Annotated in this window: 49 protein-coding genes (1 of these 49 running past the window's edge); 30 read left to right on the forward strand and 19 right to left on the reverse strand. The window is 47.4% G+C overall.

Annotation, left to right across the window (positions count from 1 at the left end; genetic code table 11):
* Positions 1-224 precede the first annotated feature (224 nt).
* The 8 genes from KV201_RS13810 (at position 225) to KV201_RS13845 (ending at position 10,632) form a co-directional block, all read left to right on the forward strand.
* On the forward strand, positions 225-587 hold the full coding sequence (locus KV201_RS13810) for a hypothetical protein (protein ID WP_226059657.1): 363 nt from the start codon (positions 225-227) through the stop codon (positions 585-587).
* Between the two features lie 100 nt (positions 588-687).
* The gene (locus KV201_RS13815) at positions 688-1,143 is read left to right on the forward strand and encodes a DUF2057 family protein (RefSeq protein WP_107402915.1); all 456 of its coding nucleotides are present in this window, start codon (positions 688-690) and stop codon (positions 1,141-1,143) included.
* A gap of 109 nt (positions 1,144-1,252) precedes the next feature.
* The gene (locus KV201_RS13820; protein WP_006084606.1) at positions 1,253-1,690 is read left to right on the forward strand and encodes a hypothetical protein; all 438 of its coding nucleotides are present in this window, start codon (positions 1,253-1,255) and stop codon (positions 1,688-1,690) included.
* Positions 1,691-1,957: 267 nt separating this feature from the next.
* Positions 1,958-2,218, forward strand: a complete 261-nt coding sequence (locus tag KV201_RS13825; RefSeq protein ID WP_226059658.1) for a heavy metal-binding domain-containing protein — start codon at positions 1,958-1,960, stop codon at positions 2,216-2,218.
* A gap of 21 nt (positions 2,219-2,239) precedes the next feature.
* The gene (locus KV201_RS13830) at positions 2,240-3,781 is read left to right on the forward strand and encodes an efflux RND transporter periplasmic adaptor subunit (RefSeq protein WP_226059659.1); all 1,542 of its coding nucleotides are present in this window, start codon (positions 2,240-2,242) and stop codon (positions 3,779-3,781) included.
* A gap of 9 nt (positions 3,782-3,790) precedes the next feature.
* Positions 3,791-6,940, forward strand: coding sequence for an efflux RND transporter permease subunit (locus KV201_RS13835; protein WP_226059660.1), 3,150 nt, complete (start codon positions 3,791-3,793; stop codon positions 6,938-6,940).
* Between the two features lie 208 nt (positions 6,941-7,148).
* Positions 7,149-8,318, forward strand: a complete 1,170-nt coding sequence (locus KV201_RS13840) for a ribonuclease T2 (RefSeq protein ID WP_226059661.1) — start codon at positions 7,149-7,151, stop codon at positions 8,316-8,318.
* A 352-nt stretch (positions 8,319-8,670) separates the two neighbouring features.
* A complete protein-coding gene (locus KV201_RS13845) occupies positions 8,671-10,632 on the forward strand; it encodes a methyl-accepting chemotaxis protein (RefSeq protein ID WP_226059662.1) in 1,962 nt (653 codons plus the stop codon).
* A gap of 205 nt (positions 10,633-10,837) precedes the next feature.
* Here KV201_RS13845 and KV201_RS13850 read toward each other — a convergent pair whose 3' ends face one another.
* From KV201_RS13850 to plsB, 3 genes are all read right to left on the reverse strand, one after another.
* On the reverse strand, positions 10,838-11,611 hold the full coding sequence (locus KV201_RS13850) for a VOC family protein (protein WP_226059723.1): 774 nt from the start codon (positions 11,609-11,611) through the stop codon (positions 10,838-10,840).
* A 149-nt stretch (positions 11,612-11,760) separates the two neighbouring features.
* A complete protein-coding gene (mtr, locus tag KV201_RS13855) occupies positions 11,761-13,017 on the reverse strand; it encodes a tryptophan permease (RefSeq protein ID WP_226059663.1) in 1,257 nt (418 codons plus the stop codon).
* Positions 13,017-15,440: a glycerol-3-phosphate 1-O-acyltransferase PlsB gene (gene plsB / locus KV201_RS13860; protein WP_006079610.1), complete on the reverse strand. Its 2,424-nt coding sequence runs from the start codon at positions 15,438-15,440 to the stop codon at positions 13,017-13,019. Before plsB ends, mtr begins: the two co-directional genes overlap by 1 nt.
* 160 nt (positions 15,441-15,600) lie before the next feature.
* On the opposite strand from plsB, the gene lexA reads away from it, so the two are divergent.
* The 6 genes from lexA (at position 15,601) to KV201_RS13890 (ending at position 21,746) form a co-directional block, all read left to right on the forward strand.
* Positions 15,601-16,221 (forward strand): transcriptional repressor LexA, encoded by a 621-nt coding sequence (gene lexA / locus KV201_RS13865; protein ID WP_071940326.1) that lies wholly within the window; start codon positions 15,601-15,603, stop codon positions 16,219-16,221.
* A complete protein-coding gene (locus KV201_RS13870) occupies positions 16,218-16,730 on the forward strand; it encodes a cell division inhibitor SulA (protein ID WP_006079607.1) in 513 nt (170 codons plus the stop codon). Before lexA ends, KV201_RS13870 begins: the two co-directional genes overlap by 4 nt.
* Positions 16,731-17,132: 402 nt before the next feature.
* Complete coding sequence (gene coxB / locus KV201_RS13875; protein WP_226059664.1) at positions 17,133-18,689, forward strand: cytochrome c oxidase subunit II; 1,557 nt, start codon at positions 17,133-17,135, stop codon at positions 18,687-18,689.
* Between the two features lie 9 nt (positions 18,690-18,698).
* Positions 18,699-20,291: a cytochrome c oxidase subunit I gene (gene ctaD, locus KV201_RS13880; RefSeq protein ID WP_006084616.1), complete on the forward strand. Its 1,593-nt coding sequence runs from the start codon at positions 18,699-18,701 to the stop codon at positions 20,289-20,291.
* Position 20,292: 1 nt separating this feature from the next.
* A complete protein-coding gene (locus tag KV201_RS13885; protein ID WP_006079604.1) occupies positions 20,293-20,874 on the forward strand; it encodes a cytochrome c oxidase assembly protein in 582 nt (193 codons plus the stop codon).
* On the forward strand, positions 20,871-21,746 hold the full coding sequence (locus tag KV201_RS13890) for a cytochrome c oxidase subunit 3 (RefSeq protein ID WP_006079601.1): 876 nt from the start codon (positions 20,871-20,873) through the stop codon (positions 21,744-21,746). Before KV201_RS13885 ends, KV201_RS13890 begins: the two co-directional genes overlap by 4 nt.
* Positions 21,747-21,750: 4 nt before the next feature.
* Here the strand turns inward: KV201_RS13890 and KV201_RS13895 are convergent, their stop codons facing one another.
* Entirely contained in the window at positions 21,751-21,969 is a 219-nt protein-coding gene (locus tag KV201_RS13895) for a DUF2909 family protein (protein ID WP_226059665.1), read from the reverse strand.
* Between KV201_RS13895 and KV201_RS13900 the strand changes: the two genes are divergently transcribed.
* From KV201_RS13900 to KV201_RS13920, 5 genes are all read left to right on the forward strand, one after another.
* A complete protein-coding gene (locus KV201_RS13900; protein WP_226059666.1) occupies positions 21,968-22,732 on the forward strand; it encodes an SURF1 family protein in 765 nt (254 codons plus the stop codon). The two genes, KV201_RS13895 and KV201_RS13900, sit on opposite strands and share 2 nt — an antisense overlap.
* Before the next feature lie 91 nt (positions 22,733-22,823).
* Positions 22,824-23,369 (forward strand): hypothetical protein, encoded by a 546-nt coding sequence (locus KV201_RS13905; RefSeq protein ID WP_226059667.1) that lies wholly within the window; start codon positions 22,824-22,826, stop codon positions 23,367-23,369.
* Entirely contained in the window at positions 23,369-24,346 is a 978-nt protein-coding gene (locus KV201_RS13910) for a heme A synthase (RefSeq protein WP_226059668.1), read from the forward strand. The genes KV201_RS13905 and KV201_RS13910 overlap by 1 nt, the downstream gene beginning before the upstream one ends.
* A 14-nt stretch (positions 24,347-24,360) precedes the next feature.
* Entirely contained in the window at positions 24,361-25,266 is a 906-nt protein-coding gene (gene cyoE, locus KV201_RS13915) for a heme o synthase (RefSeq protein WP_226059669.1), read from the forward strand.
* A 47-nt stretch (positions 25,267-25,313) separates the two neighbouring features.
* Positions 25,314-25,946 (forward strand): SCO family protein, encoded by a 633-nt coding sequence (locus KV201_RS13920; RefSeq protein WP_006084621.1) that lies wholly within the window; start codon positions 25,314-25,316, stop codon positions 25,944-25,946.
* Here KV201_RS13920 and KV201_RS13925 read toward each other — a convergent pair whose 3' ends face one another.
* Positions 25,947-26,993, reverse strand: coding sequence for a polysaccharide deacetylase family protein (locus tag KV201_RS13925; RefSeq protein ID WP_226059670.1), 1,047 nt, complete (start codon positions 26,991-26,993; stop codon positions 25,947-25,949).
* A gap of 22 nt (positions 26,994-27,015) precedes the next feature.
* Between KV201_RS13925 and KV201_RS13930 the strand changes: the two genes are divergently transcribed.
* Together KV201_RS13930 and KV201_RS13935 are read left to right on the forward strand one after the other, a co-directional pair.
* Positions 27,016-28,383 (forward strand): MATE family efflux transporter, encoded by a 1,368-nt coding sequence (locus tag KV201_RS13930; RefSeq protein WP_226059671.1) that lies wholly within the window; start codon positions 27,016-27,018, stop codon positions 28,381-28,383.
* An 80-nt stretch (positions 28,384-28,463) separates the two neighbouring features.
* On the forward strand, positions 28,464-30,401 hold the full coding sequence (locus tag KV201_RS13935; RefSeq protein WP_226059672.1) for a S9 family peptidase: 1,938 nt from the start codon (positions 28,464-28,466) through the stop codon (positions 30,399-30,401).
* 84 nt (positions 30,402-30,485) lie between these two features.
* Here KV201_RS13935 and nfuA read toward each other — a convergent pair whose 3' ends face one another.
* The 7 genes from nfuA to KV201_RS13970 form a co-directional block, all read right to left on the reverse strand.
* Positions 30,486-31,064 carry a Fe-S biogenesis protein NfuA gene (nfuA, locus tag KV201_RS13940; RefSeq protein ID WP_006079591.1) on the reverse strand — a complete coding sequence of 193 codons (579 nt, stop codon included), beginning with the start codon at positions 31,062-31,064 and terminating at the stop codon, positions 30,486-30,488.
* Positions 31,065-31,302: 238 nt separating this feature from the next.
* Positions 31,303-33,051 carry a urocanate reductase gene (urdA, locus tag KV201_RS13945; protein ID WP_226059673.1) on the reverse strand — a complete coding sequence of 583 codons (1,749 nt, stop codon included), beginning with the start codon at positions 33,049-33,051 and terminating at the stop codon, positions 31,303-31,305.
* Between the two features lie 105 nt (positions 33,052-33,156).
* Positions 33,157-33,921, reverse strand: coding sequence for an outer membrane protein OmpK (locus KV201_RS13950; RefSeq protein ID WP_226059674.1), 765 nt, complete (start codon positions 33,919-33,921; stop codon positions 33,157-33,159).
* A 194-nt stretch (positions 33,922-34,115) separates the two neighbouring features.
* Positions 34,116-35,363: a HAMP domain-containing sensor histidine kinase gene (locus KV201_RS13955; RefSeq protein WP_226059675.1), complete on the reverse strand. Its 1,248-nt coding sequence runs from the start codon at positions 35,361-35,363 to the stop codon at positions 34,116-34,118.
* Positions 35,350-36,027, reverse strand: a complete 678-nt coding sequence (locus KV201_RS13960; protein ID WP_006084628.1) for a response regulator transcription factor — start codon at positions 36,025-36,027, stop codon at positions 35,350-35,352. The genes KV201_RS13955 and KV201_RS13960 overlap by 14 nt, the downstream gene beginning before the upstream one ends.
* Before the next feature lie 2 nt (positions 36,028-36,029).
* A complete protein-coding gene (locus KV201_RS13965) occupies positions 36,030-36,776 on the reverse strand; it encodes a helix-turn-helix transcriptional regulator (RefSeq protein ID WP_226059676.1) in 747 nt (248 codons plus the stop codon).
* Between the two features lie 173 nt (positions 36,777-36,949).
* Positions 36,950-37,741, reverse strand: a complete 792-nt coding sequence (locus tag KV201_RS13970) for a ComF family protein (protein ID WP_226059677.1) — start codon at positions 37,739-37,741, stop codon at positions 36,950-36,952.
* A gap of 32 nt (positions 37,742-37,773) precedes the next feature.
* Here KV201_RS13970 and bioH point away from each other — a divergent pair, with 32 nt between their 5' ends.
* Positions 37,774-38,568: a pimeloyl-ACP methyl ester esterase BioH gene (gene bioH / locus KV201_RS13975; protein WP_226059678.1), complete on the forward strand. Its 795-nt coding sequence runs from the start codon at positions 37,774-37,776 to the stop codon at positions 38,566-38,568.
* A 61-nt stretch (positions 38,569-38,629) separates the two neighbouring features.
* Positions 38,630-39,190, forward strand: coding sequence for a hypothetical protein (locus KV201_RS13980; RefSeq protein ID WP_226059679.1), 561 nt, complete (start codon positions 38,630-38,632; stop codon positions 39,188-39,190).
* A gap of 99 nt (positions 39,191-39,289) precedes the next feature.
* Here KV201_RS13980 and KV201_RS13985 read toward each other — a convergent pair whose 3' ends face one another.
* From KV201_RS13985 to greB, 3 genes are all read right to left on the reverse strand, one after another.
* Complete coding sequence (locus KV201_RS13985) at positions 39,290-41,254, reverse strand: LTA synthase family protein (RefSeq protein WP_226059680.1); 1,965 nt, start codon at positions 41,252-41,254, stop codon at positions 39,290-39,292.
* Positions 41,255-41,471: 217 nt separating this feature from the next.
* Entirely contained in the window at positions 41,472-43,835 is a 2,364-nt protein-coding gene (locus tag KV201_RS13990) for a Tex family protein (protein WP_226059681.1), read from the reverse strand.
* 163 nt (positions 43,836-43,998) lie between these two features.
* Positions 43,999-44,502 carry a transcription elongation factor GreB gene (gene greB, locus KV201_RS13995; protein WP_006079584.1) on the reverse strand — a complete coding sequence of 168 codons (504 nt, stop codon included), beginning with the start codon at positions 44,500-44,502 and terminating at the stop codon, positions 43,999-44,001.
* 394 nt (positions 44,503-44,896) lie between these two features.
* Here greB and ompR point away from each other — a divergent pair, with 394 nt between their 5' ends.
* From ompR to KV201_RS14010, 3 genes are all read left to right on the forward strand, one after another.
* Positions 44,897-45,622 (forward strand): two-component system response regulator OmpR, encoded by a 726-nt coding sequence (gene ompR, locus KV201_RS14000; RefSeq protein ID WP_006079507.1) that lies wholly within the window; start codon positions 44,897-44,899, stop codon positions 45,620-45,622.
* 42 nt (positions 45,623-45,664) lie between these two features.
* Positions 45,665-46,981, forward strand: a complete 1,317-nt coding sequence (envZ, locus tag KV201_RS14005; protein WP_063882184.1) for a two-component system sensor histidine kinase EnvZ — start codon at positions 45,665-45,667, stop codon at positions 46,979-46,981.
* A gap of 129 nt (positions 46,982-47,110) precedes the next feature.
* Positions 47,111-49,093: a methyl-accepting chemotaxis protein gene (locus tag KV201_RS14010; RefSeq protein WP_226059682.1), complete on the forward strand. Its 1,983-nt coding sequence runs from the start codon at positions 47,111-47,113 to the stop codon at positions 49,091-49,093.
* A 77-nt stretch (positions 49,094-49,170) separates the two neighbouring features.
* On the opposite strand, the gene KV201_RS14015 is transcribed toward KV201_RS14010, so the two are convergent.
* Both KV201_RS14015 and KV201_RS14020 read right to left on the reverse strand, forming a co-directional pair.
* The gene (locus KV201_RS14015) at positions 49,171-49,644 is read right to left on the reverse strand and encodes a peroxiredoxin (RefSeq protein ID WP_226059683.1); all 474 of its coding nucleotides are present in this window, start codon (positions 49,642-49,644) and stop codon (positions 49,171-49,173) included.
* An 80-nt stretch (positions 49,645-49,724) separates the two neighbouring features.
* Positions 49,725-50,681 carry a choice-of-anchor H family protein gene (locus KV201_RS14020; RefSeq protein ID WP_126493210.1) on the reverse strand — a complete coding sequence of 319 codons (957 nt, stop codon included), beginning with the start codon at positions 50,679-50,681 and terminating at the stop codon, positions 49,725-49,727.
* A 358-nt stretch (positions 50,682-51,039) separates the two neighbouring features.
* On the opposite strand from KV201_RS14020, the gene KV201_RS14025 reads away from it, so the two are divergent.
* From KV201_RS14025 to KV201_RS14040, 4 genes are all read left to right on the forward strand, one after another.
* Positions 51,040-51,330: a PepSY domain-containing protein gene (locus KV201_RS14025; protein ID WP_006079501.1), complete on the forward strand. Its 291-nt coding sequence runs from the start codon at positions 51,040-51,042 to the stop codon at positions 51,328-51,330.
* A gap of 2 nt (positions 51,331-51,332) precedes the next feature.
* The gene (locus KV201_RS14030) at positions 51,333-52,028 is read left to right on the forward strand and encodes a response regulator transcription factor (protein ID WP_006079500.1); all 696 of its coding nucleotides are present in this window, start codon (positions 51,333-51,335) and stop codon (positions 52,026-52,028) included.
* Entirely contained in the window at positions 52,021-53,385 is a 1,365-nt protein-coding gene (locus tag KV201_RS14035) for an ATP-binding protein (RefSeq protein WP_226059684.1), read from the forward strand. Before KV201_RS14030 ends, KV201_RS14035 begins: the two co-directional genes overlap by 8 nt.
* Before the next feature lie 148 nt (positions 53,386-53,533).
* A complete protein-coding gene (locus KV201_RS14040) occupies positions 53,534-55,036 on the forward strand; it encodes a DUF3300 domain-containing protein (RefSeq protein ID WP_226059685.1) in 1,503 nt (500 codons plus the stop codon).
* Between the two features lie 91 nt (positions 55,037-55,127).
* On the opposite strand, the gene KV201_RS14045 is transcribed toward KV201_RS14040, so the two are convergent.
* A complete protein-coding gene (locus tag KV201_RS14045) occupies positions 55,128-55,604 on the reverse strand; it encodes a hypothetical protein (protein WP_012090576.1) in 477 nt (158 codons plus the stop codon).
* 97 nt (positions 55,605-55,701) lie between these two features.
* On the reverse strand, positions 55,702-57,671 hold the 3' portion of the coding sequence (locus KV201_RS14050) for an EAL domain-containing protein (RefSeq protein WP_226059724.1). Its footprint extends 1,654 nt past the window's final position; 1,970 of the gene's 3,624 nt are visible here — the last part of the coding sequence; the start codon falls outside the window, past its right edge — the gene reads right to left on this strand; its stop codon occupies positions 55,702-55,704.

Consider the following 57,671-nt stretch of genomic DNA (forward strand, 5'->3'; position numbering starts at 1 on the left):
TTAGCATAAGTCTTGGCATGGCTTGAGGTTATGGTTACTTTTGGCGAAGCAAATTATAACGTCTTGCCATGCTGTCTAAAAATCACTCTCGAAAGATCAACAGCCCCTAATTATTAGAAGTGGCCAGGAAATAAATCATTAGAAATTAAAAATTGAACGCGATATGAAACTTTATCGGGTTGACTAAGGTCTCTAAGGGTAAGCAATCAATTTTCCGAGTTATCATGGCTAAATTTTGGATCACCATAGCAGTGTTATTTTCGCTAATCGCCCAATCGGCGATGGTGAGTGCTATGCCAACTTTAGCCAACACCAATGGCCACAGCAGTCAAACCATGCTGATGATGGATGCAGAAATGAACTGCACCATGCCAGATTGTTCTGCATCCGATTGCTTGCAACACTGCCAAGATAGTATGACAAGTCATTGTCAAACCCATTGCCTATCATCACTTTACCTTGAGCCTGCAGTACTAGAACTGGCCTTCGCCAACCCAGCAAGCAAGCGTATTGCCATCCAAGGCTGGGCGATGCAAACTGCCGATCTTGGACTCACTACGCCGCCTCCCACCTCCAATTCGCTGTAACGTCTATCGTTTTTTACAACGTAAAACCGACTAAACACCTTTGATTGCGCCGCTGCATATCCGCACCGCAACGAGGTACAGAGAATTTTTGGAGTTTATTATGAAAACCACTTTATTGAACAAAAGCTTACTAGGCCTAACTTTCGTTATCGGCGCCTTATTAAGTAGCACCACAGTTACAGCCGCCAGCTTAAAAAGCACAGATGCGCTCAGTGTTATCAGTATCAATGGTGTGCCAGCGACGCCCTTTAAACCCATCCAACTCTCCGCCGGGAAAGTACTGCTCGAGCTAAAATATCAGGATATATTTGATTATCGCGCCGATGATAGTGGCAACTGGGTTAAATCAGCGCCGCTTTACTTAGTGTTGGATGTGAAGGCGAGTGATAGTTACCAAATCACCCAGCCCAAAATAATGACTGAAGCTGAAGCGCGCCAATTTATTAAATACCCAACGATTCAACTCAGTATTAATGGTGATAAAGCGGGCGAATATCCACTGCAAAGCCACAGCCAACTAATGGCGAAAATGTTAGTCAGCAATCCCGCTTTCTAATTTAGACGAGTTAAATATTTAATCTGAGGCATGTGCTGAAATGTGAGTTAAATCATTACAGCATAATGCCTCTATGCTAGACTCGAGCCGTTCATCATTTGGAATACTTATGCATCACACACTCGGTCGTTACTTTTTAGTCATGTTCACTTTACTCGCACTCGTCGGGCAAAGTGTTGTGTCTAATGGTCACGCCATGGTGCCACACACTATGGATATGAGTGCGATGAATCATGAAGCTTCCCCCCAAATGCACCATGCTGCCATGACGCAGATGAACACAGAGAACCCTTCTGACTCACATTCAATGGCCAACGCGGATTGCTGCAACGATAAAATGCTTCCCGGCGCGAAACAGCATTGCTGTGATGGCACCACATCATGTTCAAATGATTGTGGTCATTGTTTGACGATTTCAGTCGCTGGCACTCTATTCAGCCCACACCTCTGGCCCAGTGTGAGCATGAGCGATACTGCAATGGCCACTCCTATGCCTCATTTCCACTCGATCTCTTTGTCTTCGGCCTTTAAACCTCCGATAGCCTAGGCCTACTTTGCGCTTAATGGGCAAATCGCCCTCAAGAAGCCAAGCTAAAACGACAATCCAGTTAGCCCTAAGCTAACGCCAAATTTAGCCGTTTATTGTGGTGCCTTATCGTTAAATCGTGCACCCGAGTCTAGCAAAACGTTGTTAACTGAGCCGAATGCCAAGTTGTGGCATCAATCCGTCTATCGAAGCGAACCGCTTTGAACCACTGTGCTCACAGACGTTTATGCGCTCATATTCGGCCGTTAATCCGATGGAGTGAATAATATGAAAACACTAACTAATCTCGCCTTAATCGCATTCTTGCTGAGCAGCACTAGCGTGTTTGCCACGGCTGCGCCGCACGAACATCAACACGACAATGTAAATCCTCAGCAACAAGCACAAACCTATGTTTGCCCTATGCACCCCGAAGTGACTGGCAATAAAGGCGATACTTGCCCTAAATGTGGCATGGACTTAGAGCCAAAGGCGACGGAAGTAAAAACGGCTGAAGGTACGATGCACAACGCGCACGAACACCACTAAGCTAGGCTGGAGATGAGGCATATGGACCAATTTAATACAGTAAAAAAGCTGGCCCCTAAGGCCGTACTGATCTTGAGTAGCTTACTCATCAGTACGCCTTGGTTGAGCCATGCCCAACTGGCTAACACACAAGAGCCCACGGCGACCGAAGCGGCAGTAAATTCTGCAACTGCGCCTAAGAATAATCCGTTAAATCAAGTGAAAACCTACACTTGCCCTATGCATCCCGAAGTGCTCAGCCATGAGCCCGGTCGCTGCCCTAAGTGCAATATGTTTTTAGTTGAGAAACTCGATGCCGCGAATCCTGCGGCCGAGCATGCACAGCATCAAGTCGCAGATCACCAAGCCTCTGAGCATGGGCAAACCTCTGCCGCCAAAGCTTCGAGTCAGGTATTCGATACCCCAACACCTAAGGCCGACAGTTTAGTTAAAGCCCAAAATCATGTGACAACAATCAAGTACGTTTGCCCTATGCATGCCCACATTATCAGTGACGTACCCGGCACTTGCCCTATCTGCGGTATGAACTTAGAAAAGGTCGAAACGGGCGGCAATACCCAAGAAATCAACATCAATGTATCCGGCAGCATGCAGCAAGCGTTGGCGTTAAAGGTGGCCAAGGTTGAACGCGACACACTGTGGAAATTTGTCGAAACCGTCGGTCAAATCGACTATGACGAAAGCCAAATCACCCATATCCATGCCCGCGTTACTGGCTGGATTGAAAAACTGATGATCAAATCCGTGGGCGACACCGTTAAGAAAGATCAACTGATCTACGAGATCTATTCCCCCGATTTAATCAACGCCCAAGATGACTACCTGCTCGCGATGGACACCGCTAAAGCAAACGGCCAAGGCCGCTACAAAGATTTGGTGCGCAATGCGGGCTTACGCTTATCCTTCCTTGGTTTTAACGACAGGCAAATCAAGCAATTAGCCGAGTCACATCAAACCCAATATCGGGTACCTTTCTACGCCAAAGAAGACGGCATAGTGAAGGCTCTCGACATTCGCGATGGCATGTATATTCAGCCGTCGACCGAAGTCATGTCTGTGGTGGATCTCTCTAAAGTCTGGGTGATTGCCGACGTCTTTGAGAACGAGCAAAGCTGGATTGCCAAAGGTCAGAAGGCCGAAATTGCCGTTCCCGCCATGAATATCAGCGGCATCGAAGGCACGATCGATTACATCTACCCTGAGCTTGATCCTGTCACTCGCAGCCTGCGAGTACGAGTAGTGCTCAACAATACCGAGGTAGATTTAAGACCTAAAACCCTCGCCAAAGTCTCACTATTCGGTGGCCCGAATAAAGATGTGCTAGTGATCCCGCAGGAAGCTTTAATTCAAACGGGCAAAGAAAACCGCGTGATCGTCAAGCAAACCGACGACAGCTTTACCGCCAAGGCCGTAACCGTCGGCATGATGAGCCAAGGTAAGGCCGAGATTATTTCAGGCCTGAATGAAGGTGAACGTGTGGTGATTTCGGGGCAATTTTTACTCGACTCTGAAGCCAGCCTCAAGGGCAGTTTAATGCGTTTAAGCAGCGGTCATCAGCACTAGGAGCGCGTTATGTTGAAATATATTATCGAGGCGTCCATCAGGCAGCGATTTATGGTGTTGATTATCGCCATCATGATCACTGTTTGGGGCGTACAGGAGCTGCGGAAAACGCCGCTCGATGCGCTGCCGGATTTATCCGATGTGCAAGTGATCATTAAAACCCCTTATCCGGGTCAAGCGCCAAAATTGGTTGAGGAACAAGTGACTTATCCCTTGTCGACCGCCATGTTAGCCGTACCTGGTGCTAAAACCGTGCGTGGTTATTCCATGTTCGGCGACTCTTACGTGTATGTCATTTTTGAAGATGGTACCGACATTTACTGGGCTCGCTCACGGGTGCTCGAATACCTGAGTCAGATCAGCAGCCGTTTACCGCAAAATGTGCAACCTTCCCTCGGCCCAGATGCGTCTGGTGTCGGTTGGGTGTATGAATATGCGCTGGTCGATCGCTCCGGCAATTTAGATTTATCGCAACTCAAGAGTTTGCAGGATTGGTATCTCAAGCTAGAGCTGCAAAGCGTGGCGGGCGTGTCTGAAGTCGCCACCGTTGGCGGCATGGAGCAAACCTATCAGATAGTGCTTGAGCCCGATAAAATGGCGATCTATAAACTCGATATCGCCACCATTAAACAAGCGATAGACAAAGCCAACAGCGAAGCAGGCGGCTCAGTGATCGAAATGGCCGAAGCCGAATACATGGTGCGCGCCAAAGGCTATCGCCAGACGCTAGAGGATTTTCGTGAAATCCCCCTTGGCATCACCAGTCCTTCTGGCACAGGTTTAACCCTCAAAGATGTTGCCACTGTGCGTAAAGGCCCAGCTTCACGCCGCGGCATAGCAGAACTCGACGGTGAAGGTGAAGTCGTTGGCGGTATTGTGGTGATGCGTTACGGCGAAAACGCCTTAGCGACAATTGATGCAGTGAAAGCAAAACTCGAAGAACTCAAAGCTGGCCTGCCCGATGGGGTTGAGATTATCCCAACCTATGACAGATCCCACTTGATCCTTAAGTCCGTCGACAACTTGTTTAGCAAGGTCGTCGAAGAAATGTTGGTGGTCGGCTTAGTCTGCTTGCTGTTTTTACTGCATGCGCGCTCCACACTCGTGGCCGTGATCACCCTGCCGCTATCCATCCTTATCGCCTTTATCGTGATGAACAAGATGGGTGTTAACGCCAATATCATGAGCCTTGGCGGCATCGCCATTGCCATCGGCGCCGTGGTGGATGGCGCGATTGTGATGATCGAAAACTTGCACAAACATTTAGAGCATTTTAAAGCGGATCATGATCGCGAACCCGATACGAAAGAGCATTGGCGTATCGTCACCGAAGCGTCGATTGAAGTCGGCCCAGCACTATTTTTCTCATTGATTATTATCACCTTAAGCTTTGTACCTGTGTTTGCGCTCGAGGCGCAGGAAGGTCGATTATTCGCGCCACTGGCCTACACTAAAACCTTCGCCATGGCAGCGGCGGCATTTTTATCTATTACCTTAGTGCCGATTTTGATGGGTTACTTTATTCGCGGTAAAATCCCCAGCGAACGTAGCAATCCCATCAGCCGTTTCTTGATCGCGATTTATCAACCTTCACTAAAATTGGTGCTGAAATTCCCTAAAGTCACCCTGATGTTAGCGTTAATCGCGCTGGCCAGCGCTTGGTATCCTATGACCCGCATGGGCAGCGAGTTTATGCCCGCACTCGAAGAAGGCGATTTGCTCTACATGCCAACGGCGTTGCCCGGCATCAGTGCCAGCAAGGCCGCCGAAGTGTTACAGCAAACCGACCGTTTAATCAAAACCGTGCCCGAAGTGGCCCGCGTGTTTGGCAAAGTAGGCCGCGCCGAAACCGCGACCGATCCCGCGCCGCTGACCATGCTTGAAACCACTATCATGCTTAAACCCCATGACGAATGGCGTGAAGGCATGACCTTAGATGGCATTATTGCCCAGCTACAGCAAACCGTAAAAGTACCGGGACTCACCAATGCTTGGGTGCAACCCATCAAAACCCGTATCGACATGCTCTCGACGGGGATCAAAACCCCTGTCGGCATTAAGATCACCGGGGCTGATGTCAACGAACTGCAAAGCATTGGCACTAAGATTGAAGCTATCTTAAGCAAAGTGCCACACACCAAGTCGGCCTACGCCGAACGCAGTGGCGGCGGCCGTTATATCGATATAAGTCCGAAACTGGATGTGGCCGCACGTTACGGTATGACGTTGCAGGATATTCAAGATGTGGTGCGTTACGCCATTGGCGGTATGGACATTGGCGAGTCAGTACAAGGTGCCGAACGTTATCCAATCAACCTGCGTTATCCCCGTGAACTACGCGACAACATCGAGAAACTGCGCGAGCTACCCGTGATCACTAAGTCGGGGCATTATCTGCCGCTACGTAACTTGGCCGACATCGAAATTAACGATGGCGCGCCTATGTTAAAGAGTGAGAATGGCCGCTTAATCTCTTGGGTGTTTATCGATATCGAGGGCACCTCTATCGGTGAGTATATCGCCACCGCGAAAACGGCCTTAGACGCCGAACTCGTTGTCCCGCCCCGTTACAGCTATAGCTTTGCGGGCCAGTACGAATATATGCAAAGGGTCGATGCTAAGCTTAAACAAGTGATCCCTATGGCATTAGCCGTGATCTTCATCCTACTGATGATGACCTTCGGCTCCACCATTCAGGCCAGCATTATTATGCTCAGCCTCCCCTTCGCACTGGTCGGCAGCACTTGGCTGTTATATCTGCTGGATTACAACATATCAGTGGCCGTCGCTGTCGGTATGATTGCCTTAGCGGGTGTCGCCGCCGAGTTTGGAGTGGTGATGTTGGTGTATCTCAATAACGCCATCAAACACAGGCAAGAAAAAGATAATTACCACAGCGTCAATGACTTGAAAGAAGCCTTGATTGAAGGCGCCGTTATGCGGATCCGCCCCAAAGCGATGACAGTGGCAACCATCTTCTTCGGCCTACTGCCCATAATGTGGGGTGCGGGTTCGGGTAACGATGTGATGCAGAAAATCGCCGCGCCTATGGTCGGCGGCATGGTCACAGCGCCCATACTGTCGCTATTTGTCCTACCCGCACTCTATCTACTGATTTACTCGCGTAAATTAAAGAAAGATCCTGCGCACGTAAGTTAACGACAAGAGAGCACCCATAAAAATCCCCTCAAGCTATTAAGGTTTGAGGGGATTTTTCATTCAATCAGATTAAAAATCTAATTTAGCAGCAGTGCCACACAACACTCTGAGTAAAATAAGCCTCTTAGTTTATAACGCTTATGTGTACCATTAACTTAGCGCACCACAGGATTGACCCGACTTACTGCAGCAGAAAGGATTCCATCACATGACCAAGCCATTTTGTTTGACCATCCGCCGGATATGGCCGCAAGCACTTTCCCTTAAAAGCCTATCGCGTACGTTACTTGCGGCGTTCGGTTTATGCGCTGCGCTAATCATTTCAGCAGCACCTGCCTTTGCCGCGCCCGCAACCGGTGAGTTCGTTGCCGATAAACGCTGTGAGCTATTTCAATCGAAAAATAAGCAGACGAATCCAGATCAATGGCAGAGCAATATTGGTGAGCGCTATCCGGTACTCGAAATCCTCGGCAACAGCGCCAAACCTGATTGGCTGCGAGTGCGCACCAACGCAGTGAAGTCTCCCATGCGGTGGATCAGTGGCGCTTGTGGTCAGTATCTTTCCAATGTTGCAGGCAGTAATGTATCGACACCTGCAACGGCGGTAGAACCCGCGCAAACCACTACGGCATCGGATATCAAAGCCAAAAGCCGAGACGGCCTTAAAGAGCATGGCACACCAGAAAAAAGTCAAGGAGATCAATGCCGAATCGGCGGTGAATTTGACACCAACGTGCTGGCATTAAGCTGGCAAAGCACCTTTTGTGAACTCTATGGCCGCCGTAAAGCCGAATGCCGCGCCCTCAGCCAAACGCCAGAATCGAGCCAGTGGCAACACTTCAGCCTGCACGGGCTGTGGCCGAATAGACAACAATGCGGCACACGTTATGGCTATTGCAGCACAGTCAAACTGCAGCCGAATGATTTCTGTACTTATCCTGAGCTTGAACTTAACCCATCGGTGCGCAAAAATTTAGAAGAAGTCATGCCAAGCGCCCAATATGGCACCTGTTTAGAACGCCACGAATGGTGGAAACACGGCACTTGCCGTAGCCAAGACCCTAACGAGTACTTTTTATTGGCAACCCAGCTAACCCAAGCGGTCAATGCCTCGGCATGGGTACAAAAATTTATTCATGACAACATAGGTAAGAGTGTCAGTAAAAGTGAGTTAAACCAAAGTTTTGATAGCAGTTTCGGTCAAGGTGCTCACGCTAAAATGAGCCTAGAATGTGGCAAGGGATTACTGAGTGAAATCCGCATTAATTTGCCCGAGGTCATTAAAGCCTCAGACTCCTTGCCTAGCCTACTCGCCAAGGCTAACAAGGCAGGCAGAGGCTCCTGCCCTGAGACAATCATGATTGATAATGCTAATTAAATATTCTAAACCCGCAAATGCTTAAGAGTGATGACGGCCCAATTCGGCCGTCAAATTCAATCACCAACGGATAGCTCGCCGCAGCAACTCGGTTTTAGACAATGTCCATAGCCCAAAAATAAACTGATAAATTTACTTTCAATTCAATACTATAAATACAATACCAACAAGATATTTCGCTTCACCCCATTCACACCCTAAGGTTGCAACGAACTTACATTAAACAAAGTTTATGTTCGGCCGCATTAGCTTGTCATTGAAATAACTCACCTATACTCAAATAGATCTCGCGATAGAGAGGCTCTATCGTATCCACCAATGCCATGGAAGACATTTTTAGCTCGGGGCAATCATGTTCTCCATAAACCAACTCGCATTAACTAAAAAACTCGCCATAGTGCCAGTGTTACTCGTGGCAATGCTTATCACCCTTGGACTCACGAGTTATTTCGCACTAACTGATATCGATAATAGAATGCGACTAGTCACTGAAGATCTTGCTCCTGAGAGTGCGATCACCAGCAACTTATTACAGGAAATTTATCGACTTCGTTTAGCAGTAAAGACCTATGTCAAAACGGGATCAGCAGAAGCCGCCACAGATTTTAGCAATCAGAGTAGTAAAGCCCACGAGATGATTGCAAAAGCTAAAGCGCACATTTCCTTCCCTGAAAGAATCAAATTCATCAATCAAATCGGCGAGCACCAAGTCGAATATGTTGACATTTTTAATCGAAAAATAATTGTTAATCAGCAAAATAGAGAAAGATTAGTTTCAGGAACGCTTGATATTAAAGGGCCTGAGGTTGAAAAAATACTATCACAAATCATGCAATCTTCCTTTAATGACGGGGATGTCAGGGGCGCATTTTATGCCGGTAAAACCTTGAGGGAACTGCTGTTAGTAAGACTCTATGTGGTGAAGTTTTTAGTCGATAATCAACCTGAACAAGCCAAAAGATTCACAGATGAACTCAACAAAACCCACCTGGCGATAGACGAGCTTGCCGCGTCACTCGAAAATCTCGAATATCAATCCCAAGTCAAACAGGCAAATCAACTCCTTAAAGAATATGAGCAAGCGGCTCAGTCCGTTGTCGAAGCCATAAATAATCGCAATACCGCTATCGTAGAGCTTGATAAGATTGGTATTGAAATGGCTGAAATGACCTCCGACTTGCAAGATAGCACGATGAAATCACTGTCTGATGCGGGCGATAAAGCGGCTCAGGAAGTCAGTCAAAAAATCACTTTCATCAGTATCATCCTGATTATCGCCATCCTTATGGCCGCCCTGATAACCTTCATTGTGACGCAAAGTCTGCTGAGCAGCATTCGTGAAGTCGTCACACTACTCAATGAAATTGCTGATGGAGAGGCCGACTTAACTCAAAGATTACCTGAAAATGGCCATGATGAATTGACTCAATTAGCCAAAAATTTCAATCGCTTCGTGGTGCGTATCCAAGTGTTAGTCTCACAAGTAAAAAACACCACAGTGCAACTGGTTAGCGCGTCGACTCAACTCAGCAGTGTCACCCATAGCGCGACCAAAGATATGAGCTCGCAGCAAAATGAGACTCAACAGGTTGCCTCCGCGATAACCGAAATGGCAGCAAGCGCCATAGAAGTGGCCGCCAGTGCTGATACTGCCAACAAGCTGTCCGAAGAAGCGCGGGAACAATCCCTCTCCGGCCGTGAAATTGTCGCTAATGCCACCCATTCGATGAAGGAATTAGCGGAAAAAGTAGAAGCTTCAGCAAACACCATAGAACTGTTAAGGAATGACAGCGACAAGATAGGTGAAGTGCTCGATGTAATTCGTGCGATTGCCGAACAAACCAATTTACTCGCGCTCAATGCCGCCATCGAGGCTGCGCGGGCGGGCGAGCAAGGACGCGGTTTTGCCGTGGTTGCCGATGAAGTGCGTTCACTTGCCAGTCGGACACAGGAATCGACCAAGCAAATTCAGCAGATTATTCAAACGCTGCAAAACAGATCAAGCTCGGCGACCACTATGATGGGACAAAGCCGCGAAGCCACAAGTACAACCGTGATCCAAGTGACTAAGGTTGAGGCCGCGCTATCGACGATAACGGATATGGTCATGTCAATCAGCCACTCAGTCTCACAAATGGCCCACGCCGCCGAACAACAGTCGACGGTTGTCGAAGAGATCAATATTTCGATTAACAGCGTGAGTGAAAGTGCCAATCGTACCTTAGGCGGCGTGAATCAAACAGCGAGCTCGGCGAACGACTTACTCAAACTGGGTCATCAACTAGATAATTTAGTCAGTGAATTCAGAGTGTAATAGAAGTTTTATGAGGAGTTTAATGAAGGCTAGAACAGAGAACATAATAAGCTCAGCGGCAATTTAACAACTAGGTGCGCTCTGGCGTACCTAGTTGTTGTAGACCCCATATCTTTAAACCTAGCCTCTTTAAACTTAGCCTCTAAACCTATCGCTTTAGATCGTCAGCATTAAATTCACTGCTGCGGATAAAGATAGCTACGGCTTACATCTGATTAAGCTTGATCACCGCAAAGGTGGCACCTTGGGCGTCGGCTATTACAGAGAATCTGCCCACATCGGGGATATCACTGGGCGGAATGCACACTTGCGCGCCTAACGCTTGGGCTTTTTCTGCAAATGCATCGCAATCGACTACTGCAAAATAAAGCAACCAATGGGGAGAGATGTCGCCCCATTCTGGCATGATGGTCATCATGCCGCCGATGGATTGGCCGTCAACTTGCCACTCAGAGTATTCGATGTCCGGCATGTCGCTGGGCGAGTTAGTCCAAGGGAATATTTTGCAGTAAAAGGCTTCTTCAGCGCGTGGTTCTTTACATGCCAGCTCAACCCAGCAAAGGGTATTGAGTTCACCCTGACGGCGAGCACCGATATGATTCTTCGCTTGCCACAGCGCAAAACGTGCGCCTTGTGGATCGCTCACCTGCGCCATCACGCCCGCGTCAGCCACAATATGCGGCCCCATGTGCACTTGGCCGCCCGCATCTTGAATCGCTGCAATGCTGGCATCCATATCATCAACGGCAAAGTAGACACGCCAATGGCTAGGGATCTGCGACTCTGACTCGGGGATTTGGTACATGGCACCTAAATCATCCCCCGCTAAATTGAATAGCGAAAAATGACCTTCTGGGATTGGCATGTCAACTGAATCCCAACCAAATAACGCTTGGTAGAATGTCTTAGCAGCTTGCCAATCGTGGCTTGCGAGTTCAACCCAACATGCATGTCCTTGTGCGTACTGAGTAATTTTCATCATTGGCTCCTTCGTTTTTACAATCATTCGAGTTAAGTCTGAGTTCGTACTTCTGTCCAGTGTCGGGATAAAAAAGATCTGCAGAATTAAAACTCAATCGCCAAATACAAAAAAGCCCTCACGCAGAGGGCTTAAATCATCGAAAAAAATTAGGAATATTGCGGCAGTAAATTTGCCATCGCGAGCAGATGACAAGCACCCGTGACTATGCCAAATAACACCACAAGAATAATCAGCGGTGTACCGCCTATCACTCTAAAACCTGTGCTCTCGGGGAATAACTGCCGTGATTTATAGGCCATCAGCGCCGGGACGATTACCGCCCACACTGTCGCCGCTAAAGCCGCAAAGCCAATCGCCACTAAGAAACCGTCGGGGAACAGTAATCCTAAAATCGTCGGCGGCACAAAGGTCACTAACGCGGTTTTCATCCGGCCAGAGCGCGAATCGTCAAAACCAAACAAGTCGGCGAGATAATCAAACAAACCTAAGGTCACCCCTAAGAAAGATGAAGCCACGGCCAAGTTAGCAAACAGCGTTAACATACTGTTCAACCAGCTACTCGCCATCACCTCAGACAAAGCGCCCACCAAGACCCCCATATTGCCGCCTTGGGCAATAATGTCGATAAACTGGCTGCGGGGAATATTGCCCATAGTCGCCACTAACCAACAGGCATAAATCACCAGCGCGATAAAGGTGCCGACGAAAATCGCCTTGATAATGGTGGAAGAATCTTTGCCGTAATACTTCACTAAGCTGGGAACATTACCATGGTAACCAAAGCTGGCAAGACCAAAGGGCAACGCCGCCCACAAATAAGGTGAAAAGCTGCTATTACCATCGGGTTCGAGCAACTTAGTCACATCGATTTCGATCAGTAAATTACCAATAGCAAGGAAGAAGGTAATGATCATACCGCCGAGCATAATCGTGGTAATGCGATCCACGGCCTTAGTGCTGATCAACACTATGCTCGCCAATACTATGGCAAACACCAGCCCTGCCACACTTTGCGGTAACTCAATTCCCATGCCCTGCAAGCTGTGATTCACAATCGAGCCACCGCCGCTGATATAGGCATAAGTCAAAATATACAGCACGAACGCGATAGAAACGCCGTTCACTATCCGCCAAAACTGCCCTAAGGTTTGCTTGCTTAAAGTATCGAAGCTGGCACCGGGTTCGAAATGCAAATTGGTTTCGAGTAGCAATAAGCCCGACATCAACATGCAAAACCAAATGCCCAATAACATTAAAATCGAATAGCCAAACCACATACCTGCACCGACCACGGGCAGAGAAAACATCCCAGCACCTACGGTCGTACCGGCAATAATCATGGCGCCACCGAGCAAGGACCTACCTGCGGGCTTATGCTTAGCCGCATTCATATGATTTGCCATTAAACTGTATGCTCCGCGGTGACACTCGCCACTATCGTTTGTTTCACTGACGGACGTAATAAGCTATTGGCTTGATCTCGTATGCGATTGATATTGGACTTATCTTGGTTATCCGCCAGATATCCCAATTCTTTGAGCTTAACGCTCAAGGTGCCGTAAAGTTTCTTATCGTAGAACTCAGGCGCGGTAATGCCATGCAAAGCGCCTAAACGCTGGGCGAGTAGATGACTCTCAGACTCAAGTTCTGAGCGCTCCATCTTAGGTCTGTTCGCTAACAGATTGAAGATAATGGCATAGCGTTGCAGAGTCTCGCTCACTGAACTGGCTAACAATAATAGTTGGCTAGTGTGTTCAGGCACGACGGTTAAGGTATCAGTCTCAACCACTAACCCTTGTTCAATGAAGAAATCCAGCACTTGATTGACATAGGCAGGTACATCCTTAATGCCCATGAAGAGTTCGGCTTTCAGCAGTGGATAAAAATCGGCAACGATTGACACAACTTGCTGACGCGGGATCTGCTCATTATGCGTTAAGCAGCTCGCAATTAATGACGGTACGATAAATAAGTGAATGATATTGTTACGATAGTAAGTCATGGACACAGCCTGACTCGCCTCGATAGACACAATTTCACCTAAAGGATCGGCACAAACAACAAACTTATTCAGCTCTAAACCTTGCTGCACTAAATGCTTACCATCACCTTCGGCAACCGAAGTATAAGTAGTGTAAGGCACTTTTTTGAGTAGGGTCAGATACAGATCAAGCTGACGCTCCAACAGACTGCGCTCTAAGGCATTTTGATCTGTGGCCAGCAACACTAAACTCGTCAAGGTCACCGAACTCGCCGCCGCCGCATCGTTAATATTCGTCATCACTCGATTCGCCAGCACGTTTACCGCTGGCGTTAACCAGCTTGGTTTTTGCTCAGGATCATCGGCCAACTCAGTACGCCAGTTTGGCGCGCGCTCATTTAAGAAGTTTTGCAGAGTAATCGGCTCGCCAAAGTTCACATAACCTTGGCCGAAATTACCAAGTTTGCGAATCGCACCAAACACCTGCCACACAGATTCTTTTTTCTTTTTCTTACCACTTAACTCTTTATGGTACGTCGCCACTTCCATCACATGGTCATAGCCTAAATACACAGGCACCAATGTTACCGGACGCTCGATACCGCGCAGCACGCTGTTCATCGTCATGGCGATCATGCCCGTTTTTGGCGCCAATAGACGACCGGTACGTGAGCGGCCGCCTTCAGAGAAATATTCCACCGAATAACCTTTAGCAAACAGTTGGTCTAAATATTCACGGAATACTGCGGTGTACAGCTTATTGCCATTAAAACTACGGCGGATAAAGAAGGCACCACCGCGACGGAACATAGGTCCCGCGGGCCAGAAGTTGAGGTTAATACCAGCAGCAATGTGCGGCGGAACCATGCCTTGATAATACAAAATATACGATAACAGCAGGTAATCCATGTGGCTCCGATGGCAAGGCACATAGACAATCTCGTGGCCATCATGGTGCAACTGGCGAACTTGCTCGGCACCTTTGATGTTGATCCCGCTGTAAAGCTTGTTCCACAACCAAGTTAAGAAACGCTCAGCAATACGCACTAAGCTATCTGAGTAATCTGCAGCGATTTCATCGAGATACTCAATAGCCGTCTCGCGCGCTTGGGTCTCAGAAATCTTTTTGTTGGCCGCTTCTTCTTGAATCGCTTTACGCAGCGACTCGGATTTGAGCAACGAATGAAATAGTGCTTGGCGATTTGGCAACACAGGCCCTGTCATCACCTTACGTTGACGACGGAAATGCACCCGCGCGACCCGCGCTAACTTATGAGCGATCCCCATGTCAGTGCCGTGTTCGTCGGCCATGTATCGCAGAGATACCGCATTTGAAAACTGCACGAAGTTATGTCGACCTAAGAATAGAATCATCAAGCATTTGCGCAGCCAAGTCGGGTTTTCCCGCTCAAACACGGCCGCCTTCATAGTGTCGTCTTCTTTCCCTGGCGTGCGGCCCCAATACAGGCTCACGGGCACCAATTGAATGTCTAATTCAGGGCGCTCCTTATGCACGGCCAACAAACGCATAAAGCATTCGAGGAAAGGCTCGTTACCCGCACGCTCACCAAACAGCGGCTTACGCCCTTGAAGACAGACAACCCGAGGCGCAATCACACCATTCGCCACTAAAGGCTCATAGGGGCTCGGCAGTCCTAACTTAGCCGTAATTTCGCTCAGGGCAGCGATGTCACTCAGCGATTCCGTTTTCATCACATAAGCAAGGGGTCTGGAGGCATCCAGATTCAGATCGGCAAAGGGATCCTGAGGCACAACAATAGTGTGCACTAAGTGTTTTTGGATCCAGCGTAATGATTTCAACCAAAGAGAGTCGTGTTTAGGCATTATTCTTATGCAATTAAGTACGTTTACTAGCCCGGTAGAATACCAGACTATGGGTAATATTCGCTAATTCTCTCCAACATAGCTAAAAAGTGGTTAATACTTGCGCTGCAAATAATACTGTATATACTAACAGTAACTGTATAGAAAAACAGGAAACACCATGAGACCTTTGACGCCACGCCAAGCTGAAATTTTAGAGCTAATTAAACGAAATATTGCCGATACTGGCATGCCACCCACTCGGGCAGAAATTGCGACCCGTTTAGGTTTTAAGAGCGCCAATGCGGCTGAAGAGCATCTTAAAGCGTTGGCGAAAAAGGGCTGCATTGAGATCATGCCAGGCACATCGCGGGGCATTCGTCTGACTGCGGAAGTCGAAGAAGTAACTGAAACAGGTTTACCGCTTATCGGTCAAGTAGCCGCTGGCGAACCTATTCTCGCCCAAGAACATGTTGAACAGTACTACCAAGTCGACCCAAGCATGTTCCATCCCGCCGCCGATTTTTTACTGCGGGTTAAAGGCGACAGCATGAAGAATATCGGCATTCTCGAAGGAGATTTGCTGGCAGTTCATAAAATACAACAAGCTAGAAATGGTCAAGTGGTTGTCGCTAGAGTCGACGACGATGTCACTGTTAAACGTTTCGAAAAAAAAGGTAATGTGGTCTATCTACACGCCGAAAATGAAGACTATTCCCCGATTAAAGTGGATTTAGGCTATCAAAGTTTAACAATTGAAGGACTCGCCGTCGGTGTGATCCGTAATGGAGATTGGCTATGAACAAACTACTTGGCAATGCACCCCGCCATCCGGGCTTGTGGCTCGATGAAGTCCGTGATGCCGACTATGACTGGCACCATGCACCTATCGCCTGCATGCCAACTAAGACTCAAGGTCGCCAAGAATTAATCCATCTGAGCGCGCAACTCGCCCAGTTAAGCCAACAGGGCCGTTGGTTAGTGCTCATCAACCCGCCGAGTATTGGTTACAAACAAATGCTCGCCAACGCTGGGGTGCGTATGGACAGAGTCTTACTGGTGCACGCGAAAGATGAAGTGGAAACCCTGTGGGCGATGGAAAAAGCCTTAACAAGTGGTACGTCCAGTGCGGTTATTACTTGGACCCAATCATTAGATGCACGCGATAATCGTCGCCTGCAAATTGTCGCTAAAAGTGCCCGCGCCATGGGCATAGTGCTAGAAGACGTAAACAGTCACTTACATGGCGACGTACGCATTGAGCAAGGTAGCCTCTTCGGCCAACAATCTTTTTTTAGCGCTGTACATTAAATATTCATTTAATTTTTTACCTTGAAAGCCGCCTCGCCTATGAATGTGAGGCTTTTTTTTGGCAATTTTTCAGACAATTAGATAAATAAGTGATCTTGATCAATATTTAAACAGCAAGTATGGTTGGTTTAGTCGGCGATGATATATCGCCGCCCGTGGCAAATAAATCGAGCCGTAATCGAGTTCAAAATGCCACTAAAAATAGAGAACAGATTTATTTCAGTCGTATGTGCCAGCGTGGCTAATACCAGCAGTAATAATACTTAATTAAAAGTAACAGCCGCCAACGCACGTTGAAGTCAAAAAAGCTTTTTTGGGAACTGAAGAGTTTGCATAGAGTTGAGACTTACTGTGTTGCTCTTCTTTGTAGTTGCTATTCGCAATTGGCAGAGGAGAAGTCTTGTGAAGCAATTGTTGTATTGTTTACTCGTGGTGTTATTCGCACCACCGTTGGCCGCCGCGGACATGCGGTTCAACATGACCCCTGGCGTAACCGAGATCAGTGGCAAGGTTTATCACTTGCACATGACCATCTTGTATATCTGCTGCGCCATTGGCCTTGTGGTCTTTGGCGTGATGATTTACGCCATGATCAACCACAGAAAATCCAAAGGCGCTGTCGCGTCCCACTTTCACGAAAGCACTAAAGTTGAAATCGCTTGGACGATTCTGCCATTTATCATTTTGATCTTAATGGCGATTCCTGCGACAAAAACCTTAATTGCGATGGAAGATCCCAGCGACGCCGATCTGACCGTTAAAGTCACGGGTTCCCAATGGAAATGGCATTACAGCTATTTCGATCAAGACATTGATTTTTACAGCATACTCGCAACCCCTAGAGCACAAATCGACGGTACCGAAACCAAAGGCGAAAACTACCTATTGGAAGTCGATAAGCCGCTCGTTCTGCCGATAAATCGCAAAATCCGCTTTTTGATGACCTCTGAAGATGTCATCCATTCATGGTGGGTACCTGCTTTTGCCGTGAAGAAAGATGCCAACCCAGGATTTATCAATGAGGCTTGGACTCGCATCGACAAACCCGGTATTTACCGTGGTCAATGCGCCGAACTTTGCGGTAAAGACCATGGTTTTATGCCGATCGTAGTGCAAGCCATACCCGAAGCCGAGTTTGAAGCTTGGGTGACGGAGCAGAAACAAGCCGCAGGCGCGGCGGCAGAAGCCGCTCAAGCCGCTTTATCACAGACCCTTAGCAAAGATGATCTGATGACTCAAGGTGAGCAAGTTTACCTCGGGCACTGCGCAGCCTGCCACCAGCCCAATGGCGAGGGTTTACAAGGCGTATTCCCACACCTCAAAGGCAGTCCGATAGCAACGGGACCGCTCAGCGGCCACCTTGAAATCGTACTCAACGGTAAAACGGGTACGGCTATGCAAGCCTTTGGCAAGCAATTGAGCGCACAAGAAATTGCCGCTGTGATTACCTATGAGCGTAATGCTTGGGGCAATAATACTGGCGATGCTGTGCAGGCCAAAGATGTCAATGAGCACATAAACGGCAGTGCTGGCACACAGGCACCTGCTACCACACCAGCAAACACGGCCCCAACTCCCGCACCTACAACTGAGCCCGCAGCAGTTGTCGACTCCGCAACCATAGTCGAGCCGGCGAGTCTCCCCAAGCTCACCCATGAGGCACTGATGGCCGAAGGTGAAACTGTCTACACCACCACTTGCGCGGCCTGCCATCAGTTAACGGGAGCTGGCATACCACCTGCCTTCCCCGCCCTCGCTGGCAGTGCTATCGCCACTGGGCCAGTCGCCAATCATCTCGATATTGTGATGCACGGCAAAACGGGCACGGCTATGCAGGCATTTGGCAAACAACTCAGCCCACAGCAACTCGCAGCAGTCATTACCTATGAGCGCAATGCTTGGGGCAACAATACCGGCGATACAGTGCAACCTGCTGATATCGCAAGCCATGGACAGTAGGGGATTATGATGAGCACAACGACTCAAGATCAAACCGCAGCCCATGATGACCATCATCATGGTGCGCCAAAGGGCATCATGCGCTGGGTGCTAACCACCAACCATAAAGACATTGGAACTTTGTATTTATGGTTCAGCTTCATTATGTTTTTAACCGGTGGTGCTATGGCCATGGTGATCCGCGCTGAACTCTTTCAGCCCGGATTACAATTGGTCGAGCCCAACTTTTTTAACCAAATGACCACAGTCCATGGGCTGATCATGGTATTCGGCGCGGTAATGCCCGCCTTTACTGGGCTAGCAAACTGGCTGATCCCTATGATGATTGGTGCGCCAGATATGGCGCTGCCACGGATGAATAACTGGAGTTTTTGGATCTTACCCTTCGCCTTTACCATCCTACTCAGCTCGCTGTTTATGGAAGGCGGCGGACCTAACTTTGGTTGGACCTTCTACGCGCCACTGTCTACCACTTATAGTCCTGACAGCACGGCACTCTTCGTGTTCTCTATTCATATCATGGGGATAAGTTCGATCATGGGTGCAATCAACGTGATTGTAACCATAGTGAATTTACGTGCGCCCGGTATGACATGGATGAAGTTGCCGCTGTTTGTGTGGACTTGGCTTATCACAGCATTCCTGCTGATCGCTGTGATGCCAGTACTTGCGGGCGCTGTGACTATGGTGCTGACCGATAAGTTTTTCGGCACTAGCTTCTTCGAAGCGGCAGGCGGCGGCGATCCTGTGATGTTCCAGCATATTTTCTGGTTCTTCGGCCACCCTGAGGTCTACATCATGATTTTGCCGTCCTTTGGCATCATCTCCGCCATAGTACCCGCCTTCAGCCGCAAACCATTATTTGGCTATGCATCAATGGTTTATGCCACTGCCAGTATTGCAATTCTGTCGTTCCTCGTGTGGGCGCACCACATGTTCACTACAGGCATGCCAGTGTTTGCCGAGCTGTTCTTCATGTATTGCACTATGTTGATTGCGGTGCCAACGGGGGTGAAAGTGTTTAACTGGGTCGCGACTATGTGGCGTGGTTCACTCAGCTTTGAAACCCCTATGTTGTTCGCCGTGGCCTTTATCATACTCTTCACCATTGGCGGGTTTTCGGGGTTAATGCTTGCCATTACGCCAGCCGACTTCCAATACCACGACACCTATTTTGTGGTGGCGCATTTCCATTATGTGCTCGTGACTGGGGCGATTTTCTCCATCATGGCGGCAGCCTATTACTGGCTACCTAAGTGGACGGGGCACATGTACAACGAGCGACTGGGGCAATGGCATTTCTGGTGTTCGGTGATTTCGGTCAACGTACTGTTTTTCCCGATGCATTTCCTTGGGCTAGCAGGTATGCCAAGGCGTATCCCCGATTACTCGATTCAATTTGCCGATGTTAATCAAATCGTTTCGATTGGTGGCTTCGCCTTCGGCTTATCGCAATTGATTTTTTTAGTGTTAGTGATCAAGTGCATCCGTGGCGGCGAAAAAGCCCCCGCTAAACCTTGGGAAGGTTCCGAGGGTTTAGAGTGGACATTGCCAAGCCCAGCGCCTTATCACTCCTTCACGACACCACCTGAGGTGAAATGAAATGACGAACCATCACCAGCCAGAAAAACCTAAGTCAAATCGAAAGCTTATCAGCATGCTCGTCATGGGCTGTATTGGTATGTTTGGTTTTGGGTTCGCGCTGGTGCCGCTATACGATGTGCTATGTGAAAAGCTGGGGATTAACGGTAAAACCTCCAATACCGCCAGTAGTTATCAAGCGATAACCATAGATACTAGCCGTATTGTCACCGTGGAATTTATCTCCCAAGTGCAAACGGGTATGCCGTGGAAATTTGAGCCGCAAACCAAGCGGCTCGAAGTTCACCCCGGCGAACTGATACACACAGCATTTTTGGCACGCAATGTGTCAGACAGAGCCACGGTCGGTCAGGCGATACCTTCAATATCACCTGGGCAAGGCGCGGCATATTTTAATAAAACGGAATGTTTTTGCTTTAATCAACAGCACTTAGCGGCTTCGACAAGCGCTGAGTTGCCGCTCATTTTCTTTGTGGATCCTCAGTTACCTGAATCCATCCACACTCTGACCCTCTCTTACACCCTCTACGACATTACCGACAAGCAGTTAGCGTCTGCCATAGAGCAAGGAGCTGCAAAATGACCACAAAACATGAAAATTACTATGTTCCCGCCCAAAGTGCTTGGCCCATCATTGGCGCTATAGGATTGTTTCTAATCGCCTTGGGCGCAGGACACTTTGTCCATCAACTAAAATCTGGCGCATCGGGTGGCGGTTATATCCTGCTAGCGGGTATCGCCGTGATCCTCTTTATGCTGGTTGGCTGGTTTAGAACCGTGATCAACGAATCTATGACTGGGCTTTATTCGCACCAAATGGATAGATCCTTTCGCCAAGGCATGAGCTGGTTTATTTTTTCGGAAGTGATGTTCTTCGGCGCATTTTTTGGAGCGTTATTTTATGCTCGCATGGTCGCAGTGCCTTGGCTCGGTGGCGCTTCCAATAACGCCATGACCCATGAAGTACTCTGGCCACAATTCGAAGCCGTTTGGCCGTTGCTCACTACGCCAGATGGCACCAAAACCGAAGCGATGCCGTGGAATGGCCTGCCGTTAATCAACACTATCGTGCTGCTGACCTCCTCAGTCACCTTACATTTTGCCCATGTCAGCCTAGAGAAAGGCAAGCGCTCGGCCATCACACTGTGGCTCGGGATCACCATACTTTTGGGTATGGGTTTCCTTGCCTTGCAGGCCGAAGAATATATGCATGCCTACCATGAAATGGGGCTCACCCTGACCTCAGGGGTTTATGGCAACACCTTCTTCCTCTTAACTGGCTTTCACGGCATGCATGTTTCGCTCGGCACTCTGTTTTTATTAGTTTTGTTTTTCAGAGTGTTGAAGGGTCACTTTAGCGCAGATAAGCATTTTGCTTTCCAAGCGGGGAGTTGGTATTGGCACTTTGTCGATGTGGTCTGGCTGTGTTTGTTTATTTTCGTCTACGTACTTTAAGGCTTTAGTAAGGCGTGGGATTGGGGCTGATTAACCCAGTCCCTAAGGCCACCAGCAGCAACAGAATAACGAGTACCGAGAAAATCACCCGGCGACCAAGATAACGGCTCATAGGCACTTTGCCATCACCTTTCACCATAATAAACAAGGCTCTACCTAGATTAAAAATGATGAACAGCAACAGCAGAACTAAGACCAATTTAAAAATGAATAGGGTATTCATGCAATATCCTTATGTTCTGCTGAATAAATTAACGGTTTTTTTACTGATATTGACTGTGGCTGTATTCGTGATGTTGGTCAAGTTGGGTCTATGGCAATTAGCCCGCGGCGAAGAAAAAACCATGCTGTTAACCCAAATGGAGGCAAGACAATCCTTGCTGCCATTAAGTTTTGAGCAGCTCCAACTCAAAATCGATAAGGAAGGCGTAACAGGTTATCGACTGCATGTGCACGCCATACCCGCGAGCTCGCAAATATGGCTACTGGATAATCAAATCTATCAGGGCCAAGTGGGCTATTTAGCCTTTCAGCCCCTGCAAGTGACTGCGGGTCAACCTTGGTTACTGGTCGAATTAGGTTTTGTCGCCGCCAATTCACACCGTGATGAGTTGCCCCACATCAGCCCACTTAGCGGTGAATTGAATATCGAAGGTCGGCTTTATCAAAAGCAAATCAATCCTTTGAGCCAGGCTTTAATGGCAGAAACGGGGACAAGTATTCGCTTTCAGAATTTGAATATACCGGAAATGGCGCAGATGTTAGGCCACCCTTTACTAGATGCAGTGCTGCAACCGGATGAGCTACCCGCCCTCGCCTTGCCGCATCCTTGGCAACCCTTCCCACTGTCGGCGCAAAAACATTGGGGTTATGCGCTGCAGTGGTTCTCAATGGCGGCCGTGTTCGCTGGGCTCATGCTGTGGCAAGGGATTAAGTATGTAAAACGCCATAGTGCCGAAACAATCGCAAACTCAAGGAGCGAATAGGGAAATTCGTACCATACTTAGCAAGACACAAATAAAAACTAAATAAATATAAAACAATAAATTAGGGATAATTTGAATGAGAGGAGCAAGCATGAACTCCCAGAATAAATCGAAACACAAGGCATTGGGCTTGTTGTTGCTGGCGTTTATCGCGCCCGTGGTGATAGCCAAGCTAGTGCTGAGCCTGAATTTATACCACGGCGGCGCCACTAATCATGGCGAGCTGATCAATCCTGAGACCAGTTATGCCAGCCTTGGGGTTGAAAATCCCAATCCCAAAGAATGGCAACTGCTGTATTTACTGCCCGCCCAATGCGACGATGCTTGCCGCGAACGCCTGTATATTTTACGTCAAAGCCACACTGCTTTAGGGCCAGATCAGGCACGAGTCGAACCGCTGATCCTCACCCATCCCGACAGCGATCTTAATGCTTTAAGTGCCTTTCACTTCAACACTCGTCCCGCCAATGCTGGCTTAAGCCATTGGCTAGATGAACAACAGCTGATCATAGTCGATCCCTTAGGCAGCTTAGTACTGCGCTATCCCCAAGTGCAGGGCAGAGAAGCCCATTTAGCTCAAGGCAAAGCCTTGGTTGCGGATCTGCGTAAGTTGTTAAAACTGTCGAGGGTAGATTGATGCAGCTAACTTGGGTCCTACGCTTAACCTTAGTCTTTACCTTGTTGGTGATCTTAATGGGCGCTTACACTCGCCTATCGGATGCGGGGCTTGGCTGTCCCGACTGGCCGGGTTGCTACGGCCATATCAAGGTGCCCACCCAAGACCATGAAATCGCCCATGCACAAACCATCTTCCCAGATCACGATATCCATCCTGAGAAAGCTTGGCTGGAGATGATCCACAGATATATCGCCGGCGGACTTGGCTTACTAGTATTGTTCATCTTAGTGCTGTGTTTGAAAACGCCGGAAGCACCGAAAAAATTGCCGCTCATCATAGTGCTATTGATCCTCTTTCAAGCGGCACTCGGCATGTGGACAGTGACGATGAAACTCATGCCCATAGTGGTGATGTCACATCTTATTGGTGGCTTCAGCCTGATTTCACTATTGTTACTCCTCTATCTGCGAACCCGACCGCGGCGGATCTTTAATAGCGAAACCCATGCCCGCAATCTGGCACCGCTGGCACTGGTGAGCTTATTCGTTCTTGTAGGTCAGATTATGCTGGGCGCTTGGACATCATCTAATTATGCGGCGCTCGCCTGCACCGCATTACCCATTTGCGAAGGCAACTGGGTGGATAACTTGGCAATAGCGGAGGCCTTTTCGCCATTCCAAGGCCAACACCACAGTTTCGAATTTGGAGTGCTCGATTACCCAGCTCGTATGACTATCCACATCGCCCACCGAATTGGCGCTATCGTTACCGCGAGTTTATTACTCGTGCTCGCCTATCGATTATTTGTTGGCGCTGCTGGGATGAGGGCCTTAAGCCTCTTATTGGTAGGGTTAGTGATCCTGCAAGTGAGCTTAGGTATTTCTAACGTAGTGATGCATTTACCACTCGGCATTGCCGTGTCTCACAACGGCGGGGCGGCATTACTGCTGCTGACCTTAGTCGCAATTAACTATTTTTTATGGCGCAAAACATAAGCGAGGGATCCAAGATGGCAAAACCACTCTCAATCACCAGTAGCCTACCCACTATCAGCGTGACATGGCGCGCCTATTTTGAAATGACCAAACCTAAAGTGGTCGCACTGATGCTGCTCACTGTCTTAGTCGGCATGTGTTTGGCCGTGCCCCATGCGGTGCCCGTTCAACCTTTACTCGCTGGTATGCTGGGCATTGCCATGATGGCGGGTTCGGCGGCGGCGTTGAATCATCTGATCGATCGCCGTATCGATGGCTTAATGGCACGCACCTACAATCGCCCACTACCCAAAGGGCGTATTTCGGCCACGCGCGCCTTAATTTTCGCTGCCAGCTTAGGTAGCCTTGGCTTTATCGTCTTATATTCCTTAGTTAATCCACTCACGGCTTGGCTCACCTTTGCTAGCTTGATTGGTTATGCCTTGGTTTATACGGCCTACTTGAAACGCGCGACATCACAAAATATTGTGATCGGCGGCCTTGCGGGAGCCATGCCACCCTTGCTGGGATGGACGGCAGTGACGAACGAATTTCACGGCCATGCGCTGTTGTTAGTGATCATCATCTTTACGTGGACGCCGCCACATTTTTGGGCTCTGGCCATTCACAGACGCGCCGAATATGCCAAAGTGGATATTCCCATGCTACCGGTTACCCACGGTGTCGAGTTTACTAAAACCTGTATTCTGCTTTACACAGTATTGCTGGCGATTGCTTGCCTATTACCTGTGCTGGTTGGCATGTGTGGGCCCGTGTATTTCGTCTGCTCTAGTTTACTCAGTAGCGTATTTATCTATAAAGCATGGCAACTTAAATATCGGGATCATGATGGTTTGGCGATGCAAGTGTTCCGCTTCTCTATCTACCATTTGATGTTGTTATTTATGGCATTACTGCTCGACCACTATTTGTGGAACTAGTGTATGCAACTCGTTTGTCGCGCTAACCTATCGTTATGGAGCCAATAATGCAGAAAAGAATTTTAGTCATCGCCATATTATTAATCGGCCTTGGCGGTCTATTTGCGGTGAAATTTAATCCCCCGAAACCTATCGAGCTAGAGAGTGGTTTTTTGTTTCCGCAGGCCTATGAATTAGCGCCCTTTGAATTGGTTGATCAACATCAGCAGGCTTTTACCAACGCCAGTTTGCAGGGGAAATGGAGCTTATTCTTTATCGGTTTTACCTTTTGCCCCGATGTTTGCCCGACGACCTTAAATAAACTCGCGGCGGCTTATCCCGATCTAAACAAAATTGCGCCATTGCAGGTGGTGTTTTTATCCGTCGACCCCAAACGGGACACACCGGATAAACTCCTGACTTATGTGAATTTTTTCAATCCAGAATTTAAAGCGGTCACGGGCGAGCAGACACAAATCTTCCCGCTCACCCGCAGCTTAGGACTGACCTATGCCATGGTCGGTGAAGGGGAAAACTACCAAGTCGACCATAGTGCGGGTTATGTGTTGGTGTCGCCGCAGGGAACGCGAGTCGCAGTGTTTAAACCTACGGCCGCATTAGGCAAACCGCCGCAGGTGTTAAATGATGAAATGATTAGCGATTTTAGAAAAATAGTGGCGCAATACAAACCTAGCCGTTGATCACTCTTTGACCCAAGAGCCATCGTCCTTTGGCCTCACCCAAGGCTGAGAAAACCAATAGTAGCCATTGCGCGTCTTACTCGGCGCAGTGCAGTTGTAACGCGAACGCCCCGCAGGTAAGGCTAAATCCGCTTGAACACTAAACTCGTTCTCACTCAACCAAGTCGGCTGTTTTGAACCTTGACCTTGGATATAACACATCACTTGCTTAGCCGAGATATCGCTCATATCGAGGGTGACTTTAAGCTCTGGGCGCCAATGGCCGCCCTTTAACTCAGGATCACTAGGACTCTGCGCAATCACAGGCATATTTAAACTGTATAGCTTGGCCTTAAGGCTTTTTAAATCAGCATATTGTCCTGCAACAGGGAAACGCGGCAGCGCCGTTAATGGCGAATATGGCCCGGCGGCTCCCGATTGTTGTCCCAAGGCGACAAAGCCGTTCTCGGTTAACATATTCTGCAAAGCTTGATTGTACTCACCGTAGGGATAAGCCAGCATTTTGAAATTATGCCCAGTGGCATCTGCAATCGCTTTTTCTGTATCTAAGATATTGGCTTTTATCCGTGCTAACCACTGTGCCTGTGATTCATTTTCTAAGGCGCGGATCAAATGTTCGTGCGCCCAACTGTGGTTAGCAATATCGGCGCCTTCCTTGGATAGCGTTATCAGCTCATCCCAAGTCATCATCTCGGTAAACTTTTGTTTAATCGGCTCAATTGCCACAAACAAGGTGTAGGGAAATCCAAATTCCTTTAGGATAGGATGCGCCGTAGTGGCTATGCTGCGATAACCATCGTCGAAGGTAATTACGACTGTTTTCGCAGGTAAATCTTGTTTTTGCTTTATCACTTCAACTACCTGAGAAAGCGGGATCACCTTAAAGCCATCATCGGCTAGAAACTGCATTTGCTCACGAAATTGAGCGGGCGTCACGCTTGTGGCCGCCGGAGTGGTTTCTGACACATGGTGATATTGCAGAATGACCACAGCATGGGCAGAAAACGTCATTAGCCCTATGAGTGCCAACAGCACACGTTTAACCATAATGTGAACACCTCTGAAATTAATGAATACTGCTAAATCAACTTGGCTCGACCTAATGCTTAACGGCGCGAAAAATCGTCAATTACTGGCGCTTGCCCTGCCGATGATACTCTCCAATATCACTATCCCACTTTTGGGCTTAGTCGATACGGCTGTCATAGGTCATCTGAGTGAAGCCTATTATTTAGGGGGAGTCGCTGTCGGGTCAACGATTATCACATTAATCATTTGGTTATTGGGATTTTTGCGTATGGCGACCACAGGTTTAGTCGCGCAGGCTTATGGTGCAAATGATCTTCACGCCCAGCATAAACTCTTAGTCCAAGGCGCTATGCTAGCTGTGTTATTGGGCGCTGGCGTTATCGCGCAGCAAGTCCCGATATTAAATTTAGCGCTAGGATTATCCGAAGCGAGTAGCGAAGTCGAGCGCTATTGCCGCGAGTATTTTCAGGTACGAATTTGGTCAACGCCCTTCGCCCTACTCAACTTAGTAATGCTTGGCTGGCTATTGGGACGTCAGCAACCTAAAGCCGCCATGTGGCAGCTGATATTAGCCAACCTTGCCAATATTATTCTCGATGTGGTGTTTGTCCTCGGCTTAGGCTGGGGCGTTAAGGGCGCCGCCCTCGCCTCAGTCTTTGCCGATATCACCGCTTTCTCAGTCGCACTCACTATGGTGTTACAGCAACTCAAGCGCGAAGCCGATTTTCACTTATCCCAGCTATTACCCCATGTCACCCTGACGGGGTACGGCAAATTACTGAGGCTCAACACAGATATTTTTATCCGCAGCCTCTGCCTGCAAGCGGCCTTTGCCTTTATGACTTTCCATGGTGCGGGTCTGGGTGATAATACCGTTGCCGCCAATGCCGTGTTACTGAATTTACTGCTGTTAATCTCCTATGCGCTCGATGGCATTGCCTATTATGCCGAGGCAGAAGTCGGCCGAGCCTATGGCCAAAAACAGGCGGAGCAATTACGGGAAGCAGTGATCTTAGCCTGGAGCTGGTCGGCCATTACTGCGTTAGGGTTCTGCGCTGTATTCAGTCTTTTTGGTAGCAATATTATCGCGTTATTGACCAGCATTAATGAGGTCAGAGCCACAGCACAGACCTATCTTATTTGGCTGATATTTTTACCTTTATGGTCTTTTAGCTCGTATTTATTCGACGGAGTCTACATAGGTGCCGCTAAAGGCAAAGTGATGCGCAATAGCATGATACTCGCCACCTTCGGTGCATTTTTCCCGACATGGTATTTGCTGCAGCAACTATTATTGCCTGAGCAAGGTAACCACGCCCTTTGGGCCGCCATGAGTGTCTTTATGATCGCCAGAAGCCTAACGCTTGCGGGGCACTATTATTTCAGCAAAGACTTTTTGAATAAATAAATCTGTAAAGACAGTAGTTTACAAATATCAAAATCACTATGATGTTGATTTTACAATTGTAACAAAGATGTGATTCTATAATGAAATGGATTTTACCGCTGCTTTTTCTGTGGCTATGCAACCATGCCGTTACCGACACCGCCCCACAATTACCCGTTGAAGCCTTTGCCAGCATCCCAGATGTGAGCTCTGTACAGCTCTCGCCTAACGGCAAAAAACTCGCATCGGTTGTACGCGTCGACCAAGCCAAACTCAAAGGTACTGTCGTTAGTATCCAAGATATAGAAACGGGCGAAAAAAGCATTCCGCTACACACGGATAATCAAAAATTTGTCATCCTGTCTCTGCAGTGGGCAAACGATAATATCTTACTGATCAGTGCTAAGTTTCCGGCTAACCGTTACGGTACACCGACAACCGAAACCCGCCTTGTTAAGTATGATTTGACCACTAAAAAAACTTCGAGTGTTCTTCCGCGAAGTGTCTTAGATCGTCTCAATTGGATCCCGCAACATCAGGGGCAAATTATCGATCTGATGGCAGATGATCCCGACAATATTTTACTGTCATTAGACGGAATGGGCGAAAACGTAGGCGAAGATAGTGTACTGAAAGTCAATTTAGCGCAGGGTAAATCCAGTTACACCCAAAATGCTAAAAAGAAGATCATCAGTTGGATTACTGACAGGCAACACAAGGTCCGAATTTCGATCTATAACGATGATACTGAGTACCGCATTTATGAACAGGCCGAGCAAAAGAGAGATTCACGTTTACTTTGGACCTTTAAAGCCTTTTCAGAAGACAGTATTTGGCCATTAGGTTTTGATGCTGACCCCAATATTCTTTACGTTCGCGCCTATCACCAAGGTTTCGAAGCCATATTTAAAGTCAATCTGACCGATCCTAAGCTCACAAAAGAATTGGTCTACGCCAATGAAAATACTGACGTTGAAGGTAATTTACTCTATTCGAAACTGAAGAAAAAAGTCATTGGTATCAGTGAAGGTGACGGCGAAGAATACACCTTTTGGGAAAAAGAATATGTGGGCCTACAAAATGGCCTAAAAGCCGTGTTACCCAATGCACACAACTATATTACTCAATTCAGTGCCGATGAACGCCGCTACATAGTGTATTCCACAAGCTCGACCGAGCCCGGCACTTACTATTTTGGCGATAGAGACGAAAAAACGCTTTATCCAATCGCTAACCGATACGGCAGACTCAAGAGTGAACTCCTCGCCGATACCCAATATTTAACTTATGAGGCAAGGGATAAGCTCAAAATCGATGCTTACCTAACCGTGCCAAAAGGGCTTGAAGCCAAGCAACTGCCGACGATTATTTTCCCCCATGGCGGCCCCATCAGTTACGACAGCAACGACTTCGACTACTGGGCACAGTTCTTCGCAAATCGTGGTTATGCGGTATTTCGGATGAACTTCAGGGGCTCGGCAGGTTACGGCTATGAGTTTATGAAAGCTGGCCTAAAAAGCTGGGGACTCGAAATGCAAAATGACGTCGAAGACGGAACTCGCTACCTAATAGATCAAGGGATTAGCGATCCTAAACGTATTTGTATTGTCGGAGCTAGCTATGGTGGTTACGCGGCCTTAATGGGTGCAGCCATGACTCCCGATCTCTACCGCTGCGCCGTGAGTGTAGCGGGTGTCACAGATGTGGCCTATCTAGTGAAATCGAGCCGAAGATTTACTAACTACAAAGTGGTTAAAGAGCAAATAGGGGATGACTTTGATGCGCTCTATGACCGCTCGCCGATCAGTAAAGCCGATAAAATTAACATCCCAGTATTACTGCTACATGGCGATAAGGACAGAGTGGTTAAGGTTCAACATAGCCGAGAAATGTATGACGAACTCAAATCACTGAAAAAACCAGTGGAGTATATTGAGCTGGAAAATGGCGATCATTACCTGAGCAATAACGACAACAGACTCGCGACGTTTAAAGCCTTAGATAAGTTCTTAGCTGATAACCTCAACCCTAAGTTATAACTGAACAGCAGCACTTTAAGCGAATGCAAAATATAAAAAACGCGACTCAGAGGTCGCGTTTTTTATTCAACTCAACAAACAAGATTAAGCGTAAGAATGCTCACCATGTTGGTGATCTGTCACGTCACGTACGCCAGTCAACTCACCTGGGAACATGTCTAACAGTTGTTTCTCGATACCATCCTTCAGGGTGATATCAACTTGAGAACAACCGTTACAACCACCGCCGAACTGCAGTACAGCTACGCCTTCTTTAGTGATTTCAACCAGCATGATATTACCACCATGGCCGGCTAACTGAGGGTTGATCTCAGATTGGATCACGTATTCGATACGCTCGACTAAAGGTGCATCGCCAGACACTTTACGCATTTTTGCGTTAGGTGCTTTGAGCGTGAGTTGTGAACCTAATTGGTCAGTCACAAAATCGATAGTGGCATCTTCAAGGAAAGGTGCACTCTTCTCATCGACCATAGCATTGAAGCCAGTGAACTCGATTTCAATATCATCACTTTCTACTGCATCCGGTGGACAATAAGACACACCACACTCGGCTTGCGAGGTTCCTGGACTGATCACAAATACGCGAATATGAGTGCCTTCAGGTTGATCTGCTAACAACTTAACAAAATGGGCTTGAGCCGCATCGGAAATGGTAATCATGAAAACCTGCTCCGTCAGGGGATACCTGAGTGTTTTAGTAAGAATTAGCCGTATGATACTCCGACTCACCTTTGCTTTGTAGTCCCTTGGGTAGCAAGTTTGTGGATTTTTGCCATAGCGATCACGATTTACTCATCATAAATAAGACTATAAACACCGTATTATGCACGAATAAACAAGTATTCTTTGCAAAAAAAGCGACCCAATTGGGTCGCTTAAGCTAGACATAAAACACAACTTATTTAGCCGCTTCTTGTCCTGCTAGACGACCAAAAACAATAATATCAGTGTAGGCATTGCCACCAAGACGATTAGTACCATGTGTTAATCCTGTCACTTCACCTGCGGCAAATAAGCCGGGAATAGCATTTCCTTGCTCATCCAATACACGAGTATGAGTATCAACCACGAGTCCACCCATTGTATGGTGCACAGAAGGTGTAGCCTTTAAAATCCAATAAGGTCCTTTACTTAAATCAACCAATCCTGAGCGATGATTAAAAGCCTCATCCTTACCAATAGCAGCATAATGATTAACATCTTTGATAGTCGATGCTAGTTTTTCCACTGGAATATCGAAAACCTTCGCCGCTTCTTCCAATGTATCAACTTTATGCATCAGACCATCTTTAGTGAACTCTTTTAGCTCTCCTTGGTGCATAGCAACGGTATGGGCAACATCTTCAATAGCTTGGTTCCATAACACATAAGTATAACGGCCAGGTTGGGCTAAAATGGCTTGTGAGATAACATCGCGGCGCTCTAATTCCTCAACAAAGCGCTCGCCCTTCTGGTTGATTAACACTGCACCAAAGAAGCGAGAGTCTGCAATCAAGGCGATAGCACCAGAGGTTGGGCTACAAATAGGATATGACTGGATATATCCCATATTTTTAGCTGCTGCATGTATTTTTTCTGCCATCACAATACCGTCACCAGTACCACCTGAATGACCAGTGCTACCATAACGTTCATCTAACTCTGGGTTGTATTTTTTGCGCATTTTCATGTTAGATGAGAATCCACCCGTAGCAATCACAACACCGCGTTTAGCATGGTATGTAATCGTTTTTCCATTATAAGTCGCTTCTACACCAACAATTCGACCCGTTTGATCTTGGATTAACTTTTCAGCCTTAGTATTAGTATGGATCGGTAAGCCCACTTCTTCAGCTTTAATAGAAAACTTACTAATCACCTCAGCGCCAGTGTGACCTTTAGGGATTAAGGCCCGTTTAACGCTATGTCCACCAAACTGAAATAACTGATCGGGATAAAATTCTACTTTGACGTAATCCCTTAACCACTCTGCAGCCCCTACAGCATTATCGACCATGGTCTTAACCATTTCAGGATCACCTTTAAAATCGCCACCTTTTAACGTATCGCTAATAAACAGGTCTTTGCTATCAGTCACACCCATATTTTTCTGTACCCAACTACCAGCAACATTCATCTCAGCACCCGAGATCAATGAGTTACCACCAATAATTGGCATTTTTTCAATAATAACGGCAGTTCGGCCTGCGGCCATTGCTTCTAAGCCTGCACTAAAGCCTGCACCACCAGAGCCAATGACCACGACATCATAGGTATATTCTGCAGGAGTTAATGCTTCACTTTTTTTAGCTGAAGCGACAGCAACTAGTGTTACCCCTGCGGCTTCAATACTCTTGCCCACGGCTTCTTTTAGCGCTTTAGACGTCACTGTTGCACCAGTGATACCATCAACCTCGATAGAGTTGTTATCAATAATTGCCTGTTTCACATCTTTAAATACGGCACCTGCAAGGACTTTATTTTCCTTTTGCTTAAGTACATCAATCGCAACAATATGCCCGTCTTTGAATGTTGTTTCGACCTGCACTTCGCCATGCTTACCTTGAGCAGTACCTTGGCTTTTTATTATTTGATGCGTAACTTGGCAGCCAGCAATAATAGCTATCGCAGTTACAGTAAGACCTATCATGGATTTTTTATAATGCATTATTGCTTCCCTTATCAACTTTTATAAAGAGATTGAATATTTGAAATGATCACTAATAGAGATGAGGCCGTATATTTGAAAAATATCAGACCCTCAGATTAATAGTTAAAATTGATAACCAATCGATATACCATACTCAAGCCCATCGTTATATTGCGAACCCCAACTATCATAATGAGTTAGATGCAACTTAGAATATATTGAATCTGTTAGTTTTGTTTGTATAGTTGTTATGATTTGGTGGCCATAACTGTTGTATGAAAAAAGCTCTTGATGTACTTCATCCCTATCGATTTGAGCCTCATAATTTAAGCTTAAACTGTGGTTAAAACCCAAAAAGTCAAATGGATACTTTGCATTCAGTACGACAGCGTAGCCTGATAAATCGTTAAATTTCGCTGATGTAGGTGAAAAATTTCCAAATGTATAGTTCAAACCAACACCATAATTTAATGATAAATCTTTAAATTTAGCATTATGGGTAAGACCAAAATAAAGATTATCCTCAACTAAAGTTTCACTCGCTGATACAAAGTTTTGCGTCCAAAAATTAAACTGAGACTCTCCTAGTCTATTTTCTATTATCATTAACGACTTAATTGTAGTTTTGCCATCTATGTTTTTTTGATTCTCAGCAAGTTCGGCAGGATTTTCTAACTTAACATTAGCAAAATAGGATCCCCAATCTGCAATTCCCAGATGATTTAACTTAACAAAAGGTTGATTAAAAACGCCTGAGTTATCATTTTTCGTGTCGTTTGTGTAGAATTTATAACCTAAATCTACGCTAGTCTTATTCACATCAGCATATACTGAACCACTGACAAAAATCGCGCCAAACAAAGCTGTTATAACACTCTTGTTACACATAAAACCTCTCACATATCCATATATTATTTGAGACAATGTTCTTTTAAAAAAAGAATACTATCCATGCCTGATAAACTTTATTGGATTAATTTACTATAGCTAACATGAAGGCTATGTGATCTAGACCCAAAGGCGCTGTTAGATTTAAAAAGTGTGTGGTTAAATGTAGTAAACATCGATGAAATATATTTAAGTCATTTAGTTATAATTAATTTTGCTATAAACATGCCATTTTTTGATGATGTTGTAAAAAACCAATCGAGTTGATCTGCCAGCCGTTTAACCAACAGTAATCCTAAACCGAATCCATTATGACCGTTACTATTGTAGGAATTAATAATTTCAACACAATGACCTTCTTGAGTAATATTAATATCGACTCCACCATGTTCAATACTATTCCTTAATAAATTACTTATTATTATTTTTAAAGGCTGGAGCTGAACTAGCAAACAAGTATCATCAGCTAATAACTGTATTTTTTGCTCATGACCATGTACTTGTTGCTGCTCCTCGATAATACTGAGAAGTAAAGGTGACAGAGCTACGCTTTCTTTTTCTAGGGTGGAACACTCTTTATTTGTTAACCATAGCAGTGTTTCAATAAGAGACTTCATTTGTCCAGTCGCTTGAGATGCATACAAAGTCGCTCCAGTGAGTTCACCTTGTTGTAAAGCGAGGATTTCGAATGAAGACTGGCATATTGCAACAGGCGTACGTAATTCATGGCTAGCAAATCGCAGAAAATTTAGCTCCCGCTGCTGAGCCTCTTGAAGTTGTAAAATTGAGTTATCTAAAGCATCAACAATAGCCTTTAATTCAGCATATTCTTGTTTCGGTAAGCTAAGTTTCCCTCCTCCCTCCCAATCATGCTGCTTAATCGCATGGCTAATTTGATGGACAGGTGTAATCACTTTACTTTGCATATAAAACGCAAGGCTTGCGCTTGCACAGAAGGTTATCAATACGAGAAGCAAGATTGCAGTCATGTTTTTAGGTGCAAATTGCAAGTCATGGGTAACGCTGTACTGCAGCCAAACATAGAGTGGCTGGCCACTCTGTGTGTAGTACACACTTAAAGCATCAACAAAGGGACCTTCTGCATGCTCATACAGAATTGTATTCGCATCAGTTAAGACTTCATCATTACTTAATTGTCGAATCAGCGGAGGGATATCTGACCAATTAAGATAGACGGTTAAGTTATCAGTTTTTAGAATCGGCTGATTAAGTAATTGTTTTTGCGGTTGAGCATGTTCCGCCATGGTCAGTAATGACTCAGCAGCTTGCCCTGCATTATGTATGGTGACCTCATGCATAGAAATCATACCTGCACACATCATGCACAGTGGTATAAAGCTATTAATACCTAATGTTATTAATAGAAAAATAACACCCCATACTTGGTAGCTCCGCTTGAGGCTAAGCTTAGGAGCTTGCATTGATGTCATCCCTAAGGCTTAGACCGACTCCACGAATCGTATGCAATATTTGTCGTTCAAAGGGTCGATCTATCACCCTTCGTAACAGATGAATATGGCTGCGTAAACTATCACTATCAGGTGCACTATTGGGCCAAATCGTTCGCTCAATCTCTTCTCTACTCACAGTTTCTGGGCTACGCCGAGCTAATAAAACAAGGATCTGCCAGCCTGTTTTAGGTAAAGCAAGAAGCTGTCCTTGGCGATATACCCTATGGTTTCCAAAATCAATTTCTAGCTCACCAATGACTAGCCTTTGAGGCGCCGGACGACGCTGAGCAACCACCTTCAATCGCGCGACGAGCTCCTCCATTGCAAATGGTTTTACTAAATAATCATCCGCGCCAACAGCAAACCCATTCAAGCGCTCATTCAGACTGCTACGTGCGGTTAACATTATTATGGGCGAAGTAATGCACTGTGCTTTCCAGCGTTCACATGCTTCAATCCCATCACCATCTGGCAAATTTAGGTCGAGAATAATAGCATCAAATTGCTGCTGGCTAATGAGCATATCAGCCTGAGCTAGGTTGAAAGCGTAATCGCACTCTATGCCACTCAATTCAAGATATTGAATGATGTTGTTAGAGAGAAGTCGATTATCTTCAACCAGTAATATCAACATATTTAGATCAACTCATATTGATGGGCTAAATGGATTAAGTTTGCTCTATTTGTAGCCCCAAATTTCTTGCGCATAGCTTCCATATGATATTCAACTCCTCTGACACTTATCGGGAGCTGAGTTGAAATTTCGTCATTCTGAAGGCCGTTTGCGACCATGAGCAGGATATCTCTCGCATTATCTTTAAGTAGCGAGCTTTGTAGAAATGGATTGAACAATTGTTTATTACATTCAAACAGCTTGTTTTGGGCTTCCTTTAAAGTATCAGCCAATCCCTCTAATGCTATCTCTGAGTCGCTAAGATGGCTGAGTAGTATGAAGCGGCCTGCCCAATGACGATTAGTGTGGCATGAGATGGGCCAGCTCAAAACACTTTGAATATTATGCTTACTAAACAGTAGGCTGGTCTTATCATTTTTTTCACTCGTGAATCTATACATATAAGATTTTGAAGTATCTAATGAAAATCCAAAATTGAAATCATTGGCTGCAACCTGATTTAAATAAAAACGCTGTAATTCAGCGACAACAGGGGAAGAAGCTATACTGGCGATAGGTTTTCGTAACGCCGTAGGAGAGAACAGATTGGTATCTTTTGAAAAGTGGTAATTTTCATACGCACAATGTGGAACTCCCTGAAACCAGAAACCACAGATACCATGCAGCTTCAAAGAATAGCTTATCGCCTGAATAACATCTTTCAGCGTAGATGCCGCATTTGCATTTGATAGCGCCTGTTTAGCGTCCATAAATACCCTCCAAACGAAATAACATAGGAAGGTACATCAATAAAATTAATAAATAAAACTTATTGATACAGATACTTACACCTTGTCTCAGAATTAAAACTTACTCATTTTCACTCAGTATTTTTGACATAATTTTGACATACACATAGATATAATGATGTGACCGCTATGTTTTAAACAGCGTCAACATCATCCAACAAGCCTGGCGCCTCTGCCCTTGCCAAACACCATACCTGCACATGCACGTATCGCGCTTCGAATAAGCGGGCAATTTCAGAGACTGTGGTGCCTGTCGTGACCACATCATCCACCAGTGCAATACGCTGGAACGCAAAATCATCCGCTAACATAAAGGCATCGTGTAAGTTTCGTCGTCGTTGTGCACCTGAAAGTCCGGCCTGCGGCCGAGTGTCTTGCTGGCGCGTTAATCCCTCGCTCACTAATGGCAGTTGTAATAGCTGTGATAACTCATGGGCAATTAACCACGCCTGATTAAATCCCCGTTGTTGCAAGCGTTTTGGATGCAATGGAACTGGCACTATCGCTTGGGGCAGCGTTATTAATCCTTGCTGTTCTAATAGCTTAATTCGCGCCACTAAGGCGCGGCATAGCACAGGTAAAGCGGCAAGTTGCCCCTGATATTTAATCGCGCCAATCCAAGCACCTAAACCTTGATGGTAACTGCAGGGGGCAACGACTTTACGCGGCTGACGCTTTTGGCATTCCCCGCAGTAATCGACCTCGATTTGCATCGACTTACCGCAGCCTAAGCAAATAGGTCCATGATATAAGCCAGATTGAAGACAAACGATGCAAATGCCCGTCTCTGGGATAGGTATGGATTGGTGGCACAGCAGGCAACGGTTAGGTAAACTGCCCGCCAACCACCCTGTGCCGAGCTGATAGCCTAAACGCATTATCCGCAAAGCAGATTGCGGCCAAATCCTTTTGACAAAGTGCGGCATACATTCACCTAATCCATTTTTGAGGCACTCAAGTGAGCCAAGTGACATCCACAAACCACGCAAATTTGCATATTGAAATCAGAGGCCAAGGGCCAGATCTGGTGATGCTTCACGGTTGGGGAGTCAATAGCGCTGTGTTTACGCCATTACATGAGTCACTGTCTCAGTATAGGGTGCACTATGTCGACTTGCCGGGCTTCGGCCATAGTCAGATGGTGGAAGGTGATCTATTAGCTTGGGTCGATGCCTTAGTCGCCGCATTACCAGAACACGCTATTTGGGCCGGCTGGTCACTCGGTGGGCTCGTGGCGACTCAGGCAGCACTGAGTTATCCACAAAAAATCAAAGGCTTGATTACTATTGCCTCATCCCCTTGCTTTATGGCAAGGGAAGACGAAGCATGGCCGGGCATTCCGCCACAAGTTCTTAATCAATTTAGAGAACAACTTGGGCAAAATTTACCTAAAACTATTGAGAGATTTCTAGCGATTCAGGCCATGGGCAGCGAAACCGCCAAAGAAGATATCAAACGACTGCGCGATCTTGTGCTTGCGCGTCCGTTACCCGATGCCAGAGCCTTAACTCAAGGTCTGAGTATGCTGACCGACATCGACTTAAGGCCGCAACTGACAGAGTTACAGCAACCTTGGCTTAGAATTTGGGGACGACTCGATGGACTCGTCCCCAAACGCGTACAACCTAAGATACCGATCACGCCGCAAATTGAAGATGTGATGCTAGCCAAAGCCTCCCATGCGCCGTTTATTTCCCATCAACAGGAGTTTTTGCAGGTATTTATGCCTTGGTTAGCGTTACAGACACGCTAACGCTTTATCTTTGAGCGATTAATGACTAGTATTTAACCATTAGTGCACCAAGGAATTTTCCATGTTAGTTGTCAGTAACTACCCACAAGTCCCACTAGCGACCAGTAATGTCGCGACGGACTCGGCTCGGGTCGACAACCAACTGAAACCTGTGGTCATTCCCCCACAAGCTGCCACTAAAGGTCATGAAGAACGCGCCTTTAATCCGCAGAATGAACGCACAGCAGATCAAACTCAACAACAAACCAAAACGCTCGAGAATAATCAGCAACAAGTTCAAGAAAAACAGCAGCAACAACAACAATCCTCGCAGCAACAAAGCCAACAACAGCAAGAGAAAAAAGCCCCCCTTGTGGTGGCCGAGCGGGTGTTACCTAAGACGCTTAAAATTGCTGCACGCGGTCAAGCGGCGCTGCAACGTAAGGATATCCGCTTAAAGGTCAGTCAAGGTGCGGCAAATTATGCCAGCAGTAACGCCAAAGCGAATACCAGCAGTGCGGCGCGTCAATCGCTCCAAGGAGAACCGACTCAATTTTATCAACAGCTTGGACAACGTATTGGTCAGTTCTATCAACAACAGACTCAGCCAGAGCAAGAATCTATCATGTCGACGTGGATTTAACTTATTCCAATGGGATTAATCTTTTCCCGCACAAGATGAACAAAAATAATAAACAAAAATGCCGCTAAAAATAGCGGCATTTTTTATGCTGTTTAACGCTTATTTAGGCAAACGATACAGCTCTTGCTGGTAGGCCAAACTGCCCCATAATGCCCAACTTAAGGCTTTCTTCTCTAACGCTGCTGCAGCTGGCGCATAAGGTGTTAACTGCTCAGTTTTTTCGTTATATTCGAAACCTTGAGCCGCTTTTTCTGGCTGCAGGATCACTACATCTTTACCTTCCATCAGGGCAAAGTTTTTATCGTATTGCATTAACGCGCGTCCAGGCCAATCATCGCTGACCTGGGTCAAATCTCGGCCCAGCATAGGATAAGAGTCTGAAATACCAATCAATGATAGAAGTGTTGGCGGTAAATCAATTTGGCTCACAATACGATGATCGCGTTTTGGCGCTAAATTATCCCCAATGATTAAACCCGGAATACGAAAACGTGACACTGGCACCAGATCCGCGCCACCCACTCGACTGTCATGATCGGCAACCACGATAAAAATCGTGTCTTTCCAGTAGTCTGCATTTTTCGCGAGTTTAAAAAACTCACCAATCGCATAATCGGCATATTTCGCCGCATTGTTGCGGGTTTGCTTAGGTTGCTCGTACAGCTCAATACGATCATCAGGGAATTCGAATGGATCGTGATTGCTCGAGCTAAAAACTAGACTAAAGAAAGGCTTACCTTCACTGTGTAGACGCTCAAACTCACTATTCGCCTTGCGCATTAAGTCTTCATCAGAGGCGCCCCACGAGCCCACAAAGGCCGGAGATTTATAATCTTTCTGATCTATGATGTCACTAAAGCCGTTGCCCAAAAAGAAGCTACGCATATTGTCGAAATGGCTCTCACCACCATAGATAAACTGCGTGGTATAGCCATGATTTTTAAGTAATTCAGCTATGCTGAAGAAGCCAACTTGGCTCTTACCCAGTTTCACCACAGCACGAGCTGGCGTCGGGGTAAAACCTGTCGTTACGGCTTCTATCCCGCGCACTGAACGAGTACCAGTAGCGTACAAGTTATCGAAATACCAACCTTCTTTGGATAAGGCATCGATATTCGGAGTCAGGGGTAAACCACCTAAACTCCCCACAAAACGTGCGCCTAAACTCTCTTGCAGTAGGATCACTAAGTTCTTTGGCTTTCCGGTATAACTGGCTTGGTTAAAGCTTAGCGATGGGATATCTGTTGAGGTAAATGCACTGTCAGGACGACCACTTTCCTGTCTTATGGTCGTAATAATCTCAGCGTTATCTAACTTGCCATACACTTTAGAGGCATCTTCTTCACTGCCCATCTGCTTGATGGCAAACACTAATGAATAGGCTGAGTTGATGACTAAAGAGTTCACTAATGGATCGTCGGCAAACGCTACCATAGCAGGGTTAATCGGTCTATGGCCTAAGGTTGAACGCGCACCCAATAACGTCATGGAGATAACAAGTACTGCCAACACAGGACGCCAGTACCAGCGCGGGAAACGTAAATTTTTAGTGAGCTTACCGCTTAACACCCAGCCGCCCCAAAGCGTACCTATAGTTAATAGCACGGAGAAAATCAGCTCAAGTTTGCGACCCGCCCACAGCATAGAAAGCACTTCTTTCGGATAGATCAGATATTCCACATACAGGCGATTCGGGCGAATACCGTATTCTTCAATAAACGCAGGGGTCGATGCTTCTAAAAAGAGGATGATCCACAGACCGACAGTTAACCACACCCGTAAAATTGGCTGCCACAGACGGCCAATAAAATGATCACCCGAAAACAATGCGGTTCCTAAGGCAGCAATACCCCATAACCAGCACAGGGTAGCGATATCGACGCGTAAACCTTGGATTAAGAGATGCGACCAACCCTCCACCGCGGCCACGCGTTCGGCTTGCCACAGCCCTAAAGCGATACGGCTCGCAGTAGCAATAAAAAGCACTAATAGCGAGAAAATAAAGATGGCGCGGAAAGGCCCATGGGCATTGTTATGCCCGCGAGGTGATAAACCAGATTGCATGTGTTACCCCAAAACGTATAAAGAGCCACTCAGCGTTGGAGTGTCAATTTGAAAAAAATCGGTGAATAAGCTGTGCTATGACAACCGATTTTGCTTAACGTTGCATTAAATGCCGACTTTATATTCCCTAAGACGACATTGATGCAACAATTTTGTGAGTAACATGTAAAAAAGTCGACTCGGACATGGCTTAAGTCCGAGTCTTAACGGTTAACGCTTACTTTTTCAGCTTAGCGAAGGCATCGGCAAAGGCATTACCCATGGCCGCGTTCGCTGGCGCTTTAGGTGCTTGCTTTTGCGCAGGACGCGCAGCAGGTTTCGTCGACTGTGGCGCCTTACCGTTATGAGTTCTGGCAGGATTGTGCGGTCTTTGCTGCGACTTGCTTTGGTCGATAGCTTCATCCAAACGCATGCTCAAACCGATACGACGACGCTCAACGTCAACTTCCATCACTTTAACTTTGACCACATCACCCGCTTTCACGATTGTGTGGGGATCGCTAATAAACTTGTCGGTCAGTGAGGAGATATGCACCAGTCCATCTTGATGCACGCCAATATCGACGAAGGCACCAAAATTAGTCACGTTGGTCACCACACCTTCGAGCACCATTTCAGGTTTCAAGTGTTTAAGTTCTTCCACGCCATCTTTAAACTTGGCGGTTTTAAACTCACCACGGGGATCGCGTCCCGGCTTATCCAGCTCGGCTAAAATATCCGTCACAGTTGGTAAACCAAACTCCGCCGTAATGAACTCTTCAGGTTTGATGCTGCGCAGTAGATCTGAGTTACCCATCAGGCTCGCCAGCTCCACTTGCTTAGTCTTAGCGATAGTTTCCACTAACGAATAAGCCTCAGGATGCACAGACGAGGCATCAAGTGGATTATCACCTTCACGAATACGTAAAAAGCCCGCCGCTTGCTCATAGGCTTTAGGCCCTAAACGTGGCACTTTCAGCAGCTCTTTACGATTCTTAAACTGACCATTAGCATCGCGATAATCGACCACGTTTTTCGCTAACGTCTTGTTTAAACCCGCTACTTGCGACAACAAAGGTGCTGAGGCCATGTTGAGATCCACACCCACGCCGTTTACACAGTCTTCCACCACGGCTTCCAGCGAACCCGATAATTGGCTTTGGCTCACGTCGTGTTGGTATTGGCCCACACCGATAGACTTAGGCTCAATCTTCACCAGTTCGGCTAACGGATCTTGCAAACGACGCGCGATAGACACAGCACCACGAATCGAGACATCGAGATCAGGAAACTCCAGCGCCGCCAATTCCGATGCCGAATACACAGACGCGCCCGCTTCGCTGACCATCACTTTAGTCAACTGTGGATGGGTATCTTTCACTGCGGCAATCAGCTCAGCGGCCAGCTTGTCGGTTTCCCGTGATGCCGTGCCGTTACCAATCGCAATTAATTCAACTTTGTGCATTTTGACTAAGTTAGCCAAAGTACGGATCGACTTTTCCCACAGATTTTGCGGTGCGTGCGGGAAAATCGTCGCATGGCACAACATCTTACCCGTGTTATCGACAACAGCCACTTTCACGCCGGTACGTAAACCTGGATCGAGTCCCATGGTGGCTTTCGCGCCCGCTGGAGCGGCCATCAATAAATCGCCTAAGTTACGGGCGAAGACTTTAATCGCTTCGGCTTCGGCGCGTTCACGCATTTGCGAAATAAACTCGGTTTCCATCTGCAGCGCAATCTTGACGCGCCATGTCGCCGTCACCACGGTTTTCAACCATTGATCGACGCTGCTATCACCTAATTTCAGCCCTAAGTGATCGCAGATAATTACTTCGCAATAACTGCCTTGGCCCGCTTCAGCAGCAGGATCGGCATTCATAGATAACGCTAAGAAACCTTCGTTACGGCCACGCAGCATCGCCAGCGCACGGTGAGAAGGGATCTTCGCTAACTGTTCGGTATGCTCGAAATAATCACGGAATTTCGCGCCTTCTTTCTCTTTACCTGCAATTAAGCGGCTTTCTAACACACTGTTTTGGCTTAAATGTTCACGCACTTTACGCAGTAATTCCGCGTCTTCGGCATAGCGCTCCATCAGGATATAACGCGCGCCTTCAAGCACTGCTTTCACATCGACAAAACCCGCTTCGCTATTGATATAACCCGCCGCTTTGGTTTCAACATCGGCGCTACGGTCAGCCAGTAAGGCATCGGCTAATGGTTCAAGCCCAGCTTCGATAGCGATTTGGCCCTTAGTGCGGCGCTTAGGTTTGAAGGGCAGATATAAATCTTCGAGACGTGTCTTGCTGTCTGCGTCATCAATAGCCCTTTGTAATTCTGGCGTTAACTTACCCTGAGCTTGGATGCTAGACAGGATCACTTGGCGTCTGTCGTTCAGCTCACGCAGGTAACCTAAACGTGTGTACAAGGTACGCAGTTGCGTATCGTCTAATCCGCCCGTGGCTTCTTTACGGTAGCGGGCAACGAAGGGAACCGTCGCACCATCGTCAAGCAGAGTGATGGTTGCGGCAACTTGTTGCTCACGAACATTCAGTTCTTGAGCGATAATCTGAGCGATGTTATGTGCATTAGTTTGCATAAATAAAGTGTCGTGCCTAACTGTAAAGTAAGTCGTTATTGCGCCAAAGATACCACAGGCGCCCCGTATGTTTCATGCTAAAGCCTAGGTCAAAGCAGAGTCTTTGATCTTTCCCCGTCATGCCATGGTGACCGCAGCGGTTGTCACGGCGGCAACTCTGTCGCTAATCTGCCTCGCTGGCGAGAGTGGTTTCAAAAGGAGTGTAACGGATCTGATTGATATACCACTCTTTTGGACCCGATGGCGTTTGCACTACCACCTCATCGTCCACTTGCTTGCCGATTAAGGCACGCGCCATGGGCGAGTCTATGGTGATGTAGCCCAATTTGGTATCGAGTTCATCTTTACCGACGATCCGATAACGCACGCGATCACCGGCTTCATTTTCAAGCTCAAACCAAGCACCGAAGAATATTTTACCTTCCTGCTGCGGCGAGTAATCGACAATTTTTAATTCTTCTAACCGCTTGACTAAGTATCTGACTCGGCCATCAATTTGTCTTAACAAACGCTTGTTGTAGGTGTAATCAGCGTTCTCACTACGGTCGCCTTGCGCCGCCGCTTCTTGGACTTTAAGGGTGATTTGCGGCCGATATTCTTTCCACAAATACTTCAATTCTTTATCTAAAGTTTGCCAACCCTGTCGGGTGATCAAATGCGCTTTCATGCTCATTACTCAATCGTTGGATTAAACGACCACAATTGATGCGGGATATTATATTGGACTGATGATACTCAGACTGGACACTAAAGTTAACTCACTAAATCATCTCTGTGCATAATGGCGATGAAATCACCGCTTTTGCTGATGCCCATTTAGTTACAATTTCACCCTTAGCGTGAATAAACGCGAGTATTCCCATGCAATTTCATTTGCTTAGTATTAACATTGGGCAATAAATGTCAGCATTTATCGCATTCAAGCCACTAAGGTGAGCTAGTCGCCTAGGTTGAATGCGGCTATATTAGGCAGATTCGTTTTCAATTTCAGCCAGTTGGTTAATCTTAACTGTTTCTCGTCAGTAGAATAAGCACCAATCTGAGCAATTAAAGGACATCCCATGGGACAAGAAACCTCGAAAATCCTCGTCGTCGATGATGATATGCGCCTACGAGCGTTACTCGAGCGTTACCTGATGGAGCAAGGTTATCAGGTGCGCAGCGCGGCCAATGCCGAGCAGATGGACCGCCTATTAGAACGCGAAAACTTCCATTTACTCGTGCTCGACTTGATGTTACCCGGTGAAGATGGCCTGTCTATCTGCCGCCGTTTGCGCCAGCAAGGTAATCCTATTCCGATTGTGATGCTGACGGCCAAGGGCGATGAAGTCGACCGTATTATTGGCCTAGAGTTAGGCGCCGACGATTATCTGCCAAAACCTTTTAATCCACGGGAATTACTCGCACGGATCAAAGCCGTGATGCGTCGCCAAACCCAAGATGTGCCCGGTGCGCCCGCCCAGCAGGAAGCGCAGATCAGCTTCGGAGAGTTTTCGCTAGATTTAGCCACCCGTGAGATGTACCACGGCGACGAATCGATTGCGCTCACTAGCGGTGAGTTTGCCGTGCTTAAAGTGCTCGTCACCCATCCACGCGAGCCCTTGTCTCGGGATAAGTTGATGAACCTCGCCCGTGGCCGCGATTATTCTGCGCTAGAACGCTCCATCGACGTACAAGTGTCACGTCTGCGGCGTTTAATCGAGAAAGATCCTGCGAATCCGCGTTACATTCAAACTGTGTGGGGATTAGGTTATGTGTTTGTGCCCGATGGCGCCGCGCGTCGATGAGCCGCATTGCCATCTTAATCTGCTGTGGTTATTGAGCCCACGATGAAAGCTAAGTTTTGGTGGCGGTTTGTCCCTCGCAGCGCGTTTAGCCAAACCGTGATGCTGATTGGTTGTCTATTGCTGATCAATCAGCTGGTGTCTTACGTCACGGTTGCCGTCTATGTGCTTAAGCCAAGCTACCAACAAATCAATCAGTTAATCGCTCGCCAAGTCAAATTGCTGTTTGTCGATGGCATAGATATTGGCCGTGAACACTTAACCATAGTCGATGCCCTCAATGCCAAAGTCCACGACGATGGCATGAAGATTTACAATCAACAGCAAGCGCGTGAAGCTGGCATTGAGCAAGCGACCTACTATGGTTTCTGGTCGGCGCAGATGTCGGAATATCTCGGCGGCGACGCCGAAGTGCGCGTCACCCACGGCAGCGTATTGCAGATTTGGATCCGCCCACCACAGGCGCCCTCGATTTGGATAAAAGTGCCGCTTATCGGCCAGAATGTTTCAGACCTTTCGCCGCTCACCCTTTATTTAATGGTCATAGGCGCCCTCAGCGTCGCTGGGGGGTGGTGGTTTGCCCGCCAACAAAACCGCCCACTTAGACGACTACAAAAAGCCGCGATTGCCGTTTCCCGCGGTGAATTCCCCGACCCCTTGCCGCTTAATGGTTCGAGTGAAATTGTCGAAGTGACCAACGCCTTCAACCAGATGGCGCACAGCATGAAACAGCTGGAACAGGACAGAGCGCTATTGATGGCGGGGATTTCCCACGACTTGCGCACGCCGCTCACCCGTATTCGTCTCGCATCTGAGATGATGGTTGAGGAAGATCAATATCTTAAAGATGGCATAGTCAACGATATCGAAGATATGGACGCCATCATCAGCCAGTTTATTGCGTATATTCGCCAAGATCAGGAAACCAGCCGTGAGCTAGGCCAAATCAATAAACTCATTCAAGATGTCGCTCAAGCAGAGGCCAATCGCGCCGGCGAAATTGAAGTGGTGTTAACTGACTGCCCAGAAGCTCAATTCCAAGCGATTGCCATCAAGCGGGTACTGAGTAACTTAGTCGAAAATGCCTTTCGCTATGGTTCTGGCTGGATCCGCATTAGTTCGCAGTTCGATGGCAAACGTATCGGTTTTAGTGTTGAAGATAATGGCCCAGGAATCGACGAGTCACAAATTACCAAACTATTTCAACCCTTTACCCAAGGTGATATCGCCCGAGGCAGTGTCGGCTCAGGCCTAGGTCTCGCCATCATCAAACGGATTATCGATAGACACCAAGGGCAAGTCACCCTCTCCAACCGCGCCGAAGGCGGTTTAAGAGCCCAAGTGTGGCTGCCGCTGGAATAGCGCGAGATCACATATCGGCAAATCAAATGACAACGCTGACATTCATGTGAGCGCTTGTCATATTAATGTCACGCTAAATTCATAAACTCAGAACAGTTAGCTGGCTCTGACAATTATGAAGATTGCAAAATGAAAATTTCAACGCTGTCGCTCTCTGCTTCTGCCCTGTTGTTATTGCTCGCGGGATTATTAGCGGCCGTAGTGCTGTGGAGTAGTGATCAGCGACAAAATATAGAACAGCAAACACTCACACTGCAAAGCATACAAGAAGACTTCCTCGTCGGCGTACGCCGCGATCTCGACGGCTATCTCGCCAGCGGCAACTCTAGCCAACTTGAACAAGCTAAAACTAAACTCAGCGCCATTAAGAACCAGCTCACAGAGCTTAATCTCGCCACCATGGGCGCTACCGATAATGACTTGCAAGCAAGTCTCAGCAGCTTCATTCAAGATTTAGATACCAAGTACCGCGCAGCGGGTAAACTCGCTGGCAACCCGCGACAACTGCTGGCCCACGCCGAATCTGAAATGCTCGACTATAACCGTCGTTTGGGCAGTTATGCCGATAAAGGCTTAGCCACAAATGCGGTGGTCGCCGAACAATATCTGCAATTGAGCCGCGATTTACCTTCCATCGTCTATCAACTTTCCCAGCTGACCGATGGCTATCTGATCGGCAAAAATCAGCAACTCAAGGGCATTTTAGACAGCACCAGCAAAGAGCTAAATACATGGCACGACACCCTCAGCACACTGCCGTTAATCGGTGTATATGAGCAGCAAGAAGCCGATGAGTTTGCCCTCGGTGCCAGCGAACCAGAACAGATTGAAGTCGGCGAAAGTGACCGCAGTGAACTGCTGAGTCTCGCCAATCGATACAACAAAGAAGTCGCCAACACCCACCAATTGCTGCAAGCCAACCAAGAGATGCAAGATCAACTCATTCAAGCGATTAGCAATGTGGAACAACAGCTTATTGGCTTAGGTGAGGCTCAGGCAGCGAAGAATCAACAGCTTAAATATGAGCTACAACTGATCCTCTACACTATGGTTTCCATCATGGCCTTGTTTGCTATAGGTTATTTAATCCTGCAGCAAAATCGCGTCGTCAAACCGCTGAAACGTCTTAATCAAGCCTTTATGAAATTAAGCGAATCGAACAGCCGCGAGCGTTTAGACATTAATCGTCGCTGCGAGACGGGCCAAATCGCAGGTCATTTCAACCAGTTGCTGCAAAGGTTTGAACAGGAAGATGAGGCACAACGCCAGCAAATCACTAAGGTTTCTCAATCATTAAGCCAACTGGTTGCGCGCATTACTCAGCTATCGCAGCACACAGAGCACACTCAGACGATTGTGGCCGATACGCAAACACAGACCGAACATATCCGCAGCCTCGCCAATGAGGTGAGCCACACTTCGGCACTCGTGGAAGACAGCGCCGCCGAAACCATGCGCCAAATGCAGTCGAGCCAAACTGAAGCCGAGGCCGTACTCAGCGCAACTGAGCAGACGCAAACCGCCGTAGGCCTTTGCCATGCTTCCCTTGAAAGCCTGAATAACTCAGTGACGGATGTGTCGAAAATCATTGATGTGATTGGCAATATCGCCGAACAAACTAACTTACTTGCCCTCAATGCCGCCATTGAAGCTGCGCGGGCGGGAGAGCAAGGTCGCGGCTTTGCCGTGGTGGCCGATGAAGTGCGAAATTTAAGTCAGCGCACCCAAGTGTCCTTAAACGAAATCGTGAAAATTCTGCAGCAACTGACCCAATCGAATCATGCCCTCAGTGAGAGTGTCGATGGCATAGCACAGGCCACCAGCAGTCAAAAACTGCGCGCTCAAAGCCTATGGCAAGTGGCGCAAACGGTGCAAAACCAAGCGAGCGACATGGCCAATACCGCGAAACAAGGCTCGCTCAATGCCAAGGAGCAAGTCGATTATCTCGATCAATTTGTGCGCACTATGGATAGCTTAAAAGAGCAGGCACAAACCAGTTCACAACAGAGTGAAGTCATAGCCCAAGAAGTGCAGCAGAGCGTCGAGGATATTGAGACCAGTTTAGGCATTGCCGATGCTGGTAACTTAGCACCACAGTCGCGGGCCGCTTAACCCACTAAAATACCAATAAAAATGGGAGCCTAAGCTCCCATTTATTTTGATGTCCGATTACGTTCGGACCTTAATCATTACAGTGCAGCTAAAACCACTTCGGCTTTACTGGCTTCAAAAGCCTTTGGCTCTTCAACATTCAGCAGAGTCACTACGCCGTTATCTATGATCATGGCGTAACGTTGTGAACGCACGCCACCAAAACCAGCTGTATCCATTTCTAAGCCTAACGCTTTAGTAAAGCTGGCATCGCCATCGGCTAGCATCATCAATTCAGAGGCATTTTGCGCTTCGCCCCACGCTTTCATCACGAAGGCATCGCTCACAGCAACACAGGCAATCAAATCCACGCCTTTCGCTTTAAATTGATCGGCTAATACGACATAGCCAGGTAAATGCGCTTCAGAACAGGTCGGAGTAAACGCACCGGGTACAGCAAACAATACCACTTTTTTACCAGCGAACAGTTCAGTAACTTGGTGATTCACCATGCCATCTTTCGTTAGTTGGCCTAATGTAGCTGCTGGTAGTGTTTGACCTTGAGCAATCATATTTATCTCCATTTAGTTAAATTAACCTGACCATACTAGCCCTATTTACCTGAGATAAACACAGAGAGAAAAAAGGGTGATTAGCCGCGAGTGCGATTCATCCGCAGCCCTGCACACAAACCGAGGAATAACAGACCCAATACCGATAAGCTACCGCCACTTTCTTCGACGACTATGACATCAGGCTCTCTGTCTCGATCGCTACTTTCCAGTGGCAACGCATACAAACCATCGGTTTCATCGGCACTAATGGTCGCGACAATGTCGCTGTAACCCACTTCGTACACATCGATTAGCACATCGTAGTGGTCCGTCGCATAACCCGTGTAGAGCGTGGTCAGCACTTCATAATCGTCCTGTGTTGAATCGCCATAAATAGTAAACACGTCCGTGGTGTAGTAATGCACCCAAGGGCCGCCATTACGGCTGAGATAAAGCTCGGCAAATAAGTCAGCTCTTTCATTAAGATACGCTCCGTTAACATCGACGTCGAAGGTCACACTAAAGGTTTGATAAAACCCATCGTAGTCAAAGTCTTCGAACAAACGACTGCTGGCATCAAAAATCGAAAAGCTGTGATACACAGGGGCGCGGTAGGGATCTTCACTAGTCGCGCTCGAACTCGGCATGCCTTGGCTCGCATGTTTCGCAGTCACTTGCTCACGCGTCATCGGCGATGCGCCCATTAGTTGCACGCGGTTTGCCGTCGGCGCTTTAGAGGATAACGCGGGCGCCAAGGATTTAACGGCTGCAGCGGCAGCTTCAGTGACATTTTTTGCGGGCGCAGCTTGTTGTAACAGGGCTAAAGCTTGCTGTTCCTGCTCGGCTGCTTGCTCGCTGTTTTCAGCTTTTTTGGCAATGCCGACACTGGCCGCAGTAAATGGCATTAAGCTTTGCGATGATTCCAGTTCGCGGGGCTGAGCGCTGACGGCAGTGGACGCTAAAAACAGCGCGGCAATGGCCGTCGCTTTAACGAAATGGGTGTTAACCCGACAGTTAACTGTGGCTGCCATACCTTGTTTATTGAGTGTGTTCATCTTGAATACCCCATGGATAACCCGTTCAAATTGGAGCCATTAAAGTGCAATGAAGGTGAACATAAGCTGAACATCAACATTTAGTGTTCTTAGCGCGACAATACGTTCAGCCTTAGTTCATCTGGATTAGCCGACACTAGGGCATATTGAATGCGAGCATAGGAATAGACTCGCTGACAGAGCTTCAGTTCTGTCACGAATAACAAAATGACTACCAAAGTTAATTTTGATGGAATTGTGCCAACCAATTGGCTGATCTCTATGTGTTTGTTAAGGTGATGAGGTATTCTTAGTCGACTCGATAAGTTATCCATCTCACCCATTAACTTAAGATCGCCGAACATTGCGGGTACCAGATATGAAACTTGGTTTGACATTGGCCCTAATCGCTTGCTTGTTTGCCTCCTTTGGCAGCATGGCAGGCAATGATAGACAGAATGATCGCAACCAAGGTGCGAAGAATGAGCAGCGCCGTCTGGCGGTCAATAGCCCAGATCAAGCTGTGGCTATGGTGCAGCGCCAATACCAAGGCAAGGTACTGAGCGTGCAATCCAGCGGCTCAGGGTATCGGGTTAAGCTCCTCAATAATGACGGCCAAGTGTTTTCTGTCTCAGTGGATGCCGCTACTGGCCGAGTGTCGAGGAACTAACTATGCGATTGTTATTGGTTGAAGATGATTTAGAACTGCAGGCGAACTTAAAACAACATCTGCTCGATGCCCATTACAGTATCGATGTGGCGAGCGATGGTGAAGAAGGCTTATTTCAAGCACTCGAATACAACTATGATGCGGCGATAATCGATGTCGGTTTGCCTAAACTTGATGGTATCGCGCTTATCCGCAGCGTACGCGAACAGGAACGCGACTTCCCAATCCTAATTTTAACCGCGAGGGACAGCTGGCAAGATAAGGTTGAAGGACTCGACGCTGGTGCCGACGACTACCTGACGAAACCTTTTCATCCCCAAGAACTGGTCGCGCGGCTAAAAGCCCTGATCCGTCGCTCTGCCGGCAAGGCCAGCCCTTTGATTTATAACGGGCCCTTTAGCTTGAATACCAGCAGCTTAGAAGTGCGTAAAGGTGAAGAGTTGGTTAACCTCAGCGGCTCTGAATACAAGTTATTCGAATTTTTTATGCTGCATCAGGGCGAAGTGAAATCTAAAACCGTATTGACGGAGCACATCTACGATCAGGATTTTGATTTAGATTCAAACGTCATCGAAGTCTTTATCCGCCGGTTACGCAAAAAACTCGACCCTGATAATCAATACAACCTGATTGAAACCCTGCGCGGCCAAGGTTATCGCCTAAAAGCGTTAACGCCCGAGCCAACTGCCGATGAGTAAACGTGCCATTGTGTGGCAAGTATTGAACTCCCTTAAAGCGCGCTTAGTGATTAGCGCGCTATTGTTTATCTTAGTGTTATTGCCTTTGATCGGCGTCGCCTTAAACGATGCCTTTACCGAGCAAGTTAAAAGCGCGACCAAAAATGAACTCAGCGCCTATGTCTATTCGATACTCGCGGTGACGGAAGTCGAGAATAAACAAATATCTATCCCAGAATTAGTACTCGAAAATCGTTTTAACCTCATTCAATCTGGGCTGTATGCCATTGCGACCACTGAAGATGCCAGCGGCAAACAAACGATCGTGTGGCACTCGCAATCTTTTATGGGCATGATGCCACCACCGCATTTTACCATCCCAGCAACGGGTCAAAGTGACTTTGAGCAAATCGAGCTCGCCGAACAACCCCATTTGATTTATAGCTTTAGCGTCAGTTTCGCCAGTCAAAATCAAAACGTGCCTGTGACGATTCACATCATTAAGGACGAGCGCGAATTTCAGCAGCAAATCGATCAATTTAACCAACAGCTTTGGACTTGGCTGCTGATCCTCATGTTCGTCATGCTCGTGTTCCAACTGAGCTGGCTAGTGTGGACGCTGCGGCCATTGGCACGCTTTACCCAAGAATTACATTCCGTCGAGCAAGGTAAGTCGATGCAGCTAAGTAGTCAGTACCCCACTGAATTACAAGCAGTTGCTCGGCAGCTCAATATTTTGCTCAATACCGAACAAACCCAGCGCAAACGCTATCGTAATGCCTTGGCCGATCTTGCCCACAGCCTCAAAACACCGCTGGCGGTGATCAAGAGTCAGGCCGACTTAAGCGAAGCCTCCAGCGAGCAAGTGTCGGTGATCAGCCGCATTATTGGCCACCAGTTGAAACGCGCCCAAACGGCAGCGGCAGCCTCGTGGCATTTAGGGATTCGAGTCGATGACGTCGCCGCTAAGTTATTACGCACCTTAGCTAAAATTTATCGTGAGCCGCAAATCAATCTCAGTGGCGAGATGGCTGACGAAGCAGTATTCAAAGGTGATGAAGCGGATCTCACGGAAATTCTCGGTAACGTGCTCGACAACGCCTGCAAAGCGGCAAAGTCCACGGTTAAATTAACCGTGACCGGCGATGCCTATCAATTGCTGATCTGCATCGAAGATGATGGGCCAGGGATCAGTGAAGCGCTGCAAAATCAAATCTTTGAACGCGGTATTCGTGCCGATTCCTATCATCAAGGTAATGGTATTGGGCTTGCGATCGTGCGCGATTTAGTCGACAGCTATAACGGCAGAATTTCAGTCTCACGTTCAGAAACCTTGGGCGGCGCCAAGTTCAGCATCAGCTTTGTGCACTCAATTTAATGATTTAGTTTCAATACCATAGATTTAAACTCCCACCTAAATTGCGGTTAAAAATAACTTTTTAACCGTAAAATGCTTTCAGCTTATGTTCATATTCAAACGCCTATGATGCCCATAACATCCTCGAACAGGATTATTGGAGCAAACCATGAACAGACTACATCGATGGAATTGGCTAGTGTTAACGGCGGCATTAGTGGCCTTGCCTTTCACTACCACAGCACAAGCTGCGGGCGTATCTGTGAGCCAAGGCTCGAGCGCTGCGGCAAGCCAAGCCGAACTCGAACAAATGCTGGCGCCTATTGCCCTGTATCCCGATAGCTTATTGACCCACATACTTATTGCCTCAACTTATCCACTCGAAATCGTGCAGGCACAACGTTGGTTAACCCAGCGCCCCAAATCATCAGTCGATCAACTGATGTCGCAAGCCGAAGACCAAGATTGGGACCCGAGCGTCAAAGCTTTGCTGGCCTTTCCGACGCTGCTGCAAAAAATGAGTGAAGATCTCGACTGGACTCAAAGACTCGGTGAAGCCTTCTTAGAAGATGAAGGCCAAGTGATGAACAGCATTCAATCCCTAAGGCAACAGGCTGATAAAGCGAATAGCTTAGCGGACATGGATAACATGGCGATCACCCGCGCCAACAATCAGATCATCATAGAACCCGCTAAGCGAGAAATCGTCTACGTGCCCTATTATGATCCGCGCGTGGTTTATGGCACATGGCGCTGGGGTGTGGCTTATCCACCCGTGTATTGGGAATTTGGCGGCTATGCTGGCTATCCCTATCGTCCGAGTCATAACCATTTCTACTGGTCACCTGGCATCCATATTTCCTTTAACTACTTCTTCAGTTCATTCCACTGGCACAACCATAAAGTGGTCGTGATCGACTATCGCCATTCACATCGTTATCGCCCACGTGAAAGATACACGGTCAGCTATGGTGCCCAGCCTTGGAAACATAAACCCGAACATAGACGTGGCGTGAGTTACCACAACCCCGTCGTGAAGCAACGCTATTACAACGAAGACAAGTATCGCGGTAGAGATTCACACTCTAGCGGCAGTAAGCAGCACTTCAATAGTCAATATTCGAAGTCAAAAGAACGCCAAGATACCCATAGCAATCAAAGTAATATGAGTAATCAGGGTCATAAGAGTCGTGACAATAAGGACTATCCCAACGCCAGTCGTGAACGTGATAACCGCGCACCGAGTTATCAAAAAACGCAGGCCGAGTTAAAAGAACGTCGCGCAGCGACTATGGTACAAACGCCGACTCACAAGGATCGTAATGACGCGCAATCGAGACCCGTGCAGTCAAAGCCTATGCCATCGAAGGAGCCGCAGCAAAGGCAATATCAAACTCGGGAGTCACAGCCGCGTAATGTCGATCAACAAAGGACGCAGCCACAAAGGCAAGAAAATCCAAGGACTGCGACCCCAAGAGTTGAAACGCCACGACCTGAGACAAGACGCGCAGAACCGCAACGTATTGAACAACCAAGACAAGCAGCGCCAAGACAACGCGAAGACGTGAGAGTGAGACAAAGTGAGCCACGCCAAAATGCGCAAACCGCTCGCTCGGTAGAACATAACCAAGGTCGCTCAACTCAAAGCCAAGAACGCCGTCATAGGGAATGATCGCGCTATGGCCGCAGTAACACAAAGAGCGCAGTTAACTGCGCTCTTTTTTTTAAATCAGTTGTTTTTAAATCACTTAGTTTTAAACCGCTTAAAACTTCAAGGTCAGGGACTGACCTTCACCCATTCCCTGCCACTCGATGCTCAGATCCATAATCTCATTAAGAATATGTTCAAAGTCCGATTGGCTAACGGTTGGAACGGCTAGGTCACGGCTGTTACAGGCTTGCTCTAACAGATAAATAAAGCCGTTATAGGTTGGCGTTTCACCCGACCAGAGTAGTGACTGCAAGGTTTCGACTATGGATTCGGTTTGCCACACTTCCGTTTTATCTGCGATGGCGCGGGAGGTTTCGTTATGTTCTAAGGCGAAGCTGATATCGGCGCCAGCTCTGACCTGCGAGAAGAAAGCCCCTTGAATATGCAGGCGTTTTTCAACAACATAATGGATCATATCGTGGGGAGCAATGCCCTGTTCTGGCATTTGGGTTTGAGTCGCACTACCGTCCATGCGCACGCAGCGCAACTGACCATAACGCTGGGTTCCTTTGGTGAAGATGACTTGCATAAAACCATCCTTAGTATTTCGATTAACGCATACATAATGCGAACTCAAGTATAGTCCAACTCTGCGCCAGCATTAGAAAAACAGCAAGACTCTGCCGTTATAAATTACGCTGGATAAAGCGGAAACACTCTTCTGCCGCTAAGGGTTTACTAAAGTAAAACCCTTGCACTAAGTCGCACCCCATCCTCGACAATAATACCAACTGCGCCTCGTTTTCAACCCCTTCAGCCACCACAGTTAGCCCCAACTCATGGGACATAGAAATGGTCGCAGCACTGATAGCAGCATCGTTCGGATCGCTTTCAATATCCTTCACAAAGGAGCGGTCGAGCTTCAATCTGTCTAAGGGCAAGAGTTTCAAATAGGATAACGAGGAATAACCCGTACCGAAATCATCAATCGCAAGTTCGATACCATGCTGGCGCAATTCCGCTAACAGGCGCGCATTCTGCTCCGGATATTGCATCGCCACACTCTCGGTGATTTCGAGCTCCAATGCCCCTTTGCCCAACTTATGCTTTAAAAGCACATTGGTGATATCGGCGACAATGCTATCTTTGCGGAGTTGATGCGCCGACAGATTCACCGCCATTCGCAGCTCGGTCGCCCCCGCAGCGCGCCAAGCGGCAAGCTGCGCCATCGCGGTTTCTAACACCCATTGGCCGATAGGAATGATCATGTCGATCTCTTCAGCAATGGGAATAAAGCGGTCTGGCGCAACCATGCCAAATTCGGGATGTTGCCAGCGCACTAAGGCTTCGACACTGACCACTTGCCCAGTGCGGATATCAATTTGTGGCTGATAATGCAGTCGTAATTCATCGTTAGCGAGCACTTGCCTGAGGCCAGTTTCAATTTGCTGGCGCTCAGTGATCAAGGTATTCATCGCCGCAGTAAAAAATTGATAGTTATTGCGTCCCGCCGATTTGGCACGGTACATGGCCATATCGGCGTTTTTCATCAGGGCTTCAACACTGTCGCCATCGGTCGGGAATAAACTGATGCCTATACTTGGCGATGAATGTAATGCTTGATTATTAATGATATAGGTTTGACTCAAACCACTGCGCAGCGCCTCGGCTAAACTGGCCACCTCATCATGGTTCGTATCAGATAATGCGACCACAAACTCATCGCCACCCAAACGCGCCACAGTGTCAGTATCACCAACGATGTTTTTCAAACGACGCGCAACTTCTAACAACAGTTGATCGCCCACATGATGACCCAAGGTGTCGTTGATATTTTTAAAGTGGTCCATGTCGATAAACATCACCGCAATTTGGCTATCGGATGCCAGCGCCTCACTGAATACCACTTCGAGACGCGACTGCAAGCTGAGTCGATTAGGCAGTAGCGTCAAAGAATCATGGTGGGCGAGGAAATGAATGCGTTCCTCACTGACTTTACGCTCGCTGATATCGGTAAAGCTGCCGATGTAATGGCTCACCGCACCTGCGTCATCGCGCACCACAGACATCATCAACCATTTAGGGAAATCGTAGCCATGTTTATGCCTGTCCCAAACTTCGCCTTGCCAGAAACCTGTTTGTTCTAGGGCAGCACGCACTTGAGGATCGATACCTTTGTCGGTACGTTCTGCCTCTAAAAAGCGGCAGTTTTTACCAATGATTTCTTCTCGGGAATAACCGGTGATCTGAGAAAACGCACTATTCACATCCACAATAATGTCGTTGCCATCCATGATAGTGATGCCTTCACCACTCTGCTGGAACACCTGCGCCAATAGATTTACCCGCGCAACGGTGCGCTCCTGCTCGGTAATATCTTCAACGATAAAGAGAATAAGCTGCTCACCATCGGCGCCTGTGACTAACGCACCATTAAGGCGCACTGCCACTAACTGGCCATTCTTATGCACATAATGCTTCTGATAGGGGCCATAACGACGGGTTTGCTTTAGGCGTTCTAATTGCTCAGGTTCACTTAATTGATAACGCTTTGGCGTGAGATCCCAAGGGTCAAGCTGATTTAACTCATCGAGTGAGTAACCCGTCATGGCTTCGAATGCGGGGTTAATCGCCACAAACTGACCATCATCTAAAC

This window comes from Shewanella sp. SR1, from assembly GCF_020447145.1.
Classification (GTDB): Bacteria; Pseudomonadota; Gammaproteobacteria; order Enterobacterales; family Shewanellaceae; genus Shewanella; species Shewanella baltica.

What these genes read in the sequence shown, in the direction of transcription:
- KV201_RS13835 (WP_226059660.1), top strand. Translation starts at nt 3,791, where the DNA reads ATGTTGAAATATATTATCGAGGCGTCCATCAGGCAGCGATTTATGGTG.
- KV201_RS13950 (WP_226059674.1), bottom strand. Translation starts at nt 33,921, where the DNA reads ATGTGTAACAAGAGTGTTATAACAGCTTTGTTTGGCGCGATTTTTGTC.
- nfuA (WP_006079591.1), bottom strand. Translation starts at nt 31,064, where the DNA reads ATGATTACCATTTCCGATGCGGCTCAAGCCCATTTTGTTAAGTTGTTA.
- KV201_RS13885 (WP_006079604.1), top strand. Translation starts at nt 20,293, where the DNA reads ATGACGAACCATCACCAGCCAGAAAAACCTAAGTCAAATCGAAAGCTT.
- KV201_RS13910 (WP_226059668.1), top strand. Translation starts at nt 23,369, where the DNA reads ATGCAGCTAACTTGGGTCCTACGCTTAACCTTAGTCTTTACCTTGTTG.
- KV201_RS13955 (WP_226059675.1), bottom strand. Translation starts at nt 35,363, where the DNA reads ATGCAAGCTCCTAAGCTTAGCCTCAAGCGGAGCTACCAAGTATGGGGT.
- KV201_RS13840 (WP_226059661.1), top strand. Translation starts at nt 7,149, where the DNA reads ATGACCAAGCCATTTTGTTTGACCATCCGCCGGATATGGCCGCAAGCA.
- KV201_RS14015 (WP_226059683.1), bottom strand. Translation starts at nt 49,644, where the DNA reads ATGATTGCTCAAGGTCAAACACTACCAGCAGCTACATTAGGCCAACTA.
- KV201_RS14030 (WP_006079500.1), top strand. Translation starts at nt 51,333, where the DNA reads ATGCGATTGTTATTGGTTGAAGATGATTTAGAACTGCAGGCGAACTTA.
- KV201_RS13830 (WP_226059659.1), top strand. Translation starts at nt 2,240, where the DNA reads ATGGACCAATTTAATACAGTAAAAAAGCTGGCCCCTAAGGCCGTACTG.
- KV201_RS13925 (WP_226059670.1), bottom strand. Translation starts at nt 26,993, where the DNA reads ATGGTTAAACGTGTGCTGTTGGCACTCATAGGGCTAATGACGTTTTCT.
- KV201_RS13845 (WP_226059662.1), top strand. Translation starts at nt 8,671, where the DNA reads ATGTTCTCCATAAACCAACTCGCATTAACTAAAAAACTCGCCATAGTG.
- KV201_RS13850 (WP_226059723.1), bottom strand. Translation starts at nt 11,611, where the DNA reads ATGAAAATTACTCAGTACGCACAAGGACATGCATGTTGGGTTGAACTC.
- KV201_RS13820 (WP_006084606.1), top strand. Translation starts at nt 1,253, where the DNA reads ATGCATCACACACTCGGTCGTTACTTTTTAGTCATGTTCACTTTACTC.
- KV201_RS13980 (WP_226059679.1), top strand. Translation starts at nt 38,630, where the DNA reads ATGTTAGTTGTCAGTAACTACCCACAAGTCCCACTAGCGACCAGTAAT.
- KV201_RS13960 (WP_006084628.1), bottom strand. Translation starts at nt 36,027, where the DNA reads ATGTTGATATTACTGGTTGAAGATAATCGACTTCTCTCTAACAACATC.
- KV201_RS14045 (WP_012090576.1), bottom strand. Translation starts at nt 55,604, where the DNA reads ATGCAAGTCATCTTCACCAAAGGAACCCAGCGTTATGGTCAGTTGCGC.
- KV201_RS13890 (WP_006079601.1), top strand. Translation starts at nt 20,871, where the DNA reads ATGACCACAAAACATGAAAATTACTATGTTCCCGCCCAAAGTGCTTGG.
- KV201_RS13930 (WP_226059671.1), top strand. Translation starts at nt 27,016, where the DNA reads ATGAATACTGCTAAATCAACTTGGCTCGACCTAATGCTTAACGGCGCG.
- KV201_RS13935 (WP_226059672.1), top strand. Translation starts at nt 28,464, where the DNA reads ATGAAATGGATTTTACCGCTGCTTTTTCTGTGGCTATGCAACCATGCC.
- KV201_RS13810 (WP_226059657.1), top strand. Translation starts at nt 225, where the DNA reads ATGGCTAAATTTTGGATCACCATAGCAGTGTTATTTTCGCTAATCGCC.
- KV201_RS14025 (WP_006079501.1), top strand. Translation starts at nt 51,040, where the DNA reads ATGAAACTTGGTTTGACATTGGCCCTAATCGCTTGCTTGTTTGCCTCC.
- KV201_RS13900 (WP_226059666.1), top strand. Translation starts at nt 21,968, where the DNA reads ATGCAATATCCTTATGTTCTGCTGAATAAATTAACGGTTTTTTTACTG.
- plsB (WP_006079610.1), bottom strand. Translation starts at nt 15,440, where the DNA reads ATGCCTAAACACGACTCTCTTTGGTTGAAATCATTACGCTGGATCCAA.
- envZ (WP_063882184.1), top strand. Translation starts at nt 45,665, where the DNA reads ATGAAAGCTAAGTTTTGGTGGCGGTTTGTCCCTCGCAGCGCGTTTAGC.
- KV201_RS13965 (WP_226059676.1), bottom strand. Translation starts at nt 36,776, where the DNA reads ATGGACGCTAAACAGGCGCTATCAAATGCAAATGCGGCATCTACGCTG.
- KV201_RS13825 (WP_226059658.1), top strand. Translation starts at nt 1,958, where the DNA reads ATGAAAACACTAACTAATCTCGCCTTAATCGCATTCTTGCTGAGCAGC.
- cyoE (WP_226059669.1), top strand. Translation starts at nt 24,361, where the DNA reads ATGGCAAAACCACTCTCAATCACCAGTAGCCTACCCACTATCAGCGTG.
- mtr (WP_226059663.1), bottom strand. Translation starts at nt 13,017, where the DNA reads ATGGCAAATCATATGAATGCGGCTAAGCATAAGCCCGCAGGTAGGTCC.
- greB (WP_006079584.1), bottom strand. Translation starts at nt 44,502, where the DNA reads ATGAAAGCGCATTTGATCACCCGACAGGGTTGGCAAACTTTAGATAAA.
- KV201_RS13985 (WP_226059680.1), bottom strand. Translation starts at nt 41,254, where the DNA reads ATGCAATCTGGTTTATCACCTCGCGGGCATAACAATGCCCATGGGCCT.
- urdA (WP_226059673.1), bottom strand. Translation starts at nt 33,051, where the DNA reads ATGCATTATAAAAAATCCATGATAGGTCTTACTGTAACTGCGATAGCT.
- KV201_RS14010 (WP_226059682.1), top strand. Translation starts at nt 47,111, where the DNA reads ATGAAAATTTCAACGCTGTCGCTCTCTGCTTCTGCCCTGTTGTTATTG.
- ctaD (WP_006084616.1), top strand. Translation starts at nt 18,699, where the DNA reads ATGAGCACAACGACTCAAGATCAAACCGCAGCCCATGATGACCATCAT.
- KV201_RS13920 (WP_006084621.1), top strand. Translation starts at nt 25,314, where the DNA reads ATGCAGAAAAGAATTTTAGTCATCGCCATATTATTAATCGGCCTTGGC.
- KV201_RS13905 (WP_226059667.1), top strand. Translation starts at nt 22,824, where the DNA reads ATGAACTCCCAGAATAAATCGAAACACAAGGCATTGGGCTTGTTGTTG.
- KV201_RS13990 (WP_226059681.1), bottom strand. Translation starts at nt 43,835, where the DNA reads ATGCAAACTAATGCACATAACATCGCTCAGATTATCGCTCAAGAACTG.
- KV201_RS13870 (WP_006079607.1), top strand. Translation starts at nt 16,218, where the DNA reads ATGAACAAACTACTTGGCAATGCACCCCGCCATCCGGGCTTGTGGCTC.
- KV201_RS14040 (WP_226059685.1), top strand. Translation starts at nt 53,534, where the DNA reads ATGAACAGACTACATCGATGGAATTGGCTAGTGTTAACGGCGGCATTA.
- KV201_RS13815 (WP_107402915.1), top strand. Translation starts at nt 688, where the DNA reads ATGAAAACCACTTTATTGAACAAAAGCTTACTAGGCCTAACTTTCGTT.
- ompR (WP_006079507.1), top strand. Translation starts at nt 44,897, where the DNA reads ATGGGACAAGAAACCTCGAAAATCCTCGTCGTCGATGATGATATGCGC.
- KV201_RS14020 (WP_126493210.1), bottom strand. Translation starts at nt 50,681, where the DNA reads ATGAACACACTCAATAAACAAGGTATGGCAGCCACAGTTAACTGTCGG.
- KV201_RS13970 (WP_226059677.1), bottom strand. Translation starts at nt 37,741, where the DNA reads ATGCCGCACTTTGTCAAAAGGATTTGGCCGCAATCTGCTTTGCGGATA.
- KV201_RS13895 (WP_226059665.1), bottom strand. Translation starts at nt 21,969, where the DNA reads ATGAATACCCTATTCATTTTTAAATTGGTCTTAGTTCTGCTGTTGCTG.
- KV201_RS14035 (WP_226059684.1), top strand. Translation starts at nt 52,021, where the DNA reads ATGAGTAAACGTGCCATTGTGTGGCAAGTATTGAACTCCCTTAAAGCG.
- lexA (WP_071940326.1), top strand. Translation starts at nt 15,601, where the DNA reads ATGAGACCTTTGACGCCACGCCAAGCTGAAATTTTAGAGCTAATTAAA.